The organism is Pseudomonas sp. KCJK9000 (genome assembly GCF_046230725.1).
GTDB classification, from domain to species: domain Bacteria; phylum Pseudomonadota; class Gammaproteobacteria; order Pseudomonadales; family Pseudomonadaceae; genus Aquipseudomonas; species Aquipseudomonas promysalinigenes.
Genome location: NZ_JBJJLN010000042.1, coordinates 1 through 41,544 on the forward strand (window position 1 = coordinate 1; position 41,544 = coordinate 41,544).

General features: G+C 62.6%; 32 protein-coding genes. 16 read left to right on the forward strand and 16 right to left on the reverse strand.

The window, feature by feature from the left end; translation table 11 throughout:
* Window positions 1–202 precede the first annotated feature (202 nt).
* Window positions 203–646, reverse strand: coding sequence for a response regulator (locus tag ACK59H_RS17235; RefSeq protein WP_060477427.1), 444 nt, complete (start codon window positions 644–646; stop codon window positions 203–205).
* Window positions 647–860: 214 nt separating this feature from the next.
* Between ACK59H_RS17235 and ACK59H_RS17240 the strand changes: the two genes are divergently transcribed.
* The 8 genes from ACK59H_RS17240 to ACK59H_RS17275 all read left to right on the forward strand — a co-directional run bounded on the left by ACK59H_RS17240 (window position 861) and on the right by ACK59H_RS17275 (window position 12,142).
* The gene (locus tag ACK59H_RS17240; RefSeq protein WP_409264667.1) at window positions 861–2,798 is read left to right on the forward strand and encodes a DUF294 nucleotidyltransferase-like domain-containing protein; all 1,938 of its coding nucleotides are present in this window, start codon (window positions 861–863) and stop codon (window positions 2,796–2,798) included.
* Window positions 2,795–3,505: a PolC-type DNA polymerase III gene (locus ACK59H_RS17245; RefSeq protein ID WP_060477425.1), complete on the forward strand. Its 711-nt coding sequence runs from the start codon at window positions 2,795–2,797 to the stop codon at window positions 3,503–3,505. Before ACK59H_RS17240 ends, ACK59H_RS17245 begins: the two co-directional genes overlap by 4 nt.
* 236 nt (window positions 3,506–3,741) lie before the next feature.
* On the forward strand, window positions 3,742–4,260 hold the full coding sequence (locus ACK59H_RS17250) for an RNA polymerase sigma factor (protein WP_060477424.1): 519 nt from the start codon (window positions 3,742–3,744) through the stop codon (window positions 4,258–4,260).
* Window positions 4,257–5,213 carry a FecR family protein gene (locus ACK59H_RS17255; protein WP_060477423.1) on the forward strand — a complete coding sequence of 319 codons (957 nt, stop codon included), beginning with the start codon at window positions 4,257–4,259 and terminating at the stop codon, window positions 5,211–5,213. Before ACK59H_RS17250 ends, ACK59H_RS17255 begins: the two co-directional genes overlap by 4 nt.
* 280 nt (window positions 5,214–5,493) lie before the next feature.
* Window positions 5,494–7,929: a TonB-dependent siderophore receptor gene (locus tag ACK59H_RS17260; RefSeq protein ID WP_409264668.1), complete on the forward strand. Its 2,436-nt coding sequence runs from the start codon at window positions 5,494–5,496 to the stop codon at window positions 7,927–7,929.
* Window positions 7,930–7,983: 54 nt separating this feature from the next.
* Entirely contained in the window at window positions 7,984–9,096 is a 1,113-nt protein-coding gene (locus ACK59H_RS17265; protein ID WP_060477421.1) for a PepSY-associated TM helix domain-containing protein, read from the forward strand.
* Window positions 9,093–9,266: a hypothetical protein gene (locus ACK59H_RS17270; protein WP_186478603.1), complete on the forward strand. Its 174-nt coding sequence runs from the start codon at window positions 9,093–9,095 to the stop codon at window positions 9,264–9,266. Before ACK59H_RS17265 ends, ACK59H_RS17270 begins: the two co-directional genes overlap by 4 nt.
* Window positions 9,267–9,337: 71 nt before the next feature.
* The gene (locus tag ACK59H_RS17275; protein WP_060477420.1) at window positions 9,338–12,142 is read left to right on the forward strand and encodes a dermonecrotic toxin domain-containing protein; all 2,805 of its coding nucleotides are present in this window, start codon (window positions 9,338–9,340) and stop codon (window positions 12,140–12,142) included.
* Here ACK59H_RS17275 and ACK59H_RS17280 read toward each other — a convergent pair.
* The 8 genes from ACK59H_RS17280 to glnE all read right to left on the reverse strand — a co-directional run bounded on the left by ACK59H_RS17280 (window position 12,103) and on the right by glnE (window position 22,218).
* A complete protein-coding gene (locus ACK59H_RS17280) occupies window positions 12,103–13,545 on the reverse strand; it encodes a lipopolysaccharide kinase InaA family protein (protein WP_409264669.1) in 1,443 nt (480 codons plus the stop codon). The two genes, ACK59H_RS17275 and ACK59H_RS17280, sit on opposite strands and share 40 nt — an antisense overlap.
* Complete coding sequence (locus tag ACK59H_RS17285; RefSeq protein WP_186478600.1) at window positions 13,545–14,297, reverse strand: lipopolysaccharide kinase InaA family protein; 753 nt, start codon at window positions 14,295–14,297, stop codon at window positions 13,545–13,547. Before ACK59H_RS17285 ends, ACK59H_RS17280 begins: the two co-directional genes overlap by 1 nt.
* A complete protein-coding gene (locus ACK59H_RS17290) occupies window positions 14,294–15,028 on the reverse strand; it encodes a lipopolysaccharide kinase InaA family protein (RefSeq protein WP_397468673.1) in 735 nt (244 codons plus the stop codon). Before ACK59H_RS17290 ends, ACK59H_RS17285 begins: the two co-directional genes overlap by 4 nt.
* Entirely contained in the window at window positions 15,028–15,834 is an 807-nt protein-coding gene (gene rfaP / locus ACK59H_RS17295; protein ID WP_060477416.1) for a lipopolysaccharide core heptose(I) kinase RfaP, read from the reverse strand. Before rfaP ends, ACK59H_RS17290 begins: the two co-directional genes overlap by 1 nt.
* A complete protein-coding gene (locus ACK59H_RS17300) occupies window positions 15,831–16,955 on the reverse strand; it encodes a glycosyltransferase family 4 protein (protein WP_207937670.1) in 1,125 nt (374 codons plus the stop codon). The genes rfaP and ACK59H_RS17300 overlap by 4 nt, the downstream gene beginning before the upstream one ends.
* Window positions 16,955–18,013: a lipopolysaccharide heptosyltransferase I gene (gene waaC / locus ACK59H_RS17305; protein WP_409264670.1), complete on the reverse strand. Its 1,059-nt coding sequence runs from the start codon at window positions 18,011–18,013 to the stop codon at window positions 16,955–16,957. Before waaC ends, ACK59H_RS17300 begins: the two co-directional genes overlap by 1 nt.
* Window positions 18,014–19,063, reverse strand: a complete 1,050-nt coding sequence (gene waaF / locus ACK59H_RS17310; protein WP_060477413.1) for a lipopolysaccharide heptosyltransferase II — start codon at window positions 19,061–19,063, stop codon at window positions 18,014–18,016.
* 221 nt (window positions 19,064–19,284) lie between these two features.
* The gene (glnE, locus tag ACK59H_RS17315; RefSeq protein WP_409264671.1) at window positions 19,285–22,218 is read right to left on the reverse strand and encodes a bifunctional [glutamate--ammonia ligase]-adenylyl-L-tyrosine phosphorylase/[glutamate--ammonia-ligase] adenylyltransferase; all 2,934 of its coding nucleotides are present in this window, start codon (window positions 22,216–22,218) and stop codon (window positions 19,285–19,287) included.
* Between the two features lie 383 nt (window positions 22,219–22,601).
* On the opposite strand from glnE, the gene aceE reads away from it, so the two are divergent.
* From aceE to ACK59H_RS17340, 5 genes are all read left to right on the forward strand, one after another.
* Window positions 22,602–25,247, forward strand: a complete 2,646-nt coding sequence (gene aceE, locus ACK59H_RS17320; protein ID WP_060477411.1) for a pyruvate dehydrogenase (acetyl-transferring), homodimeric type — start codon at window positions 22,602–22,604, stop codon at window positions 25,245–25,247.
* A 13-nt stretch (window positions 25,248–25,260) separates the two neighbouring features.
* Window positions 25,261–26,895: a dihydrolipoyllysine-residue acetyltransferase gene (gene aceF / locus ACK59H_RS17325; RefSeq protein WP_409264672.1), complete on the forward strand. Its 1,635-nt coding sequence runs from the start codon at window positions 25,261–25,263 to the stop codon at window positions 26,893–26,895.
* 504 nt (window positions 26,896–27,399) lie between these two features.
* Window positions 27,400–30,084: a bifunctional diguanylate cyclase/phosphodiesterase gene (locus ACK59H_RS17330; RefSeq protein ID WP_060477409.1), complete on the forward strand. Its 2,685-nt coding sequence runs from the start codon at window positions 27,400–27,402 to the stop codon at window positions 30,082–30,084.
* A gap of 102 nt (window positions 30,085–30,186) precedes the next feature.
* The gene (msrA, locus tag ACK59H_RS17335) at window positions 30,187–30,855 is read left to right on the forward strand and encodes a peptide-methionine (S)-S-oxide reductase MsrA (protein ID WP_060477408.1); all 669 of its coding nucleotides are present in this window, start codon (window positions 30,187–30,189) and stop codon (window positions 30,853–30,855) included.
* Window positions 30,856–30,858: 3 nt separating this feature from the next.
* A complete protein-coding gene (locus tag ACK59H_RS17340) occupies window positions 30,859–31,482 on the forward strand; it encodes a glutathione S-transferase N-terminal domain-containing protein (RefSeq protein ID WP_186479004.1) in 624 nt (207 codons plus the stop codon).
* A 23-nt stretch (window positions 31,483–31,505) separates the two neighbouring features.
* On the opposite strand, the gene ACK59H_RS17345 is transcribed toward ACK59H_RS17340, so the two are convergent.
* Window positions 31,506–32,006: an ATP-dependent zinc protease gene (locus ACK59H_RS17345; protein WP_186479005.1), complete on the reverse strand. Its 501-nt coding sequence runs from the start codon at window positions 32,004–32,006 to the stop codon at window positions 31,506–31,508.
* Between the two features lie 184 nt (window positions 32,007–32,190).
* On the opposite strand from ACK59H_RS17345, the gene ACK59H_RS17350 reads away from it, so the two are divergent.
* Window positions 32,191–33,078, forward strand: a complete 888-nt coding sequence (locus ACK59H_RS17350) for an acyltransferase (protein ID WP_409264673.1) — start codon at window positions 32,191–32,193, stop codon at window positions 33,076–33,078.
* 9 nt (window positions 33,079–33,087) lie between these two features.
* Here the strand turns inward: ACK59H_RS17350 and ACK59H_RS17355 are convergent, their stop codons facing one another.
* The 5 genes from ACK59H_RS17355 to ACK59H_RS17375 form a co-directional block, all read right to left on the reverse strand.
* A complete protein-coding gene (locus tag ACK59H_RS17355) occupies window positions 33,088–34,077 on the reverse strand; it encodes an aspartate-semialdehyde dehydrogenase (RefSeq protein WP_060477404.1) in 990 nt (329 codons plus the stop codon).
* A gap of 54 nt (window positions 34,078–34,131) precedes the next feature.
* The gene (rarD, locus tag ACK59H_RS17360) at window positions 34,132–35,064 is read right to left on the reverse strand and encodes an EamA family transporter RarD (RefSeq protein WP_060477403.1); all 933 of its coding nucleotides are present in this window, start codon (window positions 35,062–35,064) and stop codon (window positions 34,132–34,134) included.
* The gene (locus ACK59H_RS17365) at window positions 35,061–35,807 is read right to left on the reverse strand and encodes an iron-containing redox enzyme family protein (protein WP_207937665.1); all 747 of its coding nucleotides are present in this window, start codon (window positions 35,805–35,807) and stop codon (window positions 35,061–35,063) included. Before ACK59H_RS17365 ends, rarD begins: the two co-directional genes overlap by 4 nt.
* 71 nt (window positions 35,808–35,878) lie before the next feature.
* Window positions 35,879–36,643: a hypothetical protein gene (locus ACK59H_RS17370; protein ID WP_060477401.1), complete on the reverse strand. Its 765-nt coding sequence runs from the start codon at window positions 36,641–36,643 to the stop codon at window positions 35,879–35,881.
* Between the two features lie 69 nt (window positions 36,644–36,712).
* Entirely contained in the window at window positions 36,713–37,939 is a 1,227-nt protein-coding gene (locus ACK59H_RS17375) for a cation:proton antiporter (RefSeq protein WP_409264674.1), read from the reverse strand.
* A gap of 214 nt (window positions 37,940–38,153) precedes the next feature.
* Between ACK59H_RS17375 and ftrA the strand changes: the two genes are divergently transcribed.
* Together ftrA and ACK59H_RS17385 are read left to right on the forward strand one after the other, a co-directional pair.
* A complete protein-coding gene (gene ftrA / locus ACK59H_RS17380) occupies window positions 38,154–39,152 on the forward strand; it encodes a transcriptional regulator FtrA (RefSeq protein ID WP_060477399.1) in 999 nt (332 codons plus the stop codon).
* A 118-nt stretch (window positions 39,153–39,270) separates the two neighbouring features.
* Window positions 39,271–40,632, forward strand: a complete 1,362-nt coding sequence (locus ACK59H_RS17385; RefSeq protein WP_350491989.1) for an APC family permease — start codon at window positions 39,271–39,273, stop codon at window positions 40,630–40,632.
* Between the two features lie 398 nt (window positions 40,633–41,030).
* Here ACK59H_RS17385 and ACK59H_RS17390 read toward each other — a convergent pair.
* Window positions 41,031–41,544: DUF2780 domain-containing protein (locus ACK59H_RS17390; protein WP_409264675.1), on the reverse strand; the 514-nt coding region annotated here is incomplete at its 5' end.

Here is a 41,544-nt window from a genome sequence, read left to right on the forward strand (position 1 = left end):
ACGCCTTGGTGCATGGCGCAATATCGCGTCGTACAAACAAGGCGGTCGCGCGCGTCTGCCACAGGCGTTACTGGCCCGAAACAAACGTAGGAGCGAGCGCAGCTCGCGATGCGCCGCGCGGGCGGCGCTCGATCTACGCCCCACCGAAGAGCCCAACCCGAGCCTCTAGGCTTAACTACGCAATGCGGCCCTTTGTGCTGCGTCACTCAAGCTTGAGTTCTTTCTTCACCAACCCCAGCAATTTCCCCAAATCCACTGGTTTCAACAAAAAGTCCACTACCCCCAGGTGCATCACGTCGACCGCCTCTTTTACATCGGTGTCGCCCGACACCACGATGATCGACAGCGCCGCGCGCTCCGACTCACGCACCTGGCGGATCAACTCCAGCCCATCACTGGGTTGCATGCGCAGGTCAGTGATCATCAGCGCGATACGCGGCTCGTAATGCAGCTTGAGCATCGCCTCCTGGGCGCCGTCAGCCGTCATGCACTCGATGCCCCGGCTTTTGAGGTACAACTTCAGCGCCTCGCTGTTGACCGCGTTGTCATCGACGATAAGCACCACCGGACTGGCCGCTACCGGCGCACTCACCACGGCCAATGCCTCTCGTTCGGCGTCGCTCAGGATGTCGTCATGCTCAACCATGGTCGTCTCGTCAAAAAAATCCCGCTCAATCGTTAGGACCGCAAAAACCGCGTAACTAGGCTCGCCTTTCGTCGGCGTTTTGACACACTCTGCTCACTAGACTTACGTCCAATGGGCACCGCAACGCTGCGAGCCGACCATGGGGGCCAAGAACAACAAGGTCGGCACCTATATATAGATATATATAGTCCGGCGCAGCGATACGGTCAGCGTCATGAGTAAAAAGGATGCCTACAGCCAGGCGGGTAGAACGGCAGTACTGCAGAATATCCAAGGCACCTTGCAGTTCCTGCAGCGTTTCCCACCCTTCAATCAGATGGAGCAGAGCCACCTGGCGTTTCTGGTGGAACAATGCCAGCTGCGCTTCTATGCCAGCGGCGAAAGCATCATCAAACCGGCCGACGGCCCCGTCGAGCATTTCTATATCGTCAAACAAGGGCGTGTGGTTGGCGAGCGCCAGCACCTGGTCAAGCCCGGAGTGGAAACCACCTTCGAAATCACCAGCGGCGAATGTTTCCCCCTGGCGGCGCTACTGGGCGAGCGAGCGACGCGCACCGAACACCTGGCAGGTGAAGACACCTTTTGCCTGCAACTGAACAAGGCTGCGTTCATTCGCGTGTTCTCAATGTCGGAGGTGTTTCGCGATTTTGCCCTGCGCGGCGTCAGCAGCCTGCTCGATCAGGTCAACCAGCAAGTGCGCCAGCGCGCCGTGCAAACGCTCGGCACCCAGTACTCGCTCAATACCCCCCTGGGCGAACTGGCCATGCGTCACCCAGTGGTGTGCACCCCTGGTACGCCGCTGCGCGAGGCCGTGCGGCTGATGCATGAACAGCAGGTGGGCAGCATCGTGGTGATCGACCAAGCGCGTTATCCCGTGGGCATTTTCACCCTGCGTGACCTGCGCCAGGTGGTAGCCGCCGCCGATGCCGAGCTGGGCGTACCGATCGAGCGGCACATGACGGCCAAGCCGTTTTTCCTGAGCCCCAAGGCCAGCGCCTTCGATGGCGCCATGGCAATGACCGAACGGCACATCGCGCACGTCTGCCTGGTCGAGAACGGCCGCCTGTGCGGGGTGGTGTCGGAGCGCGACTTGTTCTCCCTGCAGCGGGTCGACCTGGTGCATCTGGCGCGTACCATCCGCCATGCGCCGCGCCTTGATGCGCTGATACAGCTGCGCGGCGATATAGGCCAACTGGTCGAGCGCATGCTCGCCCACGGCGCCTCATCCACCCAGATCACCCAGATCATCACCCTGCTCAACGACCACACGGTGTGCCGGGTGATCGAGCTGGCCATTGCCGAGCGCGGCGACCCCGGTGTGCCGTTCAGCTGGCTGTGCTTTGGCAGCGAAGGGCGCCGCGAGCAGACCCTGCACACTGACCAGGACAACGGCATTCTCTTCGAAGCTACTGACGACAACGAAGCCGACACCCTTCGCGCACGCCTGTTGCCTTTGGCGCAGTACATCAATCAGTGCCTGGCCCAGTGCGGCTTCACCCTGTGCAAGGGCAACGTCATGGCCGGCAACCCAGAGCTATGCCTGTCGCGCATGCAGTGGGCACGGCGCTTCGCTGGCTTCGTGCGCGAGGCCAGCCCGCAAAACCTGCTGGAATCGAGCATCTACTTCGACCTGCGCGTGGTCTGGGGCGATGAGCAAGGCGCTGAACAACTGCGCCGGCAACTACTGGATCAGGTGGCAGAGAACCGTATATTCCAGCGCATGCTGGCCGATAACGCGCTGCGCCAGCGCCCCCCGGTGGGCCGCCTTCGCGAGTTCGTACTGACCCGTCAGGGCAACGACAAAGCCGCCACCCTGGACCTCAAGGTTCAAGGCCTGACACCCTTCGTCGATGGCGCTCGCCTGCTAGCCCTGGCCAATGGCATTGGCACCTGCAATACAGTGGAGCGTCTTCGCCAGTTGGTTGCCAGCGGTGTGATCGACGCCCTCGACGGCGCCGCTTACGAAGAGGCCTACCATTTCATTCAACAAACTCGCATGCAGCAACACCAACGCCAGAGCCGCGGAAACCTGCCCTACTCCAACCGCCTCGATCCAGACAGCCTCAACCACCTGGACCGGCGCATCCTGCGCGAATCCCTGCGCCAGGCCCAACGCCTGCAGAGCAGCCTGGCCTTGCGGTATCAGTTATGAGCCTGTTCACCTGGTTGCGCCCCGCCGCGCCCATGCTCGATGAGGCCCTGCGCCAGCGCCTGGCACGGCTGCCCAAAGCCAAGCCACTGGGGGTCTGCACGCTGCGCGAGCAACGTTGGGTGGTGCTCGACCTTGAGACCAGCGGCCTGAACACCAATCGTGACCAGGTGCTGTCGATCGGCGCCGTGGCCATCGACGACGGGGCCATCGATTTTGCCCAGCAGTTCGAGCGCACCCTGCACCGCCCTGAGCAGAAAACCAACGCCAGTGTGCTGATCCACGGCTTGGGGCCAAGTGCCCTGGCCGCTGGCTGCGACCCTGCCGAAGCCTTGCTCGATCTGCTGGAGTTCATCGGCGACAGCCCAGTGCTGGCATTCCATGCGCCGTTCGATCAGCGCATGCTGGCGCGTGCGCTACGGGAAAGCCTGGGCTATCGCTTGCAATTGCCGTTTCTCGACGTAGCGGAACTGGCACCGATGCTCAACCCCGATACCGTTATGCGCGAGGCAGGGCTGGACGACTGGGTGTCGCGCTTTGGCCTGCAGGTGGACGAGCGCCACCATGCCAGCGCCGACGCGCAGGTCACAGCGGAGCTTGCGCTGATCCTTTTCAGCCAGGCCCGTCGCCAGCAGCTCGACAGCCCCGTGCAGCTGGAACAGCGGCTTGCTGGCTGGAGGCGGCGTAAAGCCAACATCCATGGCATGTGAAGGTGCATAGTTCTGTGTCGGCCTGTGCGCGGTCAAACCCTGCCCACAAGCAGGCATCAACCTCCAGTCCTGCGCTGTCTACTTGGGAGTGGGTTCACCCGCCCATGGCCCAGCACAGACGAACCTGTAAACCAATGATGGCAATCCGATAAGCGTCCATTGCACCCCACCCATCGCCTCTGCAACAATCGCGAATAATTATCGTTAGTTAATGCATTCGTTCCGGGGGACGCTGCATGCCACCTGCCCACAGCCCACACACCGAGCTGATTGGATCGCTGTATCGCGATCACCGCGGCTGGCTGCATGCATGGCTGCAGCGCAACCTGGCTTGCCGTCAACGGGCCGAAGACCTAAGCCAGGACACGTTCGTGCGCCTGCTCGGTCGCGAACAACTGCAAACCCCGCGCGAGCCGAGAGCGTTTCTCGCCGCTGTGGCCAAAGGCCTGATGTTCGACCATTTCCGCCGCGCAGCGCTGGAGCAGGCTTACCTGTCGGAGCTTGCGCAGTTACCCGAGGCCGAACAGCCGTCCCCGGAACTGCAGCATCTGATTCTCGAAGACCTCAAAGCCATCGACCGTCTGCTTGGCAAGCTGTCGAGCAAAGCTCGCGCGGCATTCCTGCACAATCGCCTGGATGGCATGGCCCATGCCGAAATTGCCGAGCGCCTGGGTGTGTCGGTATCGCGCGTGCGCCAGTACATCGCCCAAGGTATGCGCCAGTGCTACGTGGCCCTGTATGGGGAGCCCACGTGAACAACGCACCGGTTTCATCCCAAGTACTGGAAGCCGCCATCGCCTGGAAAATGCGCCTGGACAACGCCAGCGGCACACAAGACCTGCCCTGCGCGTTCATCCGCTGGCATGCCGCAAGCGAGGAGCACGCCCGCGCCTGGCGGCAACTGGGCGCCATGGACCAGCGCGTCAGCGCAGCCGCAGGCCCGGCACGCCAGGCGCTGATACAGTCACGTGCCGGGCTGCGTCGGCGCATCGGCAAGGTCGGCAGTGGGCTGGCCGGGATGGTTCTGCTCGGCGCGTTACTGGCATGGGTCGGCATCCCGTCATTGGCGCCCAGTTACTGGCTGGCCGACCAGCGTACCGCCACAGGCGAGGTACGTACCTTGCGCCTGGCGGACGGTACGCTGCTGAGCCTGAACAGTCACAGCGCGGTCGATATCGACTACCACGGCGAGCAACGCCTGATCGTGTTGCATCAAGGCGAAATTTCGGTCGAAACCGGCCATGGCGACCCGCGCCCGCTGTTGGTGCGTACTGAGCATGGTCGCCTGCGGCCACTGGGCACACGCTTCCTGGTGCGCCGTGAAGGCGCTGGCACGCGCCTGGAGGTACTGCAGGCATCGGTGGCCGCCATGGCGCGCAATAGCGGCGATGAACAGGTGCTCAACGCTGGCCAGCAAGTACTGATGGGCAAGGATGGCTTGGGCCGCGTAAGCCCAGTGCCCGCGGGGGCCGATGCCTGGACCCGTGGCATGCTGGTGGTGGATAACGTACGGCTGGCCGAGCTGGTCGAACAGCTTGGCCGCTATCGCAGCGGCCACCTGGGGGTGGCCGATGAAGTGGCAGACCTGCGCGTAACCGGCAGTTTCCCGCTGGCCGATACCGACCTGGCGCTGGCCTCCCTGCTGCCGGCGCTGCCGGTGAGGATCGAGCGGCACACGCCTTGGTGGGTGAAGATCGTGCCCAAGTGAACCGGTAAGGGTTAGTTCGCGTCAACCCGCCGCCCCGCAGAGCATTGCAGTATGGGGTGAATGCCCTGCCTGCCAGTGTCAACCTCATCGCGGGTGAACCCGCTCCGAGCAAAGGCTCTTCAGATCAACTTCAACCTGAGCAAGCAGGAATAGCCGCAAAAGGGCCGCGCAGAAAACGTAGATTCAAATAATTCTCACTATTTTTCCGATTGCCCCTATCACTTCTGGAGTTTCGCTCGGCAAGGATGCAGTTAGCTCTTATCCGTCGAGGAACCGCTGCATGTCTCGTGCCGTTGATCGCATCCTGCGTCCCAGCCTGATAGCCCTGGCCATCGCCCTGGCTGCACCATTGTCCAGTACCGTCCTGTTCGCCGCCGAGCAGTCCGGCCCCCGCGCCTACAACCTGCCCGCCGCACCGTTGGCCAGCACCTTGAACCAGATCGCCAGCCAGTCGGGCATCGCCCTGGCCATCGACCCAGCATTGGTCAGCGGCCGAACATCGGCCCCGGTCAAGGGCCAGTACGATGCCCTTGGCGCCTTGCAGGCAGCCCTGCTTGGCACCGGTTTGCAGCTGCAGCAAAGCAGCGTGGGCAGCTACAGCCTGATCGCTGCACCAGACGGCACACTGGCTCTACCGGAAACCACGGTGAACGCCGCCAGCACATTCGAAAGCGCTTGGGGCCCGGTCGAGGGTTACCTGGCCAAACGCACCGCAGCCGGCACCAAGACCGATACTGCATTGGTGGAAGTACCACGCTCGATCTCGGTGGCCACCCGCCAACAGATGAACGACCGCGGCGTGCACAGCCTGGATGATGCCGTGCGCTACATGCCTGGGATCGTCTCGGCCAGTTTCGGCAGTGATACCCGCTATGACTGGATGCGCGTGCGTGGCTTCGAGCCAACCCAGTTCCTCGACGGCCTGCCGCTGCCACGTGGTGTGTATGCCAACCCGAAGGCTGAAACCTGGAACCTCGACCGGCTGGCCCTGCTGCGTGGCCCGGCTTCCTCGCTGTATGGCCAAACCCCGCCCGGCGGCCTGCTGGACATGGTCAGCCGCCGCCCGCAAGCCCAAAGCGCCCACGAAATCGAAGTGCAGTATGGCAGCGACAACCACCGCCAGATCAACTTCGCCAGCACCGGCAAGGTCGATGAGGAAGGACGCTTGCTGTATGGCGTAAGCGGCGTGGTGCGCGATGGCGGCACGCAGATCGACCATGTCGACGACAAACGCTACAACATCGCCCCGAGCCTGACCTGGAATATCGACGAAGACACTTCACTGACACTGCTGAGCCAGTTCACCCGTGACGATACCGGCGTTACCAGCCAGTTCCATCCTATCCAGGGCACCAAGCTCGACTCCGCGTTCGGCAAGGTTTCACACCACAAGAACCTGGGCGATCCGAACTACGAGTTCTACGACCGTACCTACTACGCGCTGGGCTATGCATTCGAACATCGCATCAACGATGTTTGGCAGTTCCGCCAGAATCTGCGCTACACCAAATCAGACTTGGCGTTCCAGGCTGTGACCGTCAATAGCTACATCCCAGGGCTTCCAGGCTACGAGTTGGACGCTGACGGCAACATTGGTCGCGGTACCACCAATGTCGATGAAGACATCAGCCAATTTGCGGTCGATAACAACTTCCAAGCAGACTTCAGCACCGGCGCGATAAGCCACACTCTGTTGATCGGCCTGGATCACCAACGCATCAATACCAATTACCTGGCAATCTTCGGCACGGCACCGAGTGTCAACGTCAATAAACCCGAATATGGTTTGCCGATCACGCGCCCGGATCGTTCGACCGCCTTCTACGATTACGACCAAAAGACCCGTCAGACTGGTCTTTATGCTCAGGATCAAATGGCATTGGGCAACTGGCGCCTGACCTTGGGCGGTCGCGAAGATTGGGTGCACACCGGCACCAAGTTCTTCAATCAGGGTGATGCCACCAGTACCGAAAGAGACAAGAAGTTCAGCGCCAACGCGGCCATCAGCTACGTGTTCGACTCGGGCTTGGTGCCCTATCTGTCCTATGCAGAGTCGTTCCAGCCAGCCAGCAACGCCGCCGTATCTGCCACCGACTCGTTCAAACCGACCGAAGGCAAGCAGTGGGAGCTGGGTATCAAGTACCAGCCACCGGGCTCCAATACCCTATTGTCGGCAGCCGTGTATGACCTGACGCAGAAAAACGTCTCGGTCACCAACAATGTTGGCAACGTGACCATCACCAGCCAGACCGGCGAGGTCAAGGTTCATGGCCTGGAACTGGAAGCAGTATCCGACGTCAGCGAAAACCTCAAACTGACCGCCGCCTACACCCTGGCCAAATCAGAAGTGCAGGATGGTCTGTACAAAGGCAACCGCCTGCAACTGATGCCCAACCAGCAAGCCTCGTTGTGGGCCGACTACACCTGGCACAGCGGCGTACTGGACGGCTTCGGCATTGGCGGTGGTGCACGCTACACCGGTAATACCTATGGAGACCAGGCCAATACCTACCTGGGCAAGGCCAATGCCTACACGGTGTTCGATGCCTCGGTACATTACGACCTGGGGCGTCTGAGCAACAGCTTCAAAGGCGCGTCGGTGGCGGTCAATGCGACCAACCTGTTCAACAAGGACTACCTCTCGACCTGTGACTCTTACTATTGCTACTACGGCGATGAGCGCAGCGTCGTCGCCAGCGCTTCCTACAAGTTCTGAGTGAAGGGGGCCGCTCGCCGGCCCCGGTTCCAACAGACATGATTCGGTACCGTGATGAAAAGCCCCACCATCCGCCGCTGGTCGATGATCCATACCTGGAGCAGCCTGGTCTGTACCCTGTTCCTGCTGTTGCTGGCGCTGACCGGCCTACCCCTGATCTTCCACCACGAACTCGAACACCTGCTCGGTGACGCTGCCCAACTCCGCCAGATGCCGGCAGGCACTGCGCACCTGGACCTGCAACAGCTGGTCATCGAAGCCCAGAAATACCGGCCAGGCGAAGTCGTTCAGTACCTAGGCTTCGACGAAGACGAGCCAAACGGCGTGCTCACGATCACCGCCGCCACGGCCGGCACCGAACCCAATTCGTCGCATACCTTCATGCTCGACGCCCGCACCGGCGAACCGGTGGCGATGCCCGCCGCAAACGGCGGCTTCATGATGCTCATGCTGCGCCTGCACGTAGACATGTTCGCAGGGCTGCCAGGCAAACTGCTGCTGGCCTTCATGGGAGTGCTGTTCATCGTCGCGATCGTGTCGGGCACGGTGCTCTATGCGCCGTTCATGCGCCGCTTGGATTTCGCCACCGTGCGTCACGACAAGTCCCGCCGCCTGCGCTGGCTTGACCTGCACAACCTGATCGGCGTAGTCACCCTGGCCTGGGCATTGACCGTGGGCGTGACCGGCGTGATCAGTGCGCTGTCCGACCTGGTCATCGCCGCCTGGCGCAATGACAGCCTGGCTGCGATGGTTGCGCCCTACCAGGATGCCCCAACACTGACCGAGCGCGCCCCGGCCACAGCGCTGCTGAGCATCGCCGAGCGAGCGGCACCAGGTATGCGTGCGGATTTCATCGCCTTCCCCGGCACCCGTTTTTCCAGCGAGCATCATTACGCCGTATTCATGAAAGGCGCCACGCACCTGACCTCGCACCTGCTGACGCCGGTGCTGATCGATGCCCGCACGCTGCAAGTCACCGCCGTCGGTGAGCGCCCTTGGTACATGGATGCCATGGGCCTGTCGCAGCCTTTGCACTTCGGTGACTATGGCGGGCGGCCCATGCAGATACTCTGGGCCGTGCTCGATGGGTTGACCATCATCGTGCTCGGCAGTGGCCTGTACCTATGGTTGGGCAAGCATCGTCGCACCAGGGAGGCCAAGGCATGAGCCACCGATCGCGCTCCACCGCCAGGATCTTTCTCTGGCCCGCCGCCATCGCCTTGTTGTGTGCGCTGGGCCTGTTCGCCGCACTGTTGGGTGACGGCGCCTGGGACATGCTCGCCTGGCTGGGCCTTGGCCTGCCGGCAGCCTTGAGCCTGCGCGCCATGATTCGCTGAGGTAGCGGATTACCCCATGGCCTGCGCAGGCCCAGGGCAGCATGCCCGCTTCCAGACACCCGGAGCGGACCATGCTACCCCTGCAACGTATCGAATTTCTTCACAGCCAGGTGCTGGCGCTACTGGCGACGATGCCCGTGGCCAGCGTGCCACTGCCTTCGCGCCAGCAGCTGCATGGCGAACTGGCCGCCTTCTGGGCGGCCACCGACGGCCAGGGCCGTTCACGCAGCACGCGCCTGGCCGACATACGCCGGGCGATGATGCACGCCGAAGCGGACCTGCGCGTGGCCGATCAGACCTTGAGCGTAGAACTGGCCACCACCCTTAGTGTGTTCCTTGACCTGCCTTACGCGTGGCAGCGCCACCACCAACCCCTGGCGGGGCGTGCCCAAGCTTATAGGCCGATACTCGCCCGCTCCCGCCCAGCATGGCGGGCCGCGTTACCCGGCCTATTCGTGATCGCCACCGGTCAGCCCGAAGGGCAAGACCTTCAAGCCCAGCAGGTAACCGGCCCGGTGTTGCTCTGGGGCCTGGCCCAAGGCCTGGAGAGCTATCCATCGCTGCAGGCCCTGCACCAGGAGTTGTGCGAGCGCCTGGATGACCCGCTTCAGGGCGGCCCATTGCTGCACCTGCTGGTCGAGCCAAGCCAGATCGAAAACGCCCGCCAAGCCGATCGCTTGCGCTACGAGTGGTACGCCGACGACCCGCTGCAGGCACAGGTCGAACAATTGCTCGCCAGCCAGCGTCTGCGCCTGAACCAGGCCTGGCCGGCGCTGCAGGATGCCAGCCCGGAACAAGCTGCGCAGACGCTGAGCGAGGCTTTGGCACTGCAAACGCAGGCCGGGAGCAAGGCTCTGCTCGATACCCGCTACGCGGCGCTGCTGGAAAAGAACCTGCCCAACTGGCTCAGCTCAGCAACCCCTCAGGCGCTCGCGCACATCATGCAAGGTATGCAGGAATTGGTGGCCATCGGTGAGCAAGTCGCCGCGCCCGGCATCCTGACCCTCAGGCAGTTTCAGCACCACGATACCTTGCGGCACTGGGCCAGCCAGCGGGTGCAGGAGCGTCTGCGCAACGACCTGGGCCTGCTCGCGCAGCCTTCGAGCATTTACGTGCATGTTACGCATACCCGCCAGACCGGGCCTTGGCTGAACCCGTTACAGCCCTCCGCCCATGTGACCTGGCGAGGTTTCGAACGAGTGGGAGGGGAGTTGATCGAGGCCTACCGCACAAGTTACACCCTGGATGAACTGGCGGTACGCAACGTGGCATGGTTCGACTTCGACTATTGGCTCACTGCACGGGTGACCACGACCGGGAGCACGCCTCTGCCGGCCGAACTCAATCCGGGCTATATCAAAGCGTTGGTTCGGCAGCTGAACGTTGGGGACGGTTACGCCAGCTATCTACGCACGCAGTTGCTCGATACCCCGCTGGGGCGCTGGCGCCTGCTGGCTCACAGCAAGGTCAACCGCGCACGCATGCGCGCCGAGGTAGCCAAAGCACGCTACGCCGGGCACTTGAGCAGCGACTGGTCGGAACGCCATTACCGCTGGGTGCAACAGGTGCTGGCACAGCCGCACAACGCGCTGCGGCCCAAGGTGGATGGGCACAAGGTAGTGGCCCGGCAGGTGCTGATCGAAGGCCATACCGCCCAGGGCTTGTTGCTGCTTGCCAGCGAATCGGCCAACGACTCAAGCTTCGTGCTTTATACGCCGAGCGCACCCGACCGCCGCGCCTGGCGGTCATTCGCCAGCCCACGCGCCCTGCTGCGGATGCTGCGAAGCAAGCCGCGGCTGCGTGACTACATGGCCCAGCGCCTGCCGCTACTGCCCGCCACACAGGTCCAAACCCTGCTGGTCAAGGGGCAACTGAGCAAAGCGTTGAGCACTCCGGCCATCGAAGACGACCTGTTCCATGCCTGCTACATGGCTGAGGTGCGTGCTGCACTGGCCACTGCCGATGCCCACAGCCACAGCACCGGCGAAGTTGATATCGAGCAAGCGCTGAAATTGGGCTGGACCATGCTCGACCTGATCAGCATGTTCCTGCCATCCAGGGTCATGATTCCGCTGGCACTGGGGCGCATGGCGCTGGAAATCTGGAATGGCGTACAGGCCTACCACGAGGATGACTTGAACGCCGTACTCAGCCAAGCCTACAACGCCCTTAGCCACCTCAACGATGCCGGTACCAGCCTGGCCAGCACCGGGTTGATGCGTCGGGTATTGCGCGGCATGCCCAAGCAGCCGCCGTTGCCACTACCGCTGCGTTTCAGCGTAACCCCTGCAACGAGCAATCTGCGCTATCACATCGAGGGTGTATACGGCGAACAGGTGTACGAGAAAGAGTCGGCCATCGAAGGGTTGTCCGAATATTTCATACAGGATGCCCAAGGGCGTTATTACAGGGTTACTTTCGACGGCCGGCGCTGGGGCGCGATCGACCCTGCCAGGCCGGACGCCTACCTGACACAGCCCGTCAAGCGCCTGGCTAATGGTGAGTGGGTGATCGACTCACCGCTGCTGTGGTACGACGGCCTGCCGGATCTGACGCGGCTGCTGGGCGATTGCCGCCTGCAGCAGCCCTTGAACGGCGTCGCTACCGGGGAGGCCAACGGCTTGTTCAGCACCCAAGAGCAGCTGTATCTGCAGACCACCGCCGGTCAGCTGCCGCTACGCCGCCACCTGCTGCCCAACCTGTATCACCTGCCGATACCGGGCGCCGAGAACGCCGGGGTCACCCCTTGGGCCGTGCTGCGCTGGCAGGACAGCCAATGGCGCATTCGGGTGCGCCAAGCCGGGCGCAGCAGTGACTGGCTTGCCCTGCCCGAGGCTTACTCGGCCAGTTTAGGCAGCAGCCGCTCAAGCCGCTGATGCAAGCCACTGCCACTGGGCCAGTTGCGCAATAGCCTTGCTCGGTCACGGGCAAAGGCCGAGGCGAAGCTGAGCTGGGTGGCGTGTTGGCACATGGCGTCCAGGTCGATCAACGACCATTGGCCCTTGTCCCAGAACAGGTTGTGCCCCTTGAAATCACCATGGCTGATGCGTTCACGAATCAGCTGGTGCATCAGCCGAACCAGAGCATCGACCTGATCATCGGGCGCATCGCCGTTATCCACATAGGGCGCAAAGCATGCCGTCAGGTCGGGCCCATCGACGTACTCGGTAACCAGATAGGCACGGCTGCGCAGGCCCAGCACACGTTGCTCCAGTACCGCCAACGGGCGGGGCGTGGCGATGTCGAGAAATGCCAGGCGATTGCCTTCGATCCACGAGTGCCAGGCCCGGCTCGGGCGCCAGAAACGCTTGAACCAATGGGCGGTGTTCTTGATGTTGTAGCGCTTGAGCACCAGCTTGCGGCCGTTGATCTCGATACGGGCGACGCTGGCTGCACCACCGGTTTTGTACAAATGGCCCTGGTCGATGAGCTCATCGGCCTGCGCCAATACCGGCAGCATGGCATCCACTTCTTCGCGGCGGATCGCCTGCAGGCCCGAAAGGCTGCGTTGCACACTGAACAGGCTGCACTCGCGACCGGCTTTTTCCAGGTAGTCCTTCTGCCGCCAGTTGCGCACCTTGTCCACCTGCTTCTGCAACGCTTCCAGCGGCAGGGCATGCTCGGCGTTGGCTAGCAGGTAATGCACCAGCAGCTCCTCGAGGAACGGCTCCAGGCGCTTGGGTAACTGCGCGAAAAACACCCCGAGGTTTTCCAGAACGCGAGGGCGTGAAAGCTGTTGGCCTGGCGTTTCGGCCTTGATCCCGGCGCCGTCGATCAAATAAAGCTTGCCGCCGTGGCGCAGCAGGTTATCCAGGTGCAGGTCTTCCTGCCACAGGCCTTTGGCATGCATCTGTGCCACAGCGCCAAGGGCTTCGCCCAGCACCGCCTGCTGCTCGTCAGCCAGCACTGGCAAGTGCTGCACCGCGGCCCAGGCATCGGCCAGGCTTTCAGCGCCGTCCAGGAATTCGAACAGCAACCAGCCACCCTCACCCTCGGTAAGGCCATCGGCCAGCAGACGCGGCGTGGTCAAGCCCTGTTTGGCCAACAGTTTCACGCCATCGAGTTCGCGCTGAAAATGCCGCGCAGCGTTGCCACCAACCAGCAGCTTGGCCAGCACCGGAATGCCGCGCCACACGCCTGCGCCCACGTAACGCTGCCCAGGCAGCACGCGCAGCAGGCTCAGTAACTGCAGGTCAGCCGTCCCGGCGGCATCGGCCAGGGTAATGTTCAGGGGCAGCGACGGGCTGCGCCCAGCCGCTTTGAGTTCAGACAAACGCATCAGCGAGCCTCTTTTTCACGACGGCGTAGCGTCAGGCGTTGCAGCCAGGTGCCAACCAAAGGGCTTTCGGCAGGTTGTTGCAGGTAGGCGGCGAGCAACTGGCGCACCTCGGCTGCCCCCCAGACCGTAGCCCGGCGCAGCAGTGGTTCCAGATCACGCAGGCGATCACGCATGCCGAACAGCAAGGGCCGGGTCTTTTCCAGGTCGATCAACTGCGCTTCCCAACCCTCGCGGCGCTGGCGCAGGAAGATGTGCTTGGGATAGAAGCAACCATGAACCTGGCCGGCACCATGCAGGGTGCGCGCAAGTTGGCCACAGGCCTTGAGAATGCCGGCCTGAGCCACTTCATCGAGCTGCGACCACTGGCCCAGCAGGCTTTCGAGGTCACGCCACTCGTCCAGCGCACGGGTCATCAAGATCGCCCGGTGCTCGCCATTGTGCTTACGCTCGCCGTAGTACACCGCCTGCAAGGCAGGAATGTGCAGCTTTTGGTAGCGGCTGATGTTGCGAAATTCGCGGGCGAAGGTCGGTTCGCCGAACGGTCGATGCAAAGTACGGGTCAGGTAATTGCTCTGGCGCTTGAGGTAATAGCCTTTGCCTTCGAGCTCCAGGCGATAGACGCTGCTCCAGCCTCCGCGGCCGGTATTGGGTTCGTCCACGGCTTCCAGCTGCAAAGCCCACAACGCCTCGAAGTCATTCAAGCCATGGCGTTTGAGCAACGCAAGGTCCGCGCTGGCCAGGTAATCGGTCATTCCCTTCCCTCGAAAAAGCTCAGCACCTGACGAATGCGGCGCTTGTCGCGCGCAGTCAGGCGTCGGCGCCCACGGTATTGCAGATAGAAACGCAGGCGCTGAGTGGCCGTCAGGTGATACTTGGCTACCTTGTCCAGGCAGGCCAGGTCTTTGATCATGCGATGACGCCACATGAAGCCCCGCCAGAAGTCGCCGGTCGGGCAGTCGATGAAGAACAGCGTGCCCAGATCGTCGACCAGCAGGTTGCGCCATTTCAAGTCGTTGTGGGCGAAGCGGTGCTCATGCATCACCCGGGTGTGACGCGCCAGCTGGCGGCTGAGCTTGTCTACCCAGACGCGGTCGGCCAGGCGTGGGTCGTTGCGCTCGGCCAACGCCGACAGGTCTTCGGTACGCGGCAGTTCACGGGTGATCATGGCCCCTCGGCCGAATGCCAGGCCCTTGCGCTCCAGGCCCCAGGCCACCACCTCGGCCGTGGGAATCTCCCACTTGGCGAACTGCTTGAGGTTCTGCCATTCCGCCTTGATACGGGGCCGGCCCAGATAGCGGCGCATGTGCTTGCCCGCGCCAGTGTAACGCTTGACGTAATAGTTGACCCCGCCACGCTCAACACGGATGACCTCGCTCAGCGGGTCGCGCGTCAGGTGCTCGCCCTTCAGAGCGAACACCGCATCGAGGCTGCCGAAGTCCGACGCCAGATGTTCGTAGCCCGGCGCCAGTGTCCAACCCGACATCAGAGTGCATCCCCATAGCGTTGCTTACGATCGTAGAGTTTCTGCGCTTTGGCTTCGAGCCAGCCGAGCAGCGCGGCTTCTTCGGCCAGCACCTGGCGCAGCGGGCGCTGGAAGTAACCGCGCAGAAAGCGCAGCTTGTCGCGCCGCGTAAGGCCGATATCCAGCGCCGAGAAGTAAAGCGCTGCCAGGTCCTTGTCGCGCCAGCGGCGGCTGATTTTCGCTCGGGTCTGCGCGCGGTGCAGGTCGATCACCGACAGTTTGAAGTCTTCTGGCGTCACCGGCCGATCAGTGTGCAGCAGGAAGTGGCAGATATAGCAGTCACGGTGGTTGACCCCGGCGCGATGCATGCCGCCGGTCATCTTCGCCACCTCAGCGATCAAGGCACGCTTGAGCCGCGGTGCAGGCGGTTGTTTGACCCAATCGATGCTGAAGTCTTCCAGGCTGATGGTCGGCGCCAGCTCCTGGGTGATGATGAACGAATGCTGGCTGGCCGGGTTGCTGCCTCGCTCCCCGTAAGCCACGGCAGTCATGGTCGGCACGCCTGCCTCGTGCAGGCGCTCGATGGCCCGCCATTCCTGGCCCGCACCGAGCACCGGCAACTTGGCGCTGAACAGGTTCTTGAAGATCTCGCCCCAGCCGATGCCGCGGTGGATCTTGACGAAGAACCCTTCGCCGGCCACTTCGGTACGCAACGTGCGGCGCCCTTCCAGCTCGCGGTAAACCTCGCCTTGCAGTGCCTCCACGGCTTCGAAAGGGTCACGCCCAGCCCACAACTGCTTGAAGGGTTCGGCCAGTATCAGCTTCATGCGCTCTCCTGCCCCAGAATCACATCGGCAGCATGCTGCGGCATGCTGTAGAGGTCGGCGCTGTCGGCAAAGGCCAAGCCATTGCGCGACCAGTTGGCGCGGGCCTGCCCATCGTCGAGCATGCGCTTGAGGTAGTCATTGAGCTGTTGCTGTTCAAACGGCTCATCCAGCACCAGGCCACTGTCGGCTTCGGCAATGTAGTGGGCGTAGCCGCACACCTTGGAAACCAGTACCGGCAAGCCAGCCACCAGCGCTTCGAGCAGCACCGTACCGGTGTTCTCGTTGTAGGCTGGGTGAATCAGCAGGTCGGCGCCCAGCAAAAAGCGCGGAATGTCGCTGCGGCCCTTGAGGAACTGCACCTGCTCGCCCAGGCCCAAAGTGGCGCTTTGCAGCTGGAACACCTTCGGGTCGTCCTGCCCGATGACCATCAGCCTGGTCCGCTTGCGCAGTGCCGAGGGCAGCGCGGCCAGAGCCTTGAGGCTACGGTCGACGCCCTTGGTCTTGAAGCCTGAACCGATCTGCACCATCAGCAAGTCGTCATCGCCAAGGTTGAACTCCTTGCGAAATTCAGCGCGGATTTCGGCGGCGTTGGCCGGCGCGCGGCGATCCTGGGAGATGCCAGGCGGCAGCAGATGGAAGCGCTCCACCGGGGTGGCGTAGTGCTTGATGAACAGCGGCTGCTGCACCTCGGAAATCATCAGCACTTGAGTGTGTGCATCCTTGGCGAACACGGCGCGCTCATACTCGGCGAAATGCCGGTAGCGCCCCCAGCGGCGGTACAGCCCACCGCGCAGGGTTTGCGCCTTGTCTTCGAAGCAGCCATCGGCGGCGTAGTACACATCCAGCCCCGGCATCTTGTTGAAGCCGATCAGGCGGTCGACCGGGCGTTTGGCCAGGTCCGCTTGCATCCAGGCGGTGAGTTTCTCGTTACGCCGATGGTTGAAGAGCGCCTTGACCGGCGCCACCAGCACTTCAAAGCCTGGCGGAATGTCACCCTCCCAGATCAGCGTGTAGACACGGATCTGGTGGCCCCGCTTCTGGCACTCCAGGGCAATGCGCATGAAATCGCGCTGCAGCCCGCCGAAGGGGAAATACTTGTAAAGCACGAAAGCCAGTTGCATCAACGAACATCCTCAGCCAGCAGCAGCGCGCTCAGGCGGCTCGCGACATGCTCGGGATTCAAGCGAGTGAAGCACAGCGGCCACTCGCGTTTCAGATCGAACCGGCGCAGATCTTCGGCGCTCGGTTTATAGGTGCATTTCTTTTGCAGGCACGGCGCGCAAGGGAAATCGCTGGCCTGGTGAACCTGCACGCGGCCATAGGCGCCGGTAAGGCCCGGGTTGGTTGGGCCGAACAGGGAAATGGTCGGAACATCCAGTGCCGCGGCCAGGTGACCGAGGCCGGTATCCACCGCCACACACGCTTTAGCCGCCGCCAGCACGCGGGCGACCCCGGCAAGGTTCAACTTGGGGAGCACCTGGCAATTGTTCAAGCCTTGGGCGATGCGCTCGGCCCGGGCTTTCTCCGCCGGGTTGCCCCACGGCAGGCGCACCTGCAGCTTGCGCCTGCCTAGGCGTTCAGCCAGTTCGCGCCAGTAGGCCTCGGGCCAGTGCTTGGTCGCCCATGTGGTGCCGTGCAGAAACACCACGTAGGGCGCAGCCGCAGGCAACTGCAGGCGATCCAGGTCTAGGCCATAGTTGCCGATGCCCTCTGGCAGGTCGTAGGCCAATGCCATGGCGAACAACTGGCGCACCCGCTCCACCGCATGCTGGCCGACGGCAACCGACAACGGCCGGTCATAGAAGCGGCTGGCCCAGCCTTCGCGGGCTGAATAGCGGTCAAGCCCGGCAACTGGCGCCTTGACATAGCGGGTCAGCCACGCCGACTTGACCAGGCCTTGGGCGTCGATCACCAAGTCGTACTTGCGTGCGCGCATGCGCTGTTTGAAGGCCTTCCACTCGCCGCTCTTGATCGTCTGCCAGAGGTTCTTGCGCCAACGGCGGATGGCCACGGGAATCACCTGATCCACCGCTGGGTGCCAGCTGGGGATCTCGGCAAAGCCCTCTTCGACCACCCAGTCGAACTGGATGCCAGGGATGGCGTGGGCGGAGTCGGTCAATGCCGGCAAGGTGTGGATCACATCACCCAGCGACGAGGTCTTGATGATCAGTACCCGCACTTAGTCGACCTCTGCCACGGCATCGATCAGGTTCGGCCCACCCAGGCTGTGCAATGCGGCAATCACCCTGCCAGGCTCCAGTAGGCGCAGGCAGTTGTAATGGCCGAAGCGGCAGGTGCGGTCGAAGCAAGGGCTGCACTCGATGCCGGTGCGTACCACTTCCACTTGCTCGGCCAAAGGCGGCGTAAAGCCTGGTGAGGTAGAGCCATACACCGCGACCAACGGGCGGTTCAGCGCGGCAGCCACGTGCATCAGCCCCGAGTCGTTGGACACCACGGCATCGGCGCAGGACATCAGGTCGATGGCCTCGGCCAACGAGGTTTCCCCGGCCAGGTTATACGACTCTTCCCGCAGCCCTGGAATGAGCCGCTCGCGGATCTGCTCCCCCACTGGGTGGTCGTTCTTCGAGCCGAACAGCCACACTTGCCAGCCTTGGCGGATCATTGCCTCGGCCACAGTGGCGTAGTGCTCGGCGGGCCAACGCTTGGCCTCGCCGAACTCGGCGCCAGGGCATAGCGCCAGCAACGGGCGATCCAGCGCCAGGCCGAACTTGGCCAGTGCCGCCTCGCGGCTTTGCGCTTGGATCTGCAGGCGTGGCCGTGGATACGGCTGCGGCAACTCGGCACCCGGCGCGTAGGCCAATGCCATGAAGCGCTCGATCATCAGCGGATAGCGGGCCTTGTCCAGCTTGCGCACGTCGTTGAGCAGGCCGAAACGCATTTCACCGCGCCAGCCCGTGCGTTTGGCAATGCCGGCAAAGAACGGTACCAATGCCGACTTCATGGAGTTGGGCAACAGGATGGCCTGGTCGTACTGGCCAGCCAGGGACTTGCCGATGCGCCGGCGGGTTGCCAGCTCTAGCGCGCCGTGGCCGAGCGGGAAGCTCAAGGCCTGGCGCACCTCGGGCATGCGCTCGAGGATCGGCCGGCTCCACTCAGGTGCCAGCACGTCGATCACGCAGTCCGGATGCTGCTGTTTCAGGCACTGGAACAGGGTTTGCGCCATTACCATGTCGCCGACCCAGCTGGGGCCAATGATCAGTATTCTCATGCTTAGTCCAGAAACGCTCGGGGAGGCTACAGGCTGCGTAAAGCCTGGCCTCCCCTCTTTATATTCAGGCTATGTGGCGGACAGTGTACCACTCGGGCAGATCCCTGGCTGATCGCAGACCTGTGGGAGCGGGTTGCCCCGCCAACACGGGCCAAGCCCGTGCCAGGCACCGCGGTGCCTTCTTCGCAGGTAAACCCGCCCCCTCAAGAGCTGCGGTGTGCTCAGGTCAAACCCAATTCACCCCAGATCCGCCGCACCTGGCGCCGCTCATCGGCAAACTGCGCCGCATCGATCACCCCGGCCTGCTTCTGCAGGGCCTGGCGGTGCGACGCCGAGCGGAACGCCTTGTACACCTCACGCAACAGTACCGCGTCACTGGCCGGCATCAAACCTGCCTGCTCCAGCTCTTCCAGAATGCGGATGTTATCGGTCCATCGGAGTATGGCCGGGTGCTCGTGTGACCAGGCCAAAGCGGCGTATTGCACCATAAATTCGATATCGACGATACCGCCGGCATCCTGCTTGATGTCGAACGCCATGCCGGCATCGAAGGCATTGGCAGCGGTGCCTGCTGCGGTGGCTTTGGTGCCGAGGTTGTCACGCATCTTGGCGCGCATCTCACTCACTTCGCCGCGCAACTTGGCAAGGTCGCGGGGCTGGCCCAGAACCTTGGCACGCACAGCCTCGAAGCCCTTGGCCACTTGCTCGCAGCCCACCAACACACGGGCGCGCACCAGCGCCTGATGCTCCCAGGTCCAGGCCTCGTTCTGCTGATAGCGCTCGAATGCCCCCAGCGAACTGACCAGCAGCCCTGCGGCGCCGGACGGGCGCAGACGCATGTCGACCTCGTACAGCTGGCCAGAGTTGGTCTGGGTGGTCAGCAGGTGGATGATGCGCTGGCCCAGGCGGGTGAAGAATTGCGCGCTGTCGATGGGCTTGGCGCCATCGGTCTCTGCTTGCGGGTCACCATCGTGGATGAACACCAGGTCCAGGTCCGAACCATGGCCCAGCTCCAGCCCGCCAACCTTGCCGTAGCCGATGATGACGAAGCCTGGGTCGCACAAACTGCCGTCGCTGCGCTTGGGCTGGCCGTGGCGGGCCACGGTCTGGCGCCAAGCCAGGGCGAGCACCTGGTCAAGAATCGCTTCGGCCAGCCAAGTCAGGTAATCGCTGACTTTCATCAAAGGTAGGTTGCCGCTGATTTCCGATGCCGCCACCCGCAGGCTGTGGGCCAGCTTGAAGTGACGCAAGGCTTCCATCTGCTGTTCCAGGTCATCCTCGGGGATGCGTGTCAGCCGCTCGCGCAACTCGGCAGCCAGCTCCGGCGCCAACGGTGGGCTGAACAGGCGGCCCTCGTTGAGCAGCTCATCGAGCAGCAATGGATAGCGGGCGATCTGTTCGGCGATCCACGGGCTGGCCGCGCACAGGGTCAGCAAGCGGCGCAAGGCGCCGGGGTTTTCGGTAAGCAGAACCAGATAGGCCGAGCGCCGCGCCACGGCCTCGACCAGTGGTAACACGCGTTCGAGCACCAGGTCGGGGTTGTCGTGCTCGACCGCCTGGGCCAGCAGACGGGGGATGAAGGCATCCAACCGCTCACGGCCGATGCGCTGCATCGAGCGCAATTGCGGGCTGGCACGCAGAGCGGCCAGGCGGCGCAGGGCTTCGGCCGGCTGTTCGAAGCCGGCCTCTTGCAACTGTCGGCCGGCCGCCTCTTCATCCTGGGCCTGCTCCCACAGCGGCGACCATTCGCCACCCACCACCAGCTCGCCTTCGCCTTCATCCTCGTCCGGGTCGGCGATGACCTGGCGGAAGTGCCAATCCACGCGGGTTCGCCAATGCATCAGTTGTGCATGAAAACTTTGCCAATCGGTAAAGCCGAGCATGTAAGCGACACGCTCCCGGTCCAGCTCATCCTCCGGCAGCATCTGCGTCTGCCGGTCGGCAATGGCCTGGATGGCGTGCTCGGTGTAGCGCAGAAACTCATAGCCTTCGCGCAGCTCTGCCACCACCGCAGGCGGCAGGTAACCCTGGCCTTCCAGTGTCGCCAGCACCTTGAGCAGAGGCCGCTGCTGCAGGCTCAGGTCGCGACCACCGTGGATCAGCTGGAAGGCCTGGGCGATGAACTCGACTTCGCGGATGCCGCCAGCGCCCAGCTTGATGTTGTCGGCCATGCCCTTGCGCCGAACCTCCTGCTGAATCAGCTGCTTCATGGTGCGCAGCGCTTCGATCGCCGAGAAGTCGAGGTAGCGCCGGTACACGAACGGGCGCAGCATCTCTTGCAACTGGGCGCCAGCAGCCTGATCACCGGCCACTACCCGCGCCTTGATCATCGCGTAACGCTCCCAGTCGCGGCCCTGGTCCTGGTAATACTGCTCCAGCGCATTGAAGCTCAGCACCAGCGCGCCGGCCGAGCCGTAGGGGCGCAGGCGCATGTCGACCCGGAACACGAAACCGTCGACGGTGACCGGGTCCAGGGCTTTGATCAGGCGTTGGCCAAGGCGGGTGAAAAATTCCTGGTTGTCCAGCGAACGCTTGACCCCTTGTGTCTCGCCGCCCTCTGGGAAGGCGAAGATCAGGTCGATGTCAGACGACAGGTTCAGTTCCACCGCCCCCAACTTGCCCATGCCCAGCACCACCATGTGTTGTGCCTGGCCGCTGCGGTTGCCGATGGGGGTGCCGAACTGCTGGCAGTGACGCGGGTACAGCCACTGGTAGGCTTCGTCGATGGCGGCGTCGGCAAGGTCGGACAGGTCGCGGCAGGTTTCGCCCAGCTCGGCCTGGCGGGTGATGTCACGCCAGATGATGCGCAGTTGCTGGCGGTTGCGCTCGCGGCGCAGGTTACGCGCCAGTTCCTCTTCGCTTTGCGCGGCCTGGGCCGCAGCGCTAACGTGCCCACGCAGTTCGCCGGGCGCGTACCGGCGGTCCAGCTCACCGCTGGCGAGCAGGGCGAACAGCATCGTTGGCTCGCGTTGTGCCAGGCCCAGCACGAAGGCACTGGCGGCGGCCACCTGGTCGAACTGCTGGCGGTGCAGCGCCGGCCACGATTGCAGGTCGAGTTCAGCGTGGCCCGCCACCGCATCGCTCAAAAACTGCTGATTGCGTACGACCAACGGTTGCAGTGAAACAGGCAGTGCGGGCGGCAAAGGCAGGCGCATGGTCTATCCTTGATCGGCGTGAAATGAAGGGGAAAAAGCGACCGCGAGGTTGCCGGACCACGGTTGGACTGTCGTACAAAAGTTGGAAATAGCTGAAAAAAACGAATCATTGGCAAGAAACATCACGATCCACCTGTTCGCTGCACACCGCCAACCAACATGAACGATTTTCCTCACAAGCCGAGGTGCGACCAAACGTCGCATTTGTGTAGTTTTACTACTACCCATAAGCTGCAAAAGCATGAAATGCCCGAGCAAATGTAGTAAAACTACACGGCGCCGGGAGACACCCCGGTAATCCAAGAATTCACGACGTCTGCCCATAAGGCCAGTCGCAAACTCAGGCCCCCGATTCTGGTGGCCTTTCCGCCCTGGAGCAAGCCATGCAAGACCTCGATCCAATCGAAACCCAGGAATGGCTGGATGCCCTGGAGTCGGTCCTCGACAAAGAAGGCGAAGACCGCGCTCATTACCTGATGACCCGCATGGGCGAGCTGGCCACCCGCAGTGGCTCTCAGCTGCCGTACGCGATCACCACGCCATACCGCAACACCATCCCTGTCACCCACGAAGCACGCATGCCTGGCGACCTGTTCATGGAACGCCGCATTCGCTCGATGGTGCGTTGGAACGCGCTGGCCATGGTGATGCGCACCAACCTGAAGGACTCGGACCTGGGCGGCCACATCTCCAGCTTCGCCTCCAGTGCCACCCTGTATGACATCGGCTTCAACTACTTCTTCCAGGCTCCGACCGAAGAGCACGGCGGCGACCTGATCTTCTATCAAGGCCATGCTTCGCCAGGCGTTTACGCCCGTGCCTTCATGGAAGGCCGCATCAGCGAAGAGCAGATGAACAACTTCCGCCAGGAAGTGGACGGTAAAGGCCTGTCCTCGTACCCGCACCCATGGCTGATGCCTGACTTCTGGCAGTTCCCGACCGTTTCGATGGGTCTGGGCCCGATCCAGGCCATCTACCAGGCGCGTTTCATGAAGTACCTGGAAGCGCGCGGCTTCATCCCTGCCGGCAAGCAGAAGGTCTGGTGCTTCATGGGCGACGGCGAGTGCGACGAGCCCGAATCCCTGGGCGCGATCGCCCTGGCCGGCCGCGAGAAGCTGGATAACCTGATCTTCGTCATCAACTGCAACCTGCAGCGCCTCGACGGCCCGGTTCGCGGCAACGGCAAGATCATCCAGGAACTCGAAGGCGTGTTCCGTGGCGGTGGCTGGAACGTCAACAAGGTAGTCTGGGGCCGCTTCTGGGACCCACTGTTCGCCAAGGACACCAACGGTGCCCTGCAGCGCCGCATGGACGAAGTCATCGACGGCGAGTACCAGAACTACAAAGCCAAAGACGGCGCCTATGTGCGTGAGCACTTCTTCAACACCCCAGAGCTCAAGGCCATGGTCGAAGACCTGTCCGACGACGAGATCTGGAAGCTCAACCGTGGCGGCCACGACCCATACAAGGTCTACGCGGCTTACCACCAGGCTGTGAACCACAAAGACCAGCCTACCGTCATCCTGGCCAAGACCATCAAGGGTTACGGTACCGGTGCCGGCGAAGCCAAGAACACCGCGCACAACACCAAGAAGGTCGACGTCGACAGCCTGCGCCACTTCCGTGACCGCTTCGACATCCCGGTCAAGGATGCCGAGCTGGAAAACCTGCCATTCTTCAAACCCGAAGAAGGTTCGGCCGAAGCCAAGTACCTGGCCGAACGCCGTGCTGCCCTGGGCGGTTTCGTGCCACAGCGCCGGGCCAAGAGCTTCAGCGTACCGACCCCGCCACTGGAAACGCTCAAAGCGATCCTGGACGGCTCGGGCGACCGCGAAATCTCCACCACCATGGCCTTCGTGCGTATTCTGGCGCAGCTGGTCAAGGACAAGGACATCGGCCAGCGCATCGTGCCGATCATCCCGGACGAAGCCCGTACCTTCGGTATGGAAGGCATGTTCCGCCAGCTGGGTATCTACTCGTCGGTCGGCCAGCTCTATGAGCCAGTCGATAAAGACCAGGTGATGTTCTACCGCGAAGACAAGAAGGGCCAGATTCTCGAGGAAGGCATCAACGAAGCCGGCGCCATGTCGTCGTTCATCGCTGCCGGTACCTCGTACAGCTGCCACAACCAGCCGATGCTGCCGTTCTACATCTTCTACTCGATGTTCGGCTTCCAGCGCATTGGCGACCTGGCCTGGGCCGCTGGCGACAGCCGCACCCGTGGCTTCCTGATCGGCGGTACCGCCGGCCGTACCACCCTCAACGGTGAAGGCCTGCAGCACGAAGACGGTCACAGCCACATGATGGCCGGTACCATCCCGAACTGCCGCACCTACGATCCGACCTACGGCTACGAGCTGGCGGTGATCATTCAGGACGGCATGAAGAAGATGACCGAAGAGCAACAGGACATCTTCTACTACATCACCGTGATGAACGAATCCTACCAGCAGCCAGCCATGCCGGCCGGTGTCGAGGAAGGCATCATCAAGGGCATGTACCTGCTCGAGGAAGACACCCGCGAAGCTGCGCACCACGTACAGCTGATGGGCTCGGGCACCATCCTGCGCGAAGTCCGTGAAGCGGCGAAGATCCTGCGTGAAGAGTTCAACGTCGGTGCCGACGTGTGGAGCGTCACCAGCTTCAACGAACTGCGTCGCGACGGCCTGGCCGTGGAACGCGCCAACCGCCTCAAGCCTGGCCAGAAGCCACAGCAGACCTACGTCGAGCAGTGCCTGAACGGTCGCAAAGGGCCGGTCATCGCCTCCACCGACTACATGAAGCTCTTCGCCGAGCAGATTCGCCAGTGGGTACCGAGCAAAGAGTTCAAAGTCCTGGGTACCGACGGTTACGGTCGCAGCGACAGCCGCAAGAAGCTGCGTCACTTCTTCGAAGTCGACCGCCACTTCGTGGTGCTGGCTGCCCTGGAAGCCCTGGCTGACCGTGGCGAGATCGAACCCAAGGTTGTGGCTGACGCCATCGTCAAGTTCGGCATCGACCCGGACAAGCGCAACCCACTGGACTGCTGAGGAGTATTTTTAAGTGAGCGAACTCATTCGCGTACCTGACATCGGCAGCGGTGAAGGTGAAATCATCGAGCTGTTCGTCAAGGTCGGTGACCGTATCGAGGCTGACCAGAGCCTGCTGACCCTGGAGTCCGACAAGGCCTCCATGGAGATCCCTGCGCCCAAGGCCGGTGTGATCAAAGAGCTCAAGGTCAAGCTGGGTGATCGCCTGAAAGAAGGCGACGAACTGCTGGTTTTGGAAGCCGAGGGCGCCGCTGCTGCGGCGCCTGAGGCTCCGGCCGCCGCCGCCGCGCCTGCTGAAGCACCGGCTCCGGCTGCCGAAGCTGCCCCTGCTCCGGCCGCAGCCCCGGCTGCTGCCAGCGTGCAAGACATCCACGTGCCGGACATCGGCTCGTCGGGCAAGGCCAAGATCATCGAAGTGCTGGTCAAGGTCGGCGACACCGTCGAAGCTGACCAGTCGCTGATCACCCTGGAGTCCGACAAGGCCTCCATGGAAATCCCATCGCCAGCCGCTGGCGTGGTCGAAGAAGTGCTGTGCAAGCTCGAAGACGAAGTCGGCACTGGCGACCTGATCTTCAAGCTCAAGGTCGCGGGCGCCGCCCCGGCTGCTGCACCGGCCCCGGCCGCTGCCGAGCCAGCCAAGGCAGAGGCGGCGCCTGCCGCCGCGCCAGCCGCTGCCCCGGCACCCGCTGCCGCCCCTGCTCCGGCTGCCACTGCGCCGGCAGCCGGCAGCAACGCCAAGGTCCACGCAGGCCCGGCGGTTCGCCAACTGGCCCGTGAATTTGGTGTCGATCTGGGCGCCGTTGCGGCCACCGGCCCGCATGGCCGCATCCTCAAGGAAGACGTGCAGGTCTACGTCAAGGCGATGATGCAGAAGGCCAAGGAAGCACCGGCCGCCGGTGCCACCGGCGGCGCTGGCATCCCGCCGATCCCGGCAGTGGACTTCAGCAAGTTCGGTGAAGTGGAAGAAGTCGCCCTGACCCGCCTGATGCAGGTCGGCGCCACCAACCTGCACCGCAGCTGGCTGAACGTGCCGCACGTGACCCAGTTCGACTCGGCCGACATCACCGAGCTGGAAGCTTTCCGCGTTGCGCAGAAGGCCGTGGCCGAGAAGGCTGGCGTGAAGCTGACTGTACTGCCGCTGCTGCTCAAGGCCTGCGCATTCCTGCTCAAGGAACTGCCAGACTTCAACAGCTCGCTGGCACCAAGCGGCAAGGCCATCATCCGCAAGAAGTACGTGCACATCGGCTTTGCCGTGGACACCCCGGACGGCCTGCTGGTCCCTGTGATCAAGAACGTCGACCAGAAGAGCCTGCTGCAACTGGCTGCCGAAGCCGCTGCACTGGCCGAGAAAGCACGCACCAAGAAGCTGTCGGCTGACGACATGCAAGGCGCCTGCTTCACCATCTCCAGCCTCGGCCACATTGGCGGCACCGGCTTCACGCCGATCGTCAACGCGCCGGAAGTGGCGATCCTGGGCGTCTCCAAGGCGACCATGCAGCCCGTCTGGGATGGCAAAGCCTTCCAGCCGAAGCTGATGCTGCCACTGTCGCTGTCCTACGATCACCGTGTGATCAACGGCGCCGCCGCCGCACGCTTCACCAAGCGTCTTGGTGACGTGCTGGGCGATATCCGCACCATGCTGCTGTAATGCGGCACACTGCCCCTCCCGGCGAGGGGCAGCACCTTTTTCGAGCTGCCACGCTCGTACCTCAACCCCGCCAATTGGCGGGGCTTTTTTTGTCCGCCGTTAGGGGGTGGGCGCCTGTGAGATCCAGCGCCGCCCGCGCGGCGCATCGCGAGCTGCGCTCGCTCCTACGTTTGTTTCCGGCCAATAACGCCTGTAGCAGACGCGCGCGACCGCCTTGTTTGTACGACGCGATATTGCGCCATGCACCAAGGCGTCCGCGCGCAAATCCCCCAGGATCAATTGGCCCGAAACAAACGTAGGAGCGAGCGCAGCTCGCGATGCGCCGCGCGGGCGGCGCTGGATCTCACAGGCGCCAAATCACTCAAGGCAAATTAAGGATTTCGCCCCTCCAGCCGAAAACATCTACAAGACAGCCCTCATGGCCGCTTGCCAGCCTCCGGGACATGATGCAACCTTGCCAGATACGCAGCCGTCCAGGCCGCGTCCCCTTCAAGCGAGTCTTCGATGAAAAGCCAACCCGATGCCGCTAGCCGTGTGGCGGCCGAGGTCGTCACGCCGCTCCCCGTGCCCTCGCGGCTGGGCATGCTGCGTTTCGAAAGGCTCAACGAAGCGAGCTGGGCGATGCTGTACCTGGACCCGGCCTGCGACCGCCAATTCGGCATGCCCGCGCCACAACTGTGCGCCCTGGTCGATTCACCCTACGCCAGCCTGATGGAACCCGAGGCGCGCTACCGGCTGCACGATGAAATCCAGCTGCAACTGAACAAGCGCGGTTACTACCGCGTGCGCTACACCTTGCACACCCAGGCCCGTGCGTTGCGTCTGCTGGAGGCCGGCGAGGCATTCAAGCAGCACAACCGCCAGTTGCTGCGCGGGTTCCTGACAGTGCTCGATGATGAAGAAGAAGGCGAAGCCGACCCCAGTGACCTGGAGTCACGCAACAACCGCCTGCAACTGGCCCTGCAGATCAACCAACGCGCCCAGCAGGTACAGCTCGAGCACCTGGAACGCGTGCGCGCCCAGCAGGATCTTATTCTGCGCCTGGCCCGACAGCGGTACAGTGCCGAGAACTCGCTGCTCGAAGCGGCTGAGCTGATCACCCGTAGTGCCTGTGAAATCTATAAGGTCGATTGCGCCAGCATCTGGTACCTGGACGAACAACGCCTGGAGCCGATCAGCGCCTGGCTGCACAAGGAGCAGGTCCATCGCTTGCCCGAGCCGATCGATGCCAGCCGTTTTCCCAACTACCTCGAAGCCCTGCACGCCAGCCGTGCCATCGACGCCCACAACGCCAAGCACGATCCGCGTACCCGCGAGCTGGCAGAAAGCCTGTACGCGGACAACAACGCCATGCTCGACGCCAGTATCCGCGTCGATGGCCAAGTGGTCGGTGTGTTGTGCCTGGAGCAGACCGCCCAACCACGTGCCTGGCAGTCGGATGAAATCGCCTTTGCCGGCGAGCTGGCCGACCAGTTCGCCCAGGTCATCACCAACCACAACCGGCGAACCGCCGCCAGCGCCTTGCACCTGTTCCAGCGGGCGGTCGAGCAAAGCGCCAGCGCCTTCCTGCTGGTCAACCGCGACGGTGTGGTGGAGTACGTAAACCCAAGCTTCACGGCGATCACCCAGTACAGCACCGAGGAAGTCCAGGGCCATCACCTGGCCGAGCTGCCCGCCTTGGAAAACCTCAGCGAGCTGCTGTTCGACTCACCGTCGAGCCTGGCCATGGGCAACAGCTGGCAGGGCGAATTCAAGAGCCGGCGCAAAAACCTCGAACCCTACTGGGGCCAACTGTCGATCTCCAAGGTGTACGGCGACAACCGCGAGCTGACCCATTACATCGGCATTTATGAAGACATCACCCAGAGCAAGCTGGCCCAACAGCGCATCGAACGGCTGGCCTACACCGATAACCTGACCAACCTGGGCAACCGCCCGGCGTTCATCCGCAAGCTCGACGAGCGCTTCGCTCGCGACAGCGAGAAACCGATCTGCCTGCTGCTGGTGGACATCGACAACTTCAAGCGGATCAACGACAGCCTCGGCCATCAGACCGGCGACAAACTGTTGATCAGCCTTGCCCGGCGCCTGCGCAACAGCCTCAGCGCCAACGGTGTGCTGGCGCGTTTCGCCAGCAACGAGTTCGCCGTACTGCTCGATGACACAGGCCTGGAAGAAGGCCAGGGGGTCGCCCTGCAACTGCTGCGAACCCTCGATAAACCGATGTTCGTCGACAACCAGCTGATCAACGTCACCGCCTCCGTGGGGCTTGCGTGTGCACCGCTGCATGGTAGCGACCCGACGACGCTGATGAAAAATGCAGGGCTTGCCCTGCACAAGGCCAAGGCCAACGGCAAGCACCAGGTGCAGGTGTTCACCGAAGTGCTCAATGCCGAGGCCAGCTACAAGCTGTTCGTCGAAAACAACCTGCGCCGCGCGCTGACCCAGAACGAGCTCGAGGTGTTCTACCAGCCCAAGCTGTGCCTGCGCAGTGGCCGCTTGCTGGGCCTGGAGGCGCTGCTGCGCTGGAACCACCCCGAACGCGGCATGATCCGCCCAGACCAGTTCATCAGCGTGGCCGAGGAAACCGGGCTCATCATCCCCATCGGCAAGTGGGTGGTGCGCCAGTCCTGCCGCATGAGCCAGCAGTTGCAGCAAGCCGGCATGGGCTGCCTGCAGGTGGCGATCAACCTGTCGCCCAAGCAATTCTCCGACCCTGACCTGGTCGCCTCCATCGCTTCGATTCTCAAGGAAGAAGGCCTGCCTGCGCATCTGCTGGAGCTGGAGCTGACCGAAGGCCTGCTGCTCGAAGCCAGCGAAGATACCCACCGCCAGCTCGACGAGCTCAAGGCCTTGGGCCTGACCCTGGCGATGGACGACTTCGGTACGGGTTATTCGTCGTTGAGCTACCTGAAGAAGTTTCCGATCGATATCATCAAGATCGACCGCAGCTTCATCAACGAGATCCCCGATAACCAGGACGACATGGAGATCACCTCGGCCGTGGTGGCCATGGCCCACAACCTCAAGCTCAAGGTCGTGGCCGAGGGCATCGAGACGCCAGAACAATTGGCGTTCCTGCGCCGGCACCGCTGCGATGTCGGCCAAGGCTACCTGTTCGACCGGCCGATACCGGGCAGTGAGCTGGAAGAAAAACTCAAGCGCTATCCGCGCGGTCCAATGGCCTGACAGCAGCGCCAAGCTGGGGCACACTAGACCCCATTCGGGTCCAGCGCGGGTTCACCCGCAAGCGGCCCCCACCCCCATTCACAGATACTCAGAGGAACAGCCATGGTCCTGCGTTCGGAAATCTTAGTGAACAAAAATGTCCTGCCAACCGCGGAGCAAGCCCTGCCTGGCCGCGAGACGCCCATGCAGTTACCCGAGTTCCATTACGTGTTCAAGGACACCCCGCTGCTCGGCCCATTCTTCGAAGGCGCCATCGATTTCGCCATCTTCGGCCTTGGCTGCTTCTGGGGCGCCGAGCGGCGCTTCTGGCAGCGCGAAGGCGTGGTCAGCACAGTGGTCGGCTATGCAGGCGGATTTACCCCGAACCCAACCTACGAAGAGGTCTGCTCAGGCCTGACTGGCCACACCGAAGTGGTGTTGGTGGCGTTCGACAAGGACAAGGTCAGCTACCAGGAACTGCTGGCAATGTTCTGGGAGCTGCACAACCCGACCCAAGGCATGCGCCAGGGCAACGACATCGGCACCCAGTACCGCTCGGCCATCTACTGCACCAGCCCGGAACAACTCGAACAGGCCAAGGCCAGCCGCGAGGCCTTCCAGGCGGAGCTGACCAAGGCCGGTTACGGTGAAATCACCACCGAAATCGATCAGGCGCCAACCGTCTACTTCGCCGAGGCTTACCACCAGCAGTACCTGGCCAAGAACCCTGACGGCTACTGTGGCATCGGCGGCACCGGCGTATGCCTGCCACCCAGCCTGCAAGGCAACTGAACCATGAGCACGATGACCCTGTTCCACTCGCCGCTGTCGCCATTCGTACGCAAGGTGATGGTGGTGCTGCACGAGACCGGCCAGCTGCAGCGGGTGACCCTGCAGCCGGTGAACATCACGCCGGTCAATGGTGACGAGCAGCTCAACCAGGGCAACCCGATCGGCAAGATTCCGGCCCTGCGCCTGGAGGACGGCACCGTGCTGCACGACAGCCGGGTGATTTGCGAGTACCTCGACCTGCAGCATGTTGGCCCAGCCCTGTTGCCACGCGAAGGTGCGGCACGCTGGCGGCGCATGACCCTGGCCTCCCAAGCCGATGCGATCATGGATGCAGCGGTCGCATCGCGTTACGAGAGCGTTCTACGCCCCGAAGAGAAACGCTGGGACGGCTGGTTGAACGCCCAGGCAGACAAGATCCGGCGCAGCCTGGCCAACCTCGAACAGGAGCATTTGGCCCAGCTTGCATCGGGGTTCGACCTGGCGGCGATTGGCGTGGCCTGTGCGTTGGGCTACCTGGACCTGCGTCAGCCGCAGTTTGGCTGGCGTGAGCGCCAGCCTGGCCTGGCGGCATGGTATGCCGAGGTCAGCCAGCGCCCATCGATGGTCGCCACAGCCCCATCAGCTTGAAAAACAGGCCAAGCCGGGCGGTATCAGCAGTCCGGCTTGCCAGCGGTGAACCGCTTGGCTGGGTTCACCGCCGCCTTGAACTCGCGCAGGGCCTTGGCCCCTATCAGCAGCGGATAGTTGAAGTTGCTGCGGTCGACCAAGTTGACCTCAACAGTGCGCTTCACATCCCCCAGGCATAGCTCGAGGTCTACCACCGGGCGCTTGGACAGCTCGGGCACATCGCCCTCGTCCTCTTCATCGGCGCGGCCTTTGATTTTGCTGATGCGCGAAACCTTGTGCTCGTACACCTTGCCGTCCGAATCCTTGGTGGCCAAGCGGAACCGCACCCAATCCTCGCCATCGCGGGTGAAGCGCTCGATGTCCTTGGCAGACAGCGACGCGGTATAGGCACCGGTGTCCATCTTGGCTTTCAGGGTCTGGCCCAGTTCAGGCAGGGCGATGTTCTCGTAACGGCCGTATAGCGTAGGGTCAGCGGCCATGACCGGTAGCGCTACCAACGACAGCAGGGCAAGCAAAGATTTCACAGGGCAGGCTTCCTTGAAAAGAGTCAGTGCTTAGACTGCACTGGCAGGATAGGTTCGTCGGTACCCAGGTTAATCAACATAATGTGAAACATTTGTCCCTGCCACTTGGCACTGGATGTTTGGCGTTGGCTACCACCCTGCTTATCATTGCCAACCGTTTCATTCCTACAACAAGAGTTTCCCTATGCGTCGCCTGCTAATCGGCCTGTTCACCACCACCCTGCTGCTGCTCAACACCGTGGTATTGATTTGCCCGCTGCTGGTCTTCGCCCTGCTCAAGCTGGTGCTGCCCGGCCGTGGTCGCGACTATGCGTCCTGGGCGGTCATGTGGGTGGCTGAAACCTGGTCAGAAATCGACAAAGCCATTTTCGCGTTGTGCATCCCCACGCAATGGGACATCCGCGGCGTCGAGAACCTGCGCAGAGACACCTCGTACCTGGCGGTGAGCAACCACCAAAGCTGGGTCGATATCCCGGCGCTGATCGAAAGCCTCAACCGCCGCACACCGTTCTTCAAGTTCTTCCTGAAGAAAGAATTGATCTGGGTGCCGCTGCTGGGCCTGGCCTGGTGGGGGTTGGATTACTCGTTCATGAAGCGCTACAGCAAGGCGTTTCTGGAGAAACACCCGCACCTCAAAGGCAAGGACCTGGAAATCACCAAGGCTGCCTGCGAGCTGTTCAAGCGCCAGCCGGTGACCGTGGTTAACTACCTCGAAGGCACGCGTTTCAGCCAAGCCAAGCACCGCGAGCAGCAGTCGCCCTACCGCCACCTGCTCAAACCCAAAGCCGGCGGGGTGGCCTTCGTGCTGGCCGCGCTGGGCGAGCAACTGGATGCCTTGCTGGATGTGACCATCGTCTACCCCGGCGAGCAGGCGCCGGGCTTCTGGGCTTTGCTCAATGGCAGCATCAGCCGGGTGATCATCGACATCAACGTGCGTGAGCTGGACCCAGCCTTGTGGGCCGGGGACTACGAAAACGATCCCGCCTTCCGTCAGACCGTGCAGGACTGGGTCAACCAGCTGTGGCTGGAGAAGGACCAGCGCATCGAGGCTTTACGCGCCGAGATGCGCTGAGCCTGCCGCTTAGCGTTTCACCAGCTGCATGATCTCGAAGGCGTTCAACGCCGCCCCGCGCAGCAGCTGGTCACCACTGATGAACAGGTCCAGACCGTACTGGCCATAGATGAGGTTGAAGCGAATCCGCCCGACCTCCACTGCATGTTTGTAGGTGGAGGTCATCGGCATCGGGTAGCGCCCGGCTGCCGGGTCATCCACCAGTTCAACCCCAGGCGCTTCGGCCAGCAGCCGCCGCACCCCCTCCAGCGAGTGAATAGGCTGCTTGAACTTGAGTGTCAGGCTTTCGGCATGGGAGCGCAGGGTCGGCACTCTCACCGCCGTGGTGCTGATGGCAAGGCGCGGCTCGCCAAGTACCTTGCGCAACTCCCACACCACCTTCATTTCCTCACGGGTGTAGAGGTTGTCTTCGAAACGGTCGACCTGCGGGATTACGTTGAAGGCCAGGTTATGGGCGAAGTTCTCGCTGCCGTTGTCCAGGCCATAGTCCTCGAAACCACGCGCCCGCTCGCGCAGCTCCAGCATCGCCGGCTGCCCGGCACCGCTGGCGGCCTGGTAGGTGGAAATGATCGCGCTTTCAAGGCCGAACGCCTGGTGCAGCGGGCCCAGCACCATCAAGGCGATAGCCGACGAGCAATTGGGGTTGGCGATCAGGTATTCGCCTTTGTAGCTTTTGCCGTTGATCGGTGGCACCAGCAATGGCACATCCGGGTGATAGCGGAACGCCGAAGAGTTGTCGATCACCACCGAAGATTGTGCCAGCTGTTCGCCGTATTTGAGGGCGAACTCCCCGGAAACACACAGGAACACCACATCGCAGGTGGCGCAGGCCTCGACCGAGAATGGCTCGATAAGGTAGTCCCGCCCGCCTACCTGCAAAAGCTTGCCAGCAGAGCGCGGCGAGGCCATGCAGAGCACCTCGAGCTCGGTCGGGCCGAGCAGCTCGAGCATGGTCAGGCCAACGGCACCGGTACAACCGACAACTGCGATTCTTTTCATCACAACTCCTTGATCTGGCAAAGCCGGGTGCCACTCAAGGCACCCGGCAACTTCTCATGCCGTGCGCAGTTTCGCGCCCGCCTGTTGCACCACTGCCCGCTGGGCCCGCACCGAGTTCCAGGTGAACACGCCAAGCGCCACCCAGATGAACAGGAACGCCACCAGTTTCAGCGGCGAGACATGCTCCCCATAAACGAATGCGGCCAGCAGGAAATTGCAGATCGGTGGCACGAACTGCAAGAAGCCCAGGGTGACCATGGACAACTGCTTGGCCGCCAGGCTGTACCACCACAGTGGCAGCACCGTAATCAGCCCCGTTGCCGCCAGCAGCAGATCGGTGCCCAGCGCCAGGCCAAAGTGATGCCCCAGCCCCTGGCTGCCGGCGTAAGCCAGGAACACCAGGGCGAATGGCAGCAGTGCCATGATCTCCAGGGTCTGGATCACCACCGGGTCACCCGGCACTTTCTTCTTGAAGATGCCGTAGAACGAGTAGCATGAGCCGATGATCAGCGCGATCCATGGGAACGAGCGCAGGTTCAGCAGCTCGAACGCCATCAGCGTCACCCCGATCACGGCAAGGCCGATAGCCAGCACTTGCAGCCCGCTCAGGCGCTCTTTGAACAGCAGGCGTGACACCGCCATGCTCATGATCGGGCTGAGGAAGTAGCCAAAGGCTACTTCCAGCACACGCCCAGTCATGATCCCGTAGATATACATCAGCCACCACAACCCCAGGACCGCAGCGACCGTCAGCACATGCTGGGCGCGGATGGTCGGCAGGGTTGCCCGCAGCTTGCCCACCCGCCCGCTGACCACCAGCAGGGCGACCAGGAACAGCTCGGCGAAGACGATCCGCCACGACAGCAGGTGGTAGGCATCGAGCTGGCCGAGCGGCTTGTACCACAGTGGGTACGACCCCCACAGCAAGGTCGCACCCAAGCCATAGAAGATGCCGGCACCTGCGCTGGCGTCTTTGTCTGCACTCATGCCGGCAGCCCTTTGCCAAGCTTGCGGGCGATACCGTCCCAGTAGATTTCCATCAGGTGCAGGTACTGCTGGATACCCTCGACGAACAGCGCACGCTGCTCAGGGGTCTGCAGGTGCTTTTCCATGATGTTGAACACGGCGTTGGAGTGGCCCACTTCCACCTCCATGTGCAGGGTCCAGAAGAAGCGCTGCTGGGCGCTCATGCCTTCCTTGATCAAACCGTCGTTGTACTTGCTGACCATCGAGGCGGACATCGCCTCGTCGGCGAACAGGCCGCCCAAAGCCTTCTGCAGCGGCGGGGTGGTGTACAGCGCACAAATGCCGTCGTTGAGTGCCTGGGTGCTGGGCAGGCACTTGTAGCCGTCGATTTCCTCGGCGCTGATGCCCTTGTCCAGCAGGAACTTGCGATACAGGTCCGAGTGCGAATGGGTTTCGCCCAGCTCGTCGCGGGCATTGAAGGCAATGGCGCGCAGCACGGCTTCATCGCGGGTCAGGGTCGAGATGCCGCAAACATAGAACGGCAGAAACTTGAAGTAGTGCAGCGTTTCCAGATAGAGCACCTTGCTCTGCTCGGCATCCAGGCCTTCGGCTGCATAGGTATTAAGGAACGGGTGCTCGGTAGCGCGGTGCTTGAGGATGCTGTCGATCTGCTCGTTCATGAACAGTTCGAGCTCGAGCGAAACATCGCCGCTGCGCACGACGTAGGCGGAATCGGACTGGAAGGTTTCCTGGGAGATGGACATGTGCGTTTCCTTGCAAAAGAGGTTAAAAATTCCGAAAAGGCCCGGGGCCTGTGCCCCAGGCTTGCAGCCGATCAGGCGTCGTGGCCGCGGTGCTCGGTGCCCCAGATCACGTCGATGCTCTCGTGGGCTACGTCGGTGCGCCGGTCATGGGCACTGGCCCAGCAGGTGTTGAGGATGATTCGCGTGGTTTCCTGCTGGATCGGTACCACGTGGTGCAGCGTGGTGTCGGATTTCAGGAAGTACACATCACCCTTGAGGTGGTGATACGACTTGATGTCGTTGTTCAGGATGTACTGCCAGATCTGCGGGTCTTTTTTGTCCCACTCGCTGTGGGGCACGCACTGCAGTACGCCACCGATGGCCGGGTCCTCGGGCGCTTCGATGATCCAGATCAGGGTGTAGGGGTAGTCGCCCCAATGCCAGCCGTGGGTATCGCCTGGGTGGCTGAGCTTGGTGATCAGGTACTGCTCCTGCTCCCAGCAGGCCGCCAGGTCATCACCTGCGATATTGCCGAGAAAGCGCTGCACCGCAGGCGACTCATAGATCGCCGGGATCAGGTTGCCACTGCTTTTGATCTCTGGCTGGTTGACGTTGTACATCTTGCGGTAGGTGTTGCCGGTCGAGGCCACGGTCACGTCGCGACGTACCGAGTGGTCATCGAGCAACTGATGCACCTCACCGTGCACGTCCTCCAGCAGGCCGCGAGGCAGGAAGGTGAAGTCCTTGAAGTTGAAGTAACCGTTGCGCCGGAACGCGTTGCGGATCTGTTTCATCCGCGTCTCATCGGCCAGGATGGCGTCGAAGTGTTGGCTCAGTTGCTGTTCCAGTGCATCCATCGGCGAAGCTCCTTGGGTTGGCAAGCAGGCACGTCTTTCCTGTAGCGCGCGCCTTGTTTTTGTGGTGAATCAGGGTTGCTGCAGTGCCAGCAGTGCCGGCTGGCGACGACTGAGCAGCGTCAGCAATGGGCCGGTCATCAATGTGGTGACGATGGTCATGACGATCAGCAGGGTGAACAGCTGGGCGCTGATCAGGCCCAGGTCCAGGCCGATCTTGAGCACCACCAGTTCCATCAGGCCACGGGTATTCATCAACACACCGATGCGCAGCGACGTGCGCCAGGGGTAACGCACCAGACGCGCGCCCAGAGCACTACCGGCGACTTTGCCGACCACTGCCACCAGCAGCACCAAGGCCAGTGCGCCCATGCCGGTTTCAGCGAATGCACCCGGGGCGGTGCTCAGGCCCGCCAGGGCGAAGAAGCAGGGCATGAACACCATCAAGGCCAGGTGTTCCAGGCGCTCGATGATCATCTGCAACAAATGTTCGTCACGCGGCAGGCACAGCCCGAACAGAAACGCTCCGAATACCGCATGTACCTGCAGCCAGTGGGTCAGGCTGCCATAGACCATGACCCCGGCCAGCAGCCCCAACAGCACCTGGGGTTGCCCGTACCCACTGCGACCGGCCAGCCAACGCGCCAGTGCCGGGCGCAGCACCAGCAGCGAGAACACCACCAGAACCAGCAGGCCAGCGACCCGTGCCGCCAGCAGCGGCAGGTTGCCGTCGTTGCTGTGGACCATGGCCACCAACGCCAGCAGTAACCAGGCTCCGACATCGCTCATGGCCGCGGCAAGCATGGCCACTGCCCCCTCTTGCGAAGCCAGCAGGCCGTGCTCTTTGAGAATACGCGCCAGCACGGGGAAGGCAGTGACCGAGCACACCGTGCCGATAAACAAGGTAAATGCCAGCAGCGACACGCTGGGCGGCGCGAAGCGGGCGTACAACCATGGCGCCAGCGCGGCCCCCAGAAGAAACGGCAGCGCGATGCTGAACACACCCACCACCGAGGCCTTGACGCCGCCCAGGCGCTCGCCAGCAGGGAACCGGAATTCTGCGCCGATGACGAACATGAACAGCAGCAACCCGAACTCACTCAAAGCCCTGAGCTGCGCGGTGTCATCCGGGTCGAACAATGCGGCCTGCAGGCCTGGGAACAGCTGCCCAAGTACCACCGGGCCAATCAGGAAACCGGCGATCATCTCTCCCACCACCTGCGGCTGCCCAATCCGGTGCAACAGGTAGCCACAGGCTTTGGCCATGGCCACCACGAACAGTAGGGTCATCAACATCATCGCTCGGTCCCTCAAGCAATCATTCAGGTCCACGGTCACGCTGTGGGTGCTCAGTGAGACTTGGCTCAACATCCAGCCTGCGCAAGAGCGCGAAGCAAAGCCGTCGGTCGCATCATGCGCTGCATGCTTTGGTCTTATATGGGCGGGGATTGTAGGAATGTGAACCGGTTCGCTACAGTGCGTTTACCGTCAACAATTGGGAAAATTCCGCCAAATGAGCGAGATGCCAGGGCTGGTCGCCACGTTGGCCTACGAAGGGCTGTGCACCTTTGAATTTGGGATCGCCGTCGAGATCTTCGGCCTGCGCCGTCCGGAGCTGGACATCCCTTGGTATCAACACCAAGTGGTCGCGGTCGATGATGGGCCCATGCATGCCGCAGGCGGCGTGCGTATCAGCGCAGACGCGGGCCTCGAGGGCCTGGCAAGGGCGCAGACCATCATCGTGCCGGGCTGGCGTAGCCGCCACGAAGCACCGCCCGCTGCCCTGCTCGACGCACTGCGCGCAGCCCATGCTCGCGGTGCCCGGCTGCTGTCGATCTGCTCCGGTGTATTCGTACTCGCCGCCACAGGCCTGCTCGACGGCAGGCGCGCCACCACTCATTGGCAGTTCGCCCATGAGCTGGCATCGCGCTTTCCGCATATCGAGGTCGACCCTAACGTGCTGTATGTCGACGCCGGCCAACTGATTACCTCAGCTGGCAGCGCAGCCGGTATCGACGCCTGCCTGCACCTGGTGGCGCGCGACCATGGCACCCACGTCGCCAACACCGTGGCCAGGCGCCTAGTGATGGCGCCGCAGCGCACCGGCGGCCAGGCCCAGTTCATTCCAATGCCGATCATGAAAGCGCCGCGCAACGAGCTGAGCCGGGTATTGCAATGGGCGCGGGAAAACCTGGAGCAGCCGATCAGCATCTGCCAGATGGCCGAAAAAATGGCCATGAGCGAACGTACCTTCCTGCGCCGCTTCAAGGAAACCACTGGCCTTGCCCCCAAAGCATGGCTGCAGCAAGAGCGCATCAGCCGCGCCCGTGAGTTGCTTGAAAGCACCGCTGGCAATACCAACGATATCGCCGAAGCCTGCGGCTTCACTTCCACGGAAAGCTTCCGCGTAGCCTTCCGCACCACGGTTGGCATTGCCCCTTCGAGTTACCGCAAACATTTCGGTGCAAGCCCTGCCCTGCATGAGGCCAAGAGCTGGCGCGCCCAGTGCTGATGGGCTCGGCGAGCCGATTAGAAGCTGCCTTTATAATTTGTATTAGCGAATCTTTCGTTGATGCCGCAGGGCAAAGCGGATAAAAATCTGTCAACAAAAACAAACACAGGTTTTTCCGATGGGCAGTCAACACTCCGCCGGCGATGCCGCTAGCACCGCGCAACTGCGCCGCGTTCTCGGGCTTCCTGCCCTGGTCTTCTTTGGTTTGGTGTACATGGTGCCGTTGACCATTTTCACCACCTACGGCATCGTCACCGAGCTCACCGGGGGCCGCACCGCCGGGGCCTACCTGGTCACCCTGCTGGCGATGCTGTTCACCGCCGCGTCATACAGCGTTATGGTCAAGCGTTTTCCGGTGGCGGGCTCGGCATATTCCTACACCAACATGGCTTTCGGTCCAAATGCCGGGTTTCTCGCAGGCTGGTCGCTGCTGCTGGACTACCTGTTCCTGCCGATGATCAATTATCTGCTGATCGGGTTGTTCCTCAACATTGCCTTCCCGGCTGTGCCCGCCTGGGTCTTCGTGCTGGCCTGCATCGCCCTGGTGACCTTGCTCAACGTGATCGGCATTCACTCGGTGGCCAAGACCAGCAACCTGATCGTCGGTGCGCAGATCGTGTTCATCGTGGTGTTCGTTGCGTTGTCGTGTCACTCGCTGGCCGGCCAGCCGCTGGAGTTGCTGTCGCCGTTGCTGGGCGATGGCTCCAAACCCGGTTACGCCCCGATCATGGCCGGTGCTGCAGTACTGTGCCTGTCGTTTCTAGGCTTCGATGCCGTTTCGACGTTGGCCGAAGAATGCCGCGATGCTCGCCGCGACGTGCCACGGGCGATCATCCTCACCACCTTGTTCGCTGGCCTGCTGTTCACCGTGCTGGCCTACGTCAGCCAACTGGTGCTGCCTGGCACCACCTTCAGCAACGTTGATGCGGCCGCCAACGAGGTGATGTTCAAGGCTGGGGGGCAGTTTCTGGCCAATTTCTTCACCGCAGCGTTCGTAGCTGGCAGCCTGGGTTCGGCACTGGCGTCACAGGCGGCGGTGTCACGTATTTTGTTCACCATGGGGCGCGACAACGTGCTGCCCCGGCGCAGCTTTGGTTACCTCTCGCCCCGCTTCGGCACGCCAGTGTTCGCCATTGCGCTGGTGTCGGCGTTCTCGCTGCTGGCGGTGGTGATCGATCTGGCGACTTTGGCGTCGCTGATTAGCTTCGGTGCGTTGGTGGCGTTTTCGGCGGTGAACCTGGCGGTGGTTAAAACCCATCTGGTGGACCACGCTGCGCAGCGTGACCTCAAAGGGATGCTGAGTTATGGCGTGGTGCCGCTGGTGGGCTTGGCGCTGACCCTGTGGCTGTGGACCAGCCTGTCGGCGCTGACCTTGGTGATTGGGCTGTGCTGGTTCGCCCTGGGGCTTGCTTACCTGGCGGTGTTGACCGCTGGCTTCCGCCGCCCGGTGCGCCTGGTGGACTTCACAGAAGCCGCTTGAGCGGGCTTGCAACTGTGGGGTTTACCCGCGGTGGCGATGGTGAAGTCATCAGCGCATTCATGAGTGACCTGCCCACATAGGGGCTAGTGCTGGGGCTCGGCGTTAGCTCTTCGGTGGGGCGCAGATCGAGCGCCGCCCGCGCGGCGCATCGCGAGCTGCGCTCGCTCCTACGTTTGTTTCGGGCCAATTGATCCTGTGGGATTTGCGCGCGGACGCCTTGATGCATGGCGCAATATCGCGTCGTACAAACAAGGCGGTCGCGCGCGTCTGCCACAGGCGTTACTGGCCCGAAACAAACGTAGGAGCGAGCAAAGCTCGCGATGCGCCGCGCGGGCGGCGCTCGATCTCACAGGCGCTAAAAGGCTCAGATTGAACCCCATAGGGCCCGCATTCAGCCATCAGACCGAAGGCTGAGCCAATGGCGCTGGGGTAGTCCACAGGCTACCCAGGTTCTGCAACAACGACCCAGCAATGCCCTGCTGCCCCAGGTACTGCAGAATCAACGGCGCGAACTGCCCGATCATCCCGGTATCCATCCCCAGAGCCTTGAAGGCGGTGTCCAGGTCGCTGCGGTTCTGCACATCGTTGCCCAGCGCCTTGTCCAGCGCCGACTGGCTGCCCTTTTCGCCTCCCAGCAAAGCCCCCAATCCATTCAACCCGCCCAAGGCATTGGCCCCGGACAGTAGGTCCAGCCCTGGTACAGCCTTGGTCAGTTGCCCGTACTCATCGCTGCTGAGGTTATTGCGCGCCAGCCCCAGCATCGCCCCTGCCCCGCCCACGGCCTGTTCGGGGGTGATATTCAGTTGGCTGCCTAGGGTATTGAGCAGATTGGCTTGCGCTGCAGGGGCCTGCACCTGGCCTTGTTGCTGGGGGTTCTGCATGGCAGAGACGGCATTGGCCGCGTCACCGAGA

What these genes read in the sequence shown, in the direction of transcription:
- ACK59H_RS17235 (WP_060477427.1), bottom strand. Translation starts at nt 646, where the DNA reads ATGGTTGAGCATGACGACATCCTGAGCGACGCCGAACGAGAGGCATTG.
- ACK59H_RS17240 (WP_409264667.1), top strand. Translation starts at nt 861, where the DNA reads ATGAGTAAAAAGGATGCCTACAGCCAGGCGGGTAGAACGGCAGTACTG.
- ACK59H_RS17245 (WP_060477425.1), top strand. Translation starts at nt 2,795, where the DNA reads ATGAGCCTGTTCACCTGGTTGCGCCCCGCCGCGCCCATGCTCGATGAG.
- ACK59H_RS17250 (WP_060477424.1), top strand. Translation starts at nt 3,742, where the DNA reads ATGCCACCTGCCCACAGCCCACACACCGAGCTGATTGGATCGCTGTAT.
- ACK59H_RS17260 (WP_409264668.1), top strand. Translation starts at nt 5,494, where the DNA reads ATGTCTCGTGCCGTTGATCGCATCCTGCGTCCCAGCCTGATAGCCCTG.
- ACK59H_RS17265 (WP_060477421.1), top strand. Translation starts at nt 7,984, where the DNA reads ATGAAAAGCCCCACCATCCGCCGCTGGTCGATGATCCATACCTGGAGC.
- ACK59H_RS17270 (WP_186478603.1), top strand. Translation starts at nt 9,093, where the DNA reads ATGAGCCACCGATCGCGCTCCACCGCCAGGATCTTTCTCTGGCCCGCC.
- ACK59H_RS17275 (WP_060477420.1), top strand. Translation starts at nt 9,338, where the DNA reads ATGCTACCCCTGCAACGTATCGAATTTCTTCACAGCCAGGTGCTGGCG.
- ACK59H_RS17280 (WP_409264669.1), bottom strand. Translation starts at nt 13,545, where the DNA reads ATGCGTTTGTCTGAACTCAAAGCGGCTGGGCGCAGCCCGTCGCTGCCC.
- ACK59H_RS17285 (WP_186478600.1), bottom strand. Translation starts at nt 14,297, where the DNA reads ATGACCGATTACCTGGCCAGCGCGGACCTTGCGTTGCTCAAACGCCAT.
- ACK59H_RS17290 (WP_397468673.1), bottom strand. Translation starts at nt 15,028, where the DNA reads ATGTCGGGTTGGACACTGGCGCCGGGCTACGAACATCTGGCGTCGGAC.
- rfaP (WP_060477416.1), bottom strand. Translation starts at nt 15,834, where the DNA reads ATGAAGCTGATACTGGCCGAACCCTTCAAGCAGTTGTGGGCTGGGCGT.
- ACK59H_RS17300 (WP_207937670.1), bottom strand. Translation starts at nt 16,955, where the DNA reads ATGCAACTGGCTTTCGTGCTTTACAAGTATTTCCCCTTCGGCGGGCTG.
- waaF (WP_060477413.1), bottom strand. Translation starts at nt 19,063, where the DNA reads ATGAGAATACTGATCATTGGCCCCAGCTGGGTCGGCGACATGGTAATG.
- glnE (WP_409264671.1), bottom strand. Translation starts at nt 22,218, where the DNA reads ATGCGCCTGCCTTTGCCGCCCGCACTGCCTGTTTCACTGCAACCGTTG.
- aceE (WP_060477411.1), top strand. Translation starts at nt 22,602, where the DNA reads ATGCAAGACCTCGATCCAATCGAAACCCAGGAATGGCTGGATGCCCTG.
- ACK59H_RS17330 (WP_060477409.1), top strand. Translation starts at nt 27,400, where the DNA reads ATGAAAAGCCAACCCGATGCCGCTAGCCGTGTGGCGGCCGAGGTCGTC.
- msrA (WP_060477408.1), top strand. Translation starts at nt 30,187, where the DNA reads ATGGTCCTGCGTTCGGAAATCTTAGTGAACAAAAATGTCCTGCCAACC.
- ACK59H_RS17340 (WP_186479004.1), top strand. Translation starts at nt 30,859, where the DNA reads ATGAGCACGATGACCCTGTTCCACTCGCCGCTGTCGCCATTCGTACGC.
- ACK59H_RS17350 (WP_409264673.1), top strand. Translation starts at nt 32,191, where the DNA reads ATGCGTCGCCTGCTAATCGGCCTGTTCACCACCACCCTGCTGCTGCTC.
- ACK59H_RS17355 (WP_060477404.1), bottom strand. Translation starts at nt 34,077, where the DNA reads ATGAAAAGAATCGCAGTTGTCGGTTGTACCGGTGCCGTTGGCCTGACC.
- rarD (WP_060477403.1), bottom strand. Translation starts at nt 35,064, where the DNA reads ATGAGTGCAGACAAAGACGCCAGCGCAGGTGCCGGCATCTTCTATGGC.
- ACK59H_RS17365 (WP_207937665.1), bottom strand. Translation starts at nt 35,807, where the DNA reads ATGTCCATCTCCCAGGAAACCTTCCAGTCCGATTCCGCCTACGTCGTG.
- ACK59H_RS17370 (WP_060477401.1), bottom strand. Translation starts at nt 36,643, where the DNA reads ATGGATGCACTGGAACAGCAACTGAGCCAACACTTCGACGCCATCCTG.
- ACK59H_RS17375 (WP_409264674.1), bottom strand. Translation starts at nt 37,939, where the DNA reads ATGATGTTGATGACCCTACTGTTCGTGGTGGCCATGGCCAAAGCCTGT.
- ftrA (WP_060477399.1), top strand. Translation starts at nt 38,154, where the DNA reads ATGAGCGAGATGCCAGGGCTGGTCGCCACGTTGGCCTACGAAGGGCTG.
- ACK59H_RS17385 (WP_350491989.1), top strand. Translation starts at nt 39,271, where the DNA reads ATGGGCAGTCAACACTCCGCCGGCGATGCCGCTAGCACCGCGCAACTG.